This is a genomic window from Acinetobacter sp. NIPH1876, from assembly GCF_022808535.1.
Lineage (GTDB): Bacteria > Pseudomonadota > Gammaproteobacteria > Pseudomonadales > Moraxellaceae > Acinetobacter > Acinetobacter higginsii.
In genome coordinates this window covers 57,672-115,342 of the sequence record NZ_JALGBR010000014.1, presented here as the reverse complement: position 1 = coordinate 115,342, position 57,671 = coordinate 57,672, and the positions used below count along the sequence as shown (strand labels likewise).

Annotated in this window: 58 protein-coding genes (2 of these 58 cut by a window edge); 22 read left to right on the top strand and 36 right to left on the bottom strand. The window is 41.9% G+C overall.

Annotated features, from left to right (window positions below):
• The 4 genes from MN869_RS15990 to MN869_RS15975 all read left to right on the top strand — a co-directional run.
• Positions 1–177, top strand: partial view of a carbon-nitrogen hydrolase family protein gene (locus tag MN869_RS15990; RefSeq protein WP_033134669.1) — the end only. It extends 648 nt beyond the left edge of the window; only the last 177 of its 825 coding nucleotides appear in the window; its start codon lies beyond the left edge, outside the window; it ends in the stop codon at positions 175–177.
• A 211-nt stretch (positions 178–388) separates the two neighbouring features.
• Positions 389–751, top strand: a complete 363-nt coding sequence (locus MN869_RS15985) for a DUF4951 domain-containing protein (RefSeq protein ID WP_004804513.1) — start codon at positions 389–391, stop codon at positions 749–751.
• 138 nt (positions 752–889) lie between these two features.
• Positions 890–1,327, top strand: coding sequence for a MarR family transcriptional regulator (locus MN869_RS15980; protein WP_005312319.1), 438 nt, complete (start codon positions 890–892; stop codon positions 1,325–1,327).
• Positions 1,328–1,414: 87 nt separating this feature from the next.
• Positions 1,415–1,849, top strand: coding sequence for an organic hydroperoxide resistance protein (locus tag MN869_RS15975; protein ID WP_005207095.1), 435 nt, complete (start codon positions 1,415–1,417; stop codon positions 1,847–1,849).
• Positions 1,850–1,910: 61 nt separating this feature from the next.
• On the opposite strand, the gene gspE is transcribed toward MN869_RS15975, so the two are convergent.
• On the bottom strand, positions 1,911–3,401 hold the full coding sequence (gene gspE, locus MN869_RS15970; protein ID WP_005207094.1) for a type II secretion system ATPase GspE: 1,491 nt from the start codon (positions 3,399–3,401) through the stop codon (positions 1,911–1,913).
• Positions 3,402–3,494: 93 nt separating this feature from the next.
• Between gspE and MN869_RS15965 the strand changes: the two genes are divergently transcribed.
• Together MN869_RS15965 and MN869_RS15960 are read left to right on the top strand one after the other, a co-directional pair.
• A complete protein-coding gene (locus tag MN869_RS15965; protein ID WP_005207093.1) occupies positions 3,495–4,316 on the top strand; it encodes a hypothetical protein in 822 nt (273 codons plus the stop codon).
• A gap of 9 nt (positions 4,317–4,325) precedes the next feature.
• Positions 4,326–5,243 carry a mechanosensitive ion channel family protein gene (locus MN869_RS15960; RefSeq protein WP_004804508.1) on the top strand — a complete coding sequence of 306 codons (918 nt, stop codon included), beginning with the start codon at positions 4,326–4,328 and terminating at the stop codon, positions 5,241–5,243.
• Here MN869_RS15960 and MN869_RS15955 read toward each other — a convergent pair.
• A complete protein-coding gene (locus MN869_RS15955) occupies positions 5,240–8,107 on the bottom strand; it encodes a DUF2339 domain-containing protein (RefSeq protein ID WP_243308670.1) in 2,868 nt (955 codons plus the stop codon). The two genes, MN869_RS15960 and MN869_RS15955, sit on opposite strands and share 4 nt — an antisense overlap.
• A 188-nt stretch (positions 8,108–8,295) precedes the next feature.
• Between MN869_RS15955 and polA the strand changes: the two genes are divergently transcribed.
• Together polA and MN869_RS15945 are read left to right on the top strand one after the other, a co-directional pair.
• Complete coding sequence (polA, locus tag MN869_RS15950) at positions 8,296–11,061, top strand: DNA polymerase I (protein WP_243308669.1); 2,766 nt, start codon at positions 8,296–8,298, stop codon at positions 11,059–11,061.
• Between the two features lie 127 nt (positions 11,062–11,188).
• A complete protein-coding gene (locus MN869_RS15945; protein WP_243308667.1) occupies positions 11,189–12,319 on the top strand; it encodes an acyltransferase in 1,131 nt (376 codons plus the stop codon).
• Positions 12,320–12,363: 44 nt separating this feature from the next.
• Here MN869_RS15945 and MN869_RS15940 read toward each other — a convergent pair whose 3' ends face one another.
• Genes MN869_RS15940 through ppx form a run of 5 tightly spaced genes read right to left on the bottom strand, consistent with a single transcriptional unit; the run spans position 12,364 to position 17,494 of the window.
• Positions 12,364–12,933: a YggT family protein gene (locus MN869_RS15940; RefSeq protein ID WP_171553382.1), complete on the bottom strand. Its 570-nt coding sequence runs from the start codon at positions 12,931–12,933 to the stop codon at positions 12,364–12,366.
• A gap of 16 nt (positions 12,934–12,949) precedes the next feature.
• On the bottom strand, positions 12,950–13,789 hold the full coding sequence (gene proC, locus MN869_RS15935) for a pyrroline-5-carboxylate reductase (RefSeq protein WP_171553383.1): 840 nt from the start codon (positions 13,787–13,789) through the stop codon (positions 12,950–12,952).
• A gap of 3 nt (positions 13,790–13,792) precedes the next feature.
• A complete protein-coding gene (gene tilS / locus MN869_RS15930) occupies positions 13,793–15,184 on the bottom strand; it encodes a tRNA lysidine(34) synthetase TilS (RefSeq protein ID WP_279324155.1) in 1,392 nt (463 codons plus the stop codon).
• The gene (locus MN869_RS15925) at positions 15,121–15,945 is read right to left on the bottom strand and encodes an acetyl-CoA carboxylase carboxyltransferase subunit alpha (protein WP_243308660.1); all 825 of its coding nucleotides are present in this window, start codon (positions 15,943–15,945) and stop codon (positions 15,121–15,123) included. Before MN869_RS15925 ends, tilS begins: the two co-directional genes overlap by 64 nt.
• A gap of 28 nt (positions 15,946–15,973) precedes the next feature.
• Positions 15,974–17,494 (bottom strand): exopolyphosphatase, encoded by a 1,521-nt coding sequence (ppx, locus tag MN869_RS15920; protein WP_243308655.1) that lies wholly within the window; start codon positions 17,492–17,494, stop codon positions 15,974–15,976.
• Positions 17,495–17,767: 273 nt separating this feature from the next.
• Here ppx and trxA point away from each other — a divergent pair, with 273 nt between their 5' ends.
• The 3 genes from trxA (at position 17,768) to MN869_RS15905 (ending at position 20,348) form a co-directional block, all read left to right on the top strand.
• Positions 17,768–18,094, top strand: coding sequence for a thioredoxin (trxA, locus tag MN869_RS15915; RefSeq protein ID WP_004804498.1), 327 nt, complete (start codon positions 17,768–17,770; stop codon positions 18,092–18,094).
• A 327-nt stretch (positions 18,095–18,421) separates the two neighbouring features.
• Complete coding sequence (gene rho, locus MN869_RS15910) at positions 18,422–19,690, top strand: transcription termination factor Rho (RefSeq protein ID WP_004804496.1); 1,269 nt, start codon at positions 18,422–18,424, stop codon at positions 19,688–19,690.
• Between the two features lie 388 nt (positions 19,691–20,078).
• Positions 20,079–20,348 carry a hypothetical protein gene (locus tag MN869_RS15905; protein WP_171553385.1) on the top strand — a complete coding sequence of 90 codons (270 nt, stop codon included), beginning with the start codon at positions 20,079–20,081 and terminating at the stop codon, positions 20,346–20,348.
• A gap of 95 nt (positions 20,349–20,443) precedes the next feature.
• On the opposite strand, the gene MN869_RS15900 is transcribed toward MN869_RS15905, so the two are convergent.
• The 3 genes from MN869_RS15900 to pheS are packed head-to-tail and all read right to left on the bottom strand — an operon-like array spanning position 20,444 to position 24,132.
• Positions 20,444–20,740, bottom strand: coding sequence for an integration host factor subunit alpha (locus MN869_RS15900; RefSeq protein ID WP_000126166.1), 297 nt, complete (start codon positions 20,738–20,740; stop codon positions 20,444–20,446).
• A complete protein-coding gene (gene pheT, locus MN869_RS15895) occupies positions 20,737–23,118 on the bottom strand; it encodes a phenylalanine--tRNA ligase subunit beta (protein ID WP_243308653.1) in 2,382 nt (793 codons plus the stop codon). Before pheT ends, MN869_RS15900 begins: the two co-directional genes overlap by 4 nt.
• A gap of 33 nt (positions 23,119–23,151) precedes the next feature.
• Complete coding sequence (gene pheS / locus MN869_RS15890; RefSeq protein ID WP_171553387.1) at positions 23,152–24,132, bottom strand: phenylalanine--tRNA ligase subunit alpha; 981 nt, start codon at positions 24,130–24,132, stop codon at positions 23,152–23,154.
• 230 nt (positions 24,133–24,362) lie between these two features.
• Between pheS and MN869_RS15885 the strand changes: the two genes are divergently transcribed.
• The gene (locus MN869_RS15885) at positions 24,363–25,364 is read left to right on the top strand and encodes a hypothetical protein (RefSeq protein WP_243308651.1); all 1,002 of its coding nucleotides are present in this window, start codon (positions 24,363–24,365) and stop codon (positions 25,362–25,364) included.
• Positions 25,365–25,422: 58 nt separating this feature from the next.
• Here the strand turns inward: MN869_RS15885 and MN869_RS15880 are convergent, their stop codons facing one another.
• Positions 25,423–25,620, bottom strand: coding sequence for a hypothetical protein (locus MN869_RS15880; protein ID WP_243308650.1), 198 nt, complete (start codon positions 25,618–25,620; stop codon positions 25,423–25,425).
• A gap of 105 nt (positions 25,621–25,725) precedes the next feature.
• A complete protein-coding gene (locus tag MN869_RS15875) occupies positions 25,726–26,103 on the bottom strand; it encodes a hypothetical protein (protein WP_243308648.1) in 378 nt (125 codons plus the stop codon).
• Positions 26,104–26,175: 72 nt separating this feature from the next.
• Here MN869_RS15875 and MN869_RS15870 point away from each other — a divergent pair, with 72 nt between their 5' ends.
• Entirely contained in the window at positions 26,176–27,303 is a 1,128-nt protein-coding gene (locus MN869_RS15870; RefSeq protein ID WP_243308645.1) for a hypothetical protein, read from the top strand.
• Positions 27,304–27,345: 42 nt separating this feature from the next.
• Here the strand turns inward: MN869_RS15870 and MN869_RS15865 are convergent, their stop codons facing one another.
• From MN869_RS15865 to rpmI, 3 genes are all read right to left on the bottom strand, one after another.
• Positions 27,346–27,897, bottom strand: a complete 552-nt coding sequence (locus MN869_RS15865) for an NADAR family protein (RefSeq protein ID WP_243308671.1) — start codon at positions 27,895–27,897, stop codon at positions 27,346–27,348.
• A 92-nt stretch (positions 27,898–27,989) separates the two neighbouring features.
• Entirely contained in the window at positions 27,990–28,349 is a 360-nt protein-coding gene (gene rplT, locus MN869_RS15860; protein WP_004664213.1) for a 50S ribosomal protein L20, read from the bottom strand.
• An 11-nt stretch (positions 28,350–28,360) separates the two neighbouring features.
• Complete coding sequence (rpmI, locus tag MN869_RS15855; protein ID WP_004278281.1) at positions 28,361–28,555, bottom strand: 50S ribosomal protein L35; 195 nt, start codon at positions 28,553–28,555, stop codon at positions 28,361–28,363.
• A 237-nt stretch (positions 28,556–28,792) separates the two neighbouring features.
• Between rpmI and MN869_RS15850 the strand changes: the two genes are divergently transcribed.
• Entirely contained in the window at positions 28,793–30,046 is a 1,254-nt protein-coding gene (locus MN869_RS15850; protein ID WP_243308638.1) for an MFS transporter, read from the top strand.
• 34 nt (positions 30,047–30,080) lie between these two features.
• Here the strand turns inward: MN869_RS15850 and MN869_RS15845 are convergent, their stop codons facing one another.
• The 7 genes from MN869_RS15845 to thrS form a co-directional block, all read right to left on the bottom strand.
• On the bottom strand, positions 30,081–30,506 hold the full coding sequence (locus MN869_RS15845) for a YqaA family protein (protein ID WP_243308637.1): 426 nt from the start codon (positions 30,504–30,506) through the stop codon (positions 30,081–30,083).
• Between the two features lie 64 nt (positions 30,507–30,570).
• Complete coding sequence (locus MN869_RS15840) at positions 30,571–31,422, bottom strand: arylamine N-acetyltransferase (RefSeq protein ID WP_243308634.1); 852 nt, start codon at positions 31,420–31,422, stop codon at positions 30,571–30,573.
• Between the two features lie 120 nt (positions 31,423–31,542).
• Complete coding sequence (locus MN869_RS15835) at positions 31,543–31,992, bottom strand: hypothetical protein (protein WP_171553396.1); 450 nt, start codon at positions 31,990–31,992, stop codon at positions 31,543–31,545.
• Entirely contained in the window at positions 31,989–32,609 is a 621-nt protein-coding gene (locus MN869_RS15830; protein ID WP_004804476.1) for a glutathione S-transferase N-terminal domain-containing protein, read from the bottom strand. The genes MN869_RS15835 and MN869_RS15830 overlap by 4 nt, the downstream gene beginning before the upstream one ends.
• 128 nt (positions 32,610–32,737) lie before the next feature.
• Positions 32,738–33,058, bottom strand: coding sequence for a hypothetical protein (locus MN869_RS15825; protein WP_243308632.1), 321 nt, complete (start codon positions 33,056–33,058; stop codon positions 32,738–32,740).
• Between the two features lie 169 nt (positions 33,059–33,227).
• The gene (gene infC / locus MN869_RS15820; RefSeq protein ID WP_081400781.1) at positions 33,228–33,779 is read right to left on the bottom strand and encodes a translation initiation factor IF-3; all 552 of its coding nucleotides are present in this window, start codon (positions 33,777–33,779) and stop codon (positions 33,228–33,230) included.
• Positions 33,780–33,784: 5 nt separating this feature from the next.
• Positions 33,785–35,707 carry a threonine--tRNA ligase gene (gene thrS, locus MN869_RS15815; RefSeq protein ID WP_243308629.1) on the bottom strand — a complete coding sequence of 641 codons (1,923 nt, stop codon included), beginning with the start codon at positions 35,705–35,707 and terminating at the stop codon, positions 33,785–33,787.
• A 264-nt stretch (positions 35,708–35,971) separates the two neighbouring features.
• Here thrS and MN869_RS15810 point away from each other — a divergent pair, with 264 nt between their 5' ends.
• Positions 35,972–37,618 carry an acyl-CoA synthetase gene (locus MN869_RS15810; protein ID WP_243308627.1) on the top strand — a complete coding sequence of 549 codons (1,647 nt, stop codon included), beginning with the start codon at positions 35,972–35,974 and terminating at the stop codon, positions 37,616–37,618.
• A gap of 39 nt (positions 37,619–37,657) precedes the next feature.
• Here MN869_RS15810 and yjgA read toward each other — a convergent pair whose 3' ends face one another.
• From yjgA to mazG, 9 genes are all read right to left on the bottom strand, one after another.
• Positions 37,658–38,194, bottom strand: a complete 537-nt coding sequence (gene yjgA, locus MN869_RS15805; protein WP_243308625.1) for a ribosome biogenesis factor YjgA — start codon at positions 38,192–38,194, stop codon at positions 37,658–37,660.
• 2 nt (positions 38,195–38,196) lie between these two features.
• A complete protein-coding gene (locus MN869_RS15800) occupies positions 38,197–38,466 on the bottom strand; it encodes an HPr family phosphocarrier protein (protein WP_004804467.1) in 270 nt (89 codons plus the stop codon).
• Positions 38,463–39,314, bottom strand: a complete 852-nt coding sequence (gene rapZ / locus MN869_RS15795; RefSeq protein ID WP_005146575.1) for an RNase adapter RapZ — start codon at positions 39,312–39,314, stop codon at positions 38,463–38,465. Before rapZ ends, MN869_RS15800 begins: the two co-directional genes overlap by 4 nt.
• Before the next feature lie 20 nt (positions 39,315–39,334).
• Positions 39,335–40,180 carry a pantoate--beta-alanine ligase gene (panC, locus tag MN869_RS15790; protein WP_243308624.1) on the bottom strand — a complete coding sequence of 282 codons (846 nt, stop codon included), beginning with the start codon at positions 40,178–40,180 and terminating at the stop codon, positions 39,335–39,337.
• A gap of 3 nt (positions 40,181–40,183) precedes the next feature.
• Positions 40,184–40,993 (bottom strand): 3-methyl-2-oxobutanoate hydroxymethyltransferase, encoded by an 810-nt coding sequence (gene panB, locus MN869_RS15785; RefSeq protein WP_004655682.1) that lies wholly within the window; start codon positions 40,991–40,993, stop codon positions 40,184–40,186.
• Positions 40,994–41,032: 39 nt separating this feature from the next.
• A complete protein-coding gene (gene folK / locus MN869_RS15780) occupies positions 41,033–41,521 on the bottom strand; it encodes a 2-amino-4-hydroxy-6-hydroxymethyldihydropteridine diphosphokinase (RefSeq protein WP_243308623.1) in 489 nt (162 codons plus the stop codon).
• Positions 41,518–42,972: a polynucleotide adenylyltransferase PcnB gene (pcnB, locus tag MN869_RS15775; RefSeq protein ID WP_243308620.1), complete on the bottom strand. Its 1,455-nt coding sequence runs from the start codon at positions 42,970–42,972 to the stop codon at positions 41,518–41,520. Before pcnB ends, folK begins: the two co-directional genes overlap by 4 nt.
• Positions 42,973–43,112: 140 nt before the next feature.
• Positions 43,113–43,541 (bottom strand): ComEA family DNA-binding protein, encoded by a 429-nt coding sequence (locus tag MN869_RS15770; RefSeq protein ID WP_243308617.1) that lies wholly within the window; start codon positions 43,539–43,541, stop codon positions 43,113–43,115.
• Complete coding sequence (mazG, locus tag MN869_RS15765; protein WP_171553403.1) at positions 43,510–44,316, bottom strand: nucleoside triphosphate pyrophosphohydrolase; 807 nt, start codon at positions 44,314–44,316, stop codon at positions 43,510–43,512. Before mazG ends, MN869_RS15770 begins: the two co-directional genes overlap by 32 nt.
• A 101-nt stretch (positions 44,317–44,417) precedes the next feature.
• On the opposite strand from mazG, the gene MN869_RS15760 reads away from it, so the two are divergent.
• Positions 44,418–45,191 (top strand): SDR family oxidoreductase, encoded by a 774-nt coding sequence (locus MN869_RS15760; RefSeq protein ID WP_243308614.1) that lies wholly within the window; start codon positions 44,418–44,420, stop codon positions 45,189–45,191.
• A gap of 50 nt (positions 45,192–45,241) precedes the next feature.
• On the opposite strand, the gene MN869_RS15755 is transcribed toward MN869_RS15760, so the two are convergent.
• The 5 genes from MN869_RS15755 to cysM form a co-directional block, all read right to left on the bottom strand.
• Entirely contained in the window at positions 45,242–45,631 is a 390-nt protein-coding gene (locus tag MN869_RS15755) for a hypothetical protein (protein ID WP_243308612.1), read from the bottom strand.
• Between the two features lie 31 nt (positions 45,632–45,662).
• A complete protein-coding gene (locus tag MN869_RS15750; protein ID WP_171553406.1) occupies positions 45,663–47,969 on the bottom strand; it encodes a bifunctional (p)ppGpp synthetase/guanosine-3',5'-bis(diphosphate) 3'-pyrophosphohydrolase in 2,307 nt (768 codons plus the stop codon).
• A 31-nt stretch (positions 47,970–48,000) separates the two neighbouring features.
• Positions 48,001–49,410: a 23S rRNA (uracil(1939)-C(5))-methyltransferase RlmD gene (gene rlmD, locus MN869_RS15745; RefSeq protein WP_243308608.1), complete on the bottom strand. Its 1,410-nt coding sequence runs from the start codon at positions 49,408–49,410 to the stop codon at positions 48,001–48,003.
• A 9-nt stretch (positions 49,411–49,419) separates the two neighbouring features.
• Entirely contained in the window at positions 49,420–50,241 is an 822-nt protein-coding gene (locus tag MN869_RS15740; RefSeq protein WP_243308605.1) for a 3'-5' exonuclease, read from the bottom strand.
• An 89-nt stretch (positions 50,242–50,330) separates the two neighbouring features.
• Positions 50,331–51,254 carry a cysteine synthase CysM gene (gene cysM / locus MN869_RS15735; protein WP_243308603.1) on the bottom strand — a complete coding sequence of 308 codons (924 nt, stop codon included), beginning with the start codon at positions 51,252–51,254 and terminating at the stop codon, positions 50,331–50,333.
• 149 nt (positions 51,255–51,403) lie between these two features.
• Here cysM and MN869_RS15730 point away from each other — a divergent pair, with 149 nt between their 5' ends.
• The 6 genes from MN869_RS15730 to MN869_RS15705 all read left to right on the top strand — a co-directional run.
• Positions 51,404–54,214: an ATP-binding protein gene (locus tag MN869_RS15730; protein ID WP_243308602.1), complete on the top strand. Its 2,811-nt coding sequence runs from the start codon at positions 51,404–51,406 to the stop codon at positions 54,212–54,214.
• A gap of 133 nt (positions 54,215–54,347) precedes the next feature.
• Positions 54,348–55,136: a crotonase/enoyl-CoA hydratase family protein gene (locus tag MN869_RS15725; RefSeq protein WP_004655703.1), complete on the top strand. Its 789-nt coding sequence runs from the start codon at positions 54,348–54,350 to the stop codon at positions 55,134–55,136.
• A 21-nt stretch (positions 55,137–55,157) separates the two neighbouring features.
• The gene (locus MN869_RS15720) at positions 55,158–56,024 is read left to right on the top strand and encodes an NAD(P)-dependent oxidoreductase (RefSeq protein ID WP_243308599.1); all 867 of its coding nucleotides are present in this window, start codon (positions 55,158–55,160) and stop codon (positions 56,022–56,024) included.
• A 23-nt stretch (positions 56,025–56,047) separates the two neighbouring features.
• Entirely contained in the window at positions 56,048–56,842 is a 795-nt protein-coding gene (locus MN869_RS15715) for a TIM barrel protein (RefSeq protein ID WP_243308598.1), read from the top strand.
• An 81-nt stretch (positions 56,843–56,923) separates the two neighbouring features.
• Positions 56,924–57,322: a ribosome silencing factor gene (gene rsfS / locus MN869_RS15710; protein WP_004655709.1), complete on the top strand. Its 399-nt coding sequence runs from the start codon at positions 56,924–56,926 to the stop codon at positions 57,320–57,322.
• Positions 57,323–57,499: 177 nt separating this feature from the next.
• Positions 57,500–57,671 carry the beginning of an NUDIX hydrolase N-terminal domain-containing protein gene (locus tag MN869_RS15705; protein ID WP_243308597.1) on the top strand. The gene runs 449 nt beyond the window's last position, so the window shows 172 of its 621 coding nt (coding positions 1–172); its start codon is at positions 57,500–57,502; its stop codon lies beyond the right edge, outside the window.

The following is a 57,671-nucleotide window of genomic DNA, read 5'->3' as shown; positions in this document are numbered from 1 at the left end:
GGTGAACAACGTCAAACTTGGGGACATGCCGGTATTACAGATAGCCGCGGCCAATTGCTGCAAAGCATTGAAACTGAAGGACACGGCCTAATCGCTAGTGAATTTGATCTTAAGACACAAAACACACTTCGCCTTGCAATGCCGTTAATGCAGCATCGTAAGATTATTGCCTATTAACTCCCTCTTCATCTTTACACCACTTTCAACACACTGCTGTACAAAATACAAGCACACAAGATCAATCTGACTGCAATGATCAACTTTTATAAATGCCTGATCTATAGAATCATGATTTAATACAAATTATTAATCATAGTAGAACAAAGTCAGCCAATTTTGGGCTAGCTATGATGTAACATCATCCGTTAATTCTTATTAAGCTTTATTCATGTTTAGATTGATTGTTATTTTCTTTTTTTTGGGGACCGCTGTACAACTTCACGCGACATCTGTGGATGTAGATGGTGATGAATCAACTCAATCATCTCGTGTTTTGTCTACGCCACAAAACTTATCGCTGAATGCTTTTGGGCAATGGATCATTGGCTGGGGAACAGGTGCTGAAGGTGCAAGGCAGAGATTAGACAATATTCAACGTGAAGACGTTATGGTCATTAAACAAAAAGGCACAACCTTAGAAATGATCAAAGCATGGCAGCAACATTTTGAACTTGAAGCTCAGAATAATCTCAATAACCCCACCGCACGCTACCGAGCAAGATTGATGAAAAAAATTGCTGAGCTTTGGTAATTGGCAATTTAAGTAAGCGATAGAAAGCATAAGTTTTTACAGCTTGTGCTTTTTTCATTTGAATTGATACTGAAACTACTTAGGTAATCGATTAGACCAAGATATACTGCATCTATTCAATTATTATTTGAGGGCTGCATGGGCGAAGAGCATCCGCAACTGTTATTAGACAATCAGTTATGTTTTCTGATTTATTCGACCAATCTCGCATTGAATCAGGTTTATCGCCAATTACTCGCACCACTTGGCTTAACCTATCCACAATATCTGGTGATGTTGGTGCTATGGGAAAAAGATCAGCTCTCTGTCTCAGAGATTGGTGAACGACTATTTTTAGAATCATCTACACTTACGCCATTACTAAAAAAACTTGAAGCAGCTGACTTAATTACTCGTCAACGCTCAAGTAAAGATGAACGACAAGTGATTATTACCCTGACCCCACAAGGGCAAGCTTTACAATTACAAGCGATTGATATTCCAAATCAACTGGCTCAAGCCGCATCCTGTTCACCAACAGCATTATTGGCACTAAAAGATCAGCTTTCAGAACTTCGCACACATCTAAACAAATAAGTTTAAAATTTACACAACAGCAACTTGTTTTTTAATTTATATCGTGTACGATTTAATTGTATTCAATATTATTTAGGAATAATAATCATGTCTTTAGAAAAAGTGGTTTATCGTGCGAAAGCAAAAGCAACAGGTGGTCGTGATGGTCGTGCAACGTCCTCTGACGGTGTTTTAGATGTGCAATTAGGGGTGCCAAAAGAAATGGGCGGTGCAGGTGGCGCAGTCACTAATCCAGAACAATTGTTTGCTGCTGGCTATTCTGCATGTTTCTTAGGTGCAATGAAGTTTGTAGCGAATCGCGATAAATTTAAAATTAGCAAAGATGCCTATGTTGAAGGTGAAGTCGGCATTGGTCCGATTCCAAATGGTTTTGGTATTGAAGTGACCTTGAATGTGTATTTAATTGGAATGGAACAAGCAGAAGCAGAGCAATTGGTTGCGGCTGCACATATCGTTTGCCCTTATTCAAATGCAACACGTAACAATATCGACGTTACTTTCAATATCGTGACGACTGCATAATCCGAATACTCAAACAAAAACAGCATGGTTAGACCATGCTGTTTTTTATTCGTGAATCGATTTATTCTTCCGCAGCTTCATTGGTGACACGAAGTACTTCTTCTAATGTGGTTTTTCCAGCCAATACTTTAAGTAAACCATCATCACGAATCGATGCAGCATGACGACGTGCATAATTTTCCAATTCATACTCAGCGGCATTGCCATGAATCAAACGGCGCATCGATTCATCGACTGGTACAATTTCATAAATTGCGGTTCGCCCACTAAACCCAACGTGTGAACATTTTTCACAACCATGTGGTTCCGGCAATTCCATATGTTCATCAACTTTGAGATGCTGAAATACTTGTCGCTCGAAATCATCAGCCTTACGCCAAGTCACACAATGCGGACATAAAGTACGAACCAGACGCTGCGCAATCACCCCAATCAGTGAACTAGCAAGTAAGAATGGTTCAATTCCCATATCTTTAAGACGCGTTACTGCACCAATTGCCGTATTAGTATGCAGTGTGGATAACACCAAGTGACCCGTTAAAGAGGCTTGTACTGCAATTTCCGCAGTTTCCAAATCACGAATCTCTCCGACCATCACCACATCTGGATCTTGACGCAACATCGCTTTTAACGCACGCGCAAAGGTCATATCCACTTTGGTATTGACCTGTGTTTGGCCAATACCTTCCAATTGATATTCAATCGGATCTTCGGCAGTCAAAATATTACGCGTATGGTCATTCAAATCTGACAATGCTGCATACAAGGTGGTGGTTTTACCTGAACCCGTTGGACCTGTCACCAAGATAATGCCATGTGGTCGATGAACCAGTTGCGTTAAACGATCATAGTCATTTTGCATCAAGCCCAAATGCGTCATGTTCAAGCGTCCGGCTTGCTTGTCCAGCAAACGCATGACCACACGTTCGCCATGCGAAGACGGTAAAGTTGAGACACGCACATCTACTTCACGCCCTGCGAGACGTAATGAAATACGACCATCTTGTGGTACACGCTTTTCCGCAATATCCAGTTTCGCCATGACTTTAATACGTGATACCAACAACGGCGCTAATTCACGGCGTGGCTGAACAATTTCACGTAGTTGACCATCGACACGTAATCGTACAGAAAGCTTTTTCTCAAAAGCTTCGATATGAATATCAGAGGCACTGACACGAATCGCTTCGGACAATAAAGCATTGATTAGACGCACGATCGGTGCATCATCTTCCTGATCCATCAAGTCTTCAGCTTCAGGTACTTGATCCGCCAAACTCAATAAATCTGGATGGTCTTCTAGGCCTGCCGCAACTTGTTGCGACTCGCCAGTATCCCCTGCATAGCTAGAACTCAGTAAGGCATGAAACTCTTGATCGGTACACAATTGATCGTGAGCTGTTTTCCCCAAAATTCGACGAGCTTCCTGCAAAGCAATACGCGCGGTGTCCTTGCGTCGTACAATAAAAACTTGATCGCCTTCATAACGTAACAAAACGCCATGTCGTTTAGCGAAACTATAAGGAATTTGTATTTGTTTAAGTATTTGCATCACACAAATAATGATAAAAGAAAGCAGTGAGTGTACTCTAAGCAGATTACAGCGTGAAGTCTGTTTAGCATACTCACACAGGAATTTTGCATCTTGTCTCAAAATAATCAATATCAAGCTCCCCATTCTGACGCTCTGAAATGGTGGGGCGAACAACAATTCGAAATTCAACAGGCCAAAGCGTGGCAATTCGGTTCATTGCTCTTTCGTCTCACCCGCGGCATCAAAGAATGGCGTTTGGAATATCATCGCCCTCAATTTCAGTATGACTATGAGCAGCAGTGGCGAATATTGAATGATATTGAATTTGCCATGCCGCCTCCGGCAAAAATCGAACGCTATATGTTCCACAAGACCAATGGCAGCTTTCATTTGATGCCTCGGTTGGCGGATCGCTCAGTGGTGATTCGACCTGTTGACCCGATTTATATTCCTGCGGGTCAGCGTGGCACCCTGTATATCAGTACCCCCTTGTGGATTGCGGGTTTGGTTGACGGTCTTTCTGAACCTCTATTTGATATTCCCGTGATTCAACCGAAAGATACTTGGTTTGGTAAAGACCCACAAAATGGTGAGATTTGCTACGCGACCTCTGTAGATGGTCGTATTGATTTGAATCTCCTCAAACCGCGTGCTTTCCGTGCGGTGACCCCGATTGAATTCCACAACACCAGTCACCATCAACTGCGTTTTGATCGCATGAATGTACCCGTCCCTGCACTGCCATTATTTTATAGCGAAAGTACAGGCCGTTTATGGACGTCTCAAATTAAAGTCTATTATGAGGGTACTGATCATCCAGCGCGTATTCGTATTGAAAATAAGACCCCAACCCAAGCGGGTGAAGTCACCTATGTGCATCCCCCTCGTGCACCAGGCAGTACTTTATTCAATATGTTTGATTCATTTTTTTAAGGGGTCGCGATGCCAAATTCGAATATTCCCAAAGATGTTGCCGGCAGCCTAACCAGTGTTTTCACCAACATTAACTTTGAGCGACTCAGTGAAATCGTGGTCGCCATTATTTTATGTTTTATCGGCTTCCTGATTGCACGTTTGGTTTCAAATGCCTTTATTCGCACGGTAGGTAGCCGCTTTAATGCGCATCAGCGTTTGTTATGGCGTCGGGGTATTTTTTACTTCATCTTCTTGCTATTCATTATGACCAGCCTCAGAGAAGCTGGTTTTAAACTCAGCGTATTTTTAGGTGCTGCTGGGATATTAACTGTCGCGCTCGGTTTCGCCTCTCAAACCTCTGCCAGTAACTTGATTAGTGGCTTGTTTTTGATTGGTGAAGGCTCTTTTGAAGTCGGTGACACCATTCAAATCACCTTAATTCGAGGTCAAACCATCGAAGGTGAAGTGATTTCGATTGATCTACTCTCAGTTAAACTTTTGACGCTGGATAATGTTTATATTCGTTTGCCGAATGAACAACTGATCCGAACCCCTGTGATGAACTTATCCAAATACCCGATACGGCGTATTCCAATCACCTTGGCGATTAACTTTCACGAAGACATTATTAAAGTGCGACATGTGCTGTTAGACGTTGCAGCCAAATATCCGCTGGTGATGGATGATCCTAAAGCCACGGTCACAGTGACGGCGTTTAGAGAATCTTCTATTGAACTGTTATTTGCGGTGTGGTGTCGTCAGGAAAACTCGCTCAAAGTACGCGATGAAATGCAGGAACGCATTCGTAATGGCTTCTTGGAAAATGAGATCGAGATTCCTGTACCGAAGATGGGCCTGATTGACCGACCTCTTCCCTTAGAAAATGACGAAGTTGATCAATATGCCAATCAAAAAGAACTCAAAAAAGAACAGAAAGAGAGTTAACTCTCTTTCTGAGTCTGTTCTATCGCAGGGGGTAAAGGTGCTAGATAAGCAATGACCAACATTACAGCCCCCGAACCAATAAAAGAAATCACACGGGTTAAAGTGCCACTTTGCGATAAATCCAATAACAACAGTTTCGTTACCACAATGCCTAACAAAGCTGCACCGACAAACCAAATTTGTCGGATGTGGCGGCGGCTGGAAAAAGTCATTAGAACAAAAGCTAAAATAACCCACAATAGTGTCAAACTGAGTTGAACATCACCATTCGACCAAATTGCTGTCCCCCAGAATGGTGTGCCCAAATAATGATGCATAGCACGCACCACCACACTACTCAGCACCAATAGGCCAATCAAAATGGTGGTAACTTTAAAGCCCCATTCCATCGAGCGTTCTGCACTAAAGTCATGCTGATATATCGTCCAGATCAGACCTGCAAACACCAGTAAAGACAAAAGATCGGTAGGATTGATTAACGGTAAAGCATAATACTGTTCAGCCGAATACGGATCTAGACTAATCAGCAATAACCAAAACAGGCTTAAGCCCCATACAGGTAATTGATGTAATAACTGTGTTTTATGCGATCGTAATAACCAAACAGCATAAATCACAGGGATCAACGCAAGCGCTGCAATCGGCATGATTGGGAAAATGGCCAAACCGATACTGGCAAGACTCAACCACAGCAACGTCGCCCAAATCACCGTATAGACGCTAGACTTGCTCAAATTCAAGCTGATCAGCAGCAAGGACAATAAGCTCGCAGCGACAGCAAAGCCAACCTGATTTAAGGTGCTCGGCCAATGTCCTGTTGAGTAAACCTCTACAGCAAAAGTTTCCCCGTACAGTAAGAATAACAACACCGCCACCAAAATCAGCTGTAGATTGCCCCACTGCAAACGTGATTTAACATACACAGCCAGACTAAACAATGCCAATAATATTGCATCAATCGCGAGATAAGGGCTCAGCCCATGTTGTTGCCATTGCATCCATTCAACAGCAGCAATCGCGCCTGAATACAAACCGAGTGCCAGAAAAACCCCACTCAACATACGGGCACTGAAATACTTCTCGACTTCTTGATAATGCAATAAGTAAAAAGCAGAAATAAATTGAGCAAGCGCAAAAATCGCGGTACTTAAAATTGGGAAATGATCGTTTGACCACACTTGGAACAGCAGCGCCACTGAACTTAATAATACCAATGCCACGCCAACATAACGGCTTAAACGATATCGCTCGGTCACGCCCCAAACAATCAGTGCAGTTCCCTGAATCACCCAACCTGTTGACGTCCAATGTGCTCCTTTGGCCAGCGGGAAAATCAACGCAACGAAGACCACAGCAAGAATAAAGAAACTTTTAGCCAAAATTGATAATTGTGGATGCTGGCGTTTAATCCAGATATTTAAACTGATATACACAATCGCGAGTGCAACCGCTCCCCAAGTGAGTGCTGAGGTCGAGTTATGCATTAAATAAGCATGTAGCGAAAAGCCCAGTACAGGAACACTAAAAATCAGGCCTACATCTAAAATCGGTTGTAAACGCTCAGATGCCTGAGCTGTTTGTTGCTGCGCATTTTGAGCACGTAACATCAATTGGCTATAACGAATACTCAGCCAGATAAATAGCGCTATATGTAGCCAGAGAATGATATCTAGCGTATTAAACTGCGAGGTTTTTGCATAAATCCCGATCGTCGAACCACCAATAAACATGGTGGCGAAGAAAGCAATTTGATGCAGAATTTTCCAGGGTTGAATAAAATTCAACGCAGCCACGGCTAAGTTAATGACAAAATAATAACTAAATAAGAAAATCACATCAGGATGATTTTGTGGAATGACCAGCGGAGCCAGATAGGCCATGGTTAAAGCCAACATCGCCAAATACAAGGCTTGTTGCTTTAAACTTAAGTAAACGGTCGCCAATAATAAAATGACAAACAGAATACTAGCGGTACTTAAGCTGGCAATGACGGCGAAATGATGCGAGAAGATCAGGGTTAAAAAAACTACCGCTAAACCGACGCCTTGTAGAGCCACTGCAAATAATTGATTTTTCTTTTGCAGTAAATATCCTGCAACAGTTGTGGCTACGCCCGCAATCGCAATAAAACCCAGTTTCACACCTAAGCTGAGTTGCCAATGTTCACTGGCAAAACGTAAGAGTAAAATCACACCGACCATTAATATGGCAACAGCAACACGGAGAATGGGATTACCATGTATCATCCAGTCCAATGCAGGCTGCCACCAAGCAGGTTGTTTGGATTCAGAAGAATGAGCAGCGGAAGTAGCGTTCTGAAGTATTGGACTTTGAACTGATTCAGGTCGAGCCTGCATCCAAGCTGGCTGCTGCTGTTCCACAATTGCAGAGTTTGAAGCTGTCGTTTCATCCCATTCAGCAGATTGAGCAATATTTGGCGTCTGTTGTTGTGGCTGAATTAAAATATCTGGATTGAGTGATTGTGTTGCAACCTGCTCTAAATGCAGCAATCGGGTTTGAAAAGCACTGATGGTTTGGATCAAACACAACAACAATACCAATAAAGCGCCACCTGCGAGCCAGATCCAAGTATTGGCATAGGCAAATAAGGCGACGAGTGCCGCGGCATATATCACAATTTTTTGTACGCCAATACCAGCCCCTAATGCAGAATAGCTCGGTGCAGCTTGCTCTAGTTGCAGCAAACGCTGATGAATTTCAGACAGAACGTGCACAATAACAACGGTCAATCCAATCCCAGCAGCAACAATTGTCCCTTGCCACTTCAATACAATTGCAGCCGCAAGCAATACAGCCAAGGCAATTAATACAACGATGAGTCCCTGTTTGTCTTTTTTATACATAGACTTATATCAATTATGACAGCTTCATTGCGGCTATCTTACTTGATCACTAGATAGGCAGGTATTGTTACATACAAAATACTGCAAATTTTAAACGACATAAGCAGCCGCTCTCCGTCCAGTTCAGATAAGACAGCCACCACTTTTTCACGTAAAATACCGAGTAATTTATAATTAGGATTTGCGCAATGCCACCTTTTGTCTTGGTAGACGGGTCTTATTTCTTATTTCGTGCTTTTCACGCCTTACCCCCATTAACCACGTCGACTGGCTTACATACCAATGCCATTCGAGGTGCAATCTCAGCGATCCAAAAACTGATGCGTCGCACTCAGCCTACCCATATGGCTGTGATTTTTGATACGCCAGAACCAACCTTCCGTCATAAATTATCGCCAATCTACAAAGGCGATCGTCCAAGCATGCCTGAGGAGTTATCTCAACAGATTCCTTATTTACATGCATTGATCAAAGCGCAAGGGATTCCTTTGTATTTTCTCGCAGGTGCAGAAGCGGATGACATTATTGGGACTTTAACCAAACGTGCCTTGGCAGAAGGTCATCACGTCCTCATCTCGACGGGCGACAAAGACATGGCGCAGTTGGTCAATGAACATGTCAAACTGGAAGACAGCTTTAAAGAACGTGTTTTAGATGAAGCAGGTGTTTTTGAAAAGTTCGGTGTACATCCAAATCAAATTATCGATTACCTCACCCTGATGGGCGATGCGTCTGACGGCATCATGGGCGTTCCAGGTGTTGGCGCAAAAACAGCGGCAAAGCTGCTGAATGAATACGGCACATTAAACAATATTATTGCCAATGCTGATCAGCTTAAAGGCAAACTCAGCCAGAATATTAAAGATAATGTAGACAACATCAAAGTTGACCATCAACTTGCCAGCATTGTCTGTGATCTTGATCTTGCCTTAGATTGGCATGACCTCAAACTCGCCAATCCTAATGTGGATCAACTCCGTGAGCTCTATACTGAATTAGAATTTCGTAACCAATTACAATCCTTAGACCATCCCAACAATCCCAATAGTTCTGCTTATCAACAAACCTCGCAAAGTATTGCCAAAGCTGAACTAAAAGCAGAACCCGTGGTTACCGAAGATCATGCCAATCTGTCTAGCCAAGATGATCAACTCGGTAATGCGACTTATCATACGGTGCTTAGCCAACAAGATTGGGATGCTTTATTGCAACGTATGCAGCAAGCCGATCATTTTGCGATTGATACAGAAACCACCAACCTCGATTATCGTGTGGCTGAATTGGTCGGTTTCTCGGTCGCATTTGATGCTAAGGACGCTTATTACGTTCCTGTTGCACATGATTATGAAGGTGCACCTGAGCAACTGAATCGAGAACAGCTGCTCGCTCAAATCAAACCGATTCTTGAAAATGAACAAGTACGGAAAATTGGTCATCACCTTAAATATGATGCGCATATCTTTGCCAATCACGGTATTACCATTCAAGGTTGGTATTTCGATACTATGCTTGCTTCATATGTATTGAATGCTGCGGCAACGCGACATGGTATGGATGATGTGGCACGTCTCTATCTCAGCCATTTGACCACGACTTTTGAACAAATCGCAGGTAAAGGTGCAAAGCAAAAAACCTTTAATCAAATTGAGCTTGAAGTTGCAGCACATTATGCCGCTGAAGATGCGCATGTCACTTATCGCTTGTATGAAGTACTCGCTGCAAAATTAAAAAGCTCTCCTGAACTGGTCAATATTCTACATAACATTGAAATGCCGGTTGCCCGTGTCCTCACAGGAATGGAAGAAGATGGCATTAAACTCGACCATCAATTCCTCGATCAGCTCAGTGTTGAATTTTCAGAAACGATCCAAACGCTGGAAGCTCAAGCAGCAGAACTGGCAGGCGAAGCCTTTAATGTTGCCTCACCAAAGCAAGTTGGTGAAGTCCTGTTTGAAAAGCTAGGACTCAAAGGTGGTAAGAAAACTGCAACAGGTCAATACAGTACCAGCGAAAGTATTTTAGAGAAAATCGAACATCCATTGGCTGAAGTCATTTTGGAACATCGTGGCTTGGCAAAACTCAAAAATACTTATACTGATCGCCTGATTGAACAATCGCATGATACGACACATCGTGTGCATACCAGCTATCATCAAGCCTTAACTGCAACAGGTCGTTTGTCTTCAACCGATCCAAACCTACAGAACATTCCAATTCGTACCCCGATTGGGCGTCAAATTCGTAAAGCCTTTATCGCACCTGAAGGTCGCGTATTATTGGCAGCGGATTACTCGCAAATCGAATTGCGTTTGATGGCACATTTCTCTCAAGACGATGCGCTAGTGCATGCCTTCCAGCAAGGTCAGGATGTACACCGTCGTACCGCTTCTGAGGTACTGGGCATTGATATTGAGGATGTGACCAACGACCAACGTCGCCAAGCCAAAGCGGTCAACTTTGGTCTGCTCTATGGGATGTCTGAATTTGGTTTAACCCGTCAGCTCGGCTTTAGCCGTGAAGAATCGCGGAGCTATATCGCCCGTTACTTCCAGCGTTATCCGGGCGTATTGGATTATATGGAACGTACGCGTCAGATTGCACGTGAACAAGGCTTCGTGGAAACCATTTTAGGTCGTCGTTTATATACACCCGACATTATGGCCAGCAATAAAATGATCAAACAAGCCGCTGAACGTGCAGCAATCAATGCGCCATTACAAGGTAGTGCGGCAGATATTATTAAACTTGCCATGATTGCAGTCGATAAAATGCTACCTAAAGATCAAGCCAAGCTCTTGCTACAGGTGCACGATGAATTGGTATTCGAGGCTGATGCCGCAATCGCAGATGAACTTTCAAAACAAATTGCTGAAGTGATGCAATCGGTATTAGAAATTTCAGTACCGTTTGTGGTTGAAGTTGGACAAGGTCCAAACTGGGATGCAGCACACTAACTCATTCGCATGCCACAAAAACAAAATGTTTCTTGCAGACAGGGGATAAACTCCCCTGCACTACAAGAAAACTGAAAATAAAGAATAGCTTATAAAAATTAATTCGTATAGGAGAAAGGAATGCAACATGTCCTTTAATCAAGTTAAATTTAACCGCTTTCACTCTATTGATTCATTACGTTGTATTTCAATCTTTTTGGTTTTACTGCATCACTTCAATATCCCTTATAAGCTCTTTGACACCTCGATCAATTTTCAGGTTTTTGGTGAAGACATCACCACACTATTCGCTCGAAATGGCAACTATGGGGTCACCATGTTCTTTGTGATCTCGGGCTATCTCATCACCTCACATACCATCAAACGCTGGGGTGCATTAAATCAAATCAATACGCGCGACTTTTACATTTCACGATTTGCTCGCATCATGCCCACCTTGATCTTGCTGATCTGTCTGGTTAATTTTTTAGCTGCATTTGAGCTAAAACCCTTTATGACGCAAGCCCCTAATGGCATTGTCGTGGCACAATCAACCGTCAATCTAGCAGCACTGACCTTTTGGATGAACATCCTGATTATCGAGAATGGCTGGGTCAACTATGCGCTTGGGGTGTTATGGTCTTTATCTGTAGAAGAGGTTTTCTATCTACTTTTTCCACTGACAGCACTGCTATTTAAGAAAAAACCCTACTTTCTATTTGTCTGTTTCGCACTGATTGTATTTGCACCTTATTTTAGATATTTACATTATGGTGAGGAAAGTGGCGCATACTTATATCATTACTTTTCTAGTTTTGATGGCATTGTTTTTGGCTGTATTGCGGCACTGATCGCACCGCAGCTGAAATTCCAAGCCAAAACTTGGTTAGTACTGAAATATATCGCGATTGCGACCATGTTCATCATTTACTTTTCAGCACCGATTAAACAAAACTGTGTTTGGGGCATTAGTCTATTTGCACTTGCAACCGCCACTCTGATTCTAGCAAACATTGCCAATGAACACGCCATCACGCAGACACAACGTTTCAAGTGGTTACAGGAGATTGGTAAGAATAGTTATGAAATTTATTTATTCCATCTGATTATTTTAGGCACTTTTAAGCTGTTTTATACGCCTGCATTGACTGAGGGCAATATTAAGCTGGTTTTATTGTTGATTTATTTTTTGCTTGCGATTGGGCTAGGTACTTTCATTGCACGCTATTTCTCCAATCCGTTAAATCGAGCAATCCGACAGCGCTGGATCAAGAAATAAAAAAAATGGGCCTTATGCCCATTTTTTTATTGAATCAGATTTGCTTAAAGACCAGTTAATAGCACTTTAGCCGCTTCATTCATCAGAATCTCAGCCACGTACAAAGCCAAGAACGCCAAGATTGGAGACAGGTCAATCATCCCCATGTTCGGCAATAAGCGACGGAATGGTGCAAGCAATGGTTCAGCCAATTCTTGAATCACTTCGATATAAGGTGAGCGTGACTGCGTAAACATCACCACCCAACTTAAAATGATCGTTGCAAAAATCAAATAACGGCAGAAACGAATCAAGTCCTGAATCATAGTCACAAATGTTGTGATCACCAGATACACCGCACTATGTGGCATCTGTCCAGATAAATACATCAAACCAAACATTTTCAGGAGATACAATATCACCAACAACGCAACTGCCGCTAAATTGACACGGCCCTTACCTGTCGTCGGGAAAATGCGGCTAAACAGATCGACAATCTTGGTGGCTTTCACAGTTGAAAGCACCACAGGATTGTATGGACTGACTGCCGCCAATTGCATTAAAAAACGGAAAAAGACCAATAAAATTGCAACATTGATCAAAACACCAAAAATTAGCGCAGAACTTGCACCCATAATTGTCTTATCCTACTTAAACCGATTTAGACTTGTCACTCAACTCTTGCGCAAGCTCTTGGCTACGCTTCTGAGCTGCTGCAAGCGCTGCTTGAATATTTTGTGAAATCTGCGCACGATCAAACACCTCTAAAGCTGCTTGGGTTGTGCCATTTGGAGAAGTCACATTTTTACGTAATTCTGCTGGAGAATTGGAGCTGGTAATCGCCATTTGCGCCGCGCCTAAGGCTGTCTGCAAAGTCAATGCCGTCGCCACTTTTTCATCGAGCCCTAAGTTTTTACCTGCACGGATCATACTCTCCATCAAATAGAAGAAGTATGCAGGACCCGAACCAGAGACTGCAGTTACTGCATCAATCTGGGCTTCACTCTCCACCCAAATCGTTAAACCAGTCGCCGCTAAAATTTGACTGGTTAACTCGCGATCTTGAGCATTGACCGCTTCTGATGCATAAATCCCATGTGCACCCGTTTGAACCAATGCAGGTGTATTTGGCATGACACGCACAACACGTTGACTGCCCCCAATTAAATCTGAAATTGTTTGAATTTCAGCACCCGCAATAATTGAGATCACCAGTTTATCTGACAATAAACCTTGTAATGGTTGTAATACCGTTGCCAACACTTGGGGTTTTACCGCCAATACCACCACATCTGCATGTTTCACAGCTTCAACATTATCGGTTGTGGTTTGAATGCCTTTTTCTTCTAATATGTGACGAATTTGCTCTACCGGATCAGAAACGGTAATGCGGGTTGTGGGTAAACCGCGAGAAAGCAGTCCACCAATCAAGGCTTGCGCCATGTTACCACCGCCAATAAAACAAATATTTTTATTCAATGCTGTCGCCATGTCCTACTCGTCATATGATAAAGACGGATGAAAAAAGTCATCACTGTCAGAAATTAAACTTGGTTGCCAACCGCCCTGCTCTAAATAATCAGATTGCGCCAACCAAAAACCCTTTGGGCTAAAAACCCCAAGCATAACATTATCTACGACTAATATTTGAATTGTATGACGTAACCAAGGCAAAATCTGTAGCTCTTGAATGGCTTTTTTCAGAGGCCAATGTCCAACACGACCATAAAGATGAATTTTTTCACCCCCCTGTCGTTTAAGCAACGTTAACTCTCGTCCTAAAAGCCGAGATGAAAGACCAATTTTTTGAGTTTCAATCTTAAATTGTCCAGCCGCAACATTGATGGTTTCGCCCAGATCAAACTGTTGTGACGAGGTATCTGGAAAGGAAAATAATTTTTCTGCGTACAACTCATCATGCGTTAAACGATATAACGTCTTCTGATAGCGAACGAAATAATGCTGATTGAGATGTAAAGTTGCCTGCGCATCTGGCTTTGCAAGAATCACTTCATTTTGCAAACGCTGCACCATATCATAACTCGGCCGATACTGATCCGAACCCTTCATCCAAGCAGATAACAATTGACGTTGTCGCGCAGCCGAGAGTTGCTGCAACTCGATCAGATCAAGTACACGCTCGGTCGCACATTGTTGCCAATCTATCTGTAACACGTCATCCAGTATTTCCGCAGCATCCTGCATCAAAGAACTGGTCCGTGCCACAGCTGCCTGCATTTTTGGGAAGCGTTTTTGTAAGACATCCCATAATTCTTCTCGACACCACGCCCGATCATAGTGTGTATCGTGATTGGTTGGGTCTGTCACATAGTCAAAATCAAGTTGCTGCGACCATTGTTCAATTTGCTCACGACTCACATCTAAAAATGGTCGCCAAATGGTCATGTCTTGACGAATATCAATTTGCTGCATCGCAGCCAAGCCATGCACACCGGCTCCAGAAAGCAAGCGTAATAATAGCGTTTCAGCCTGATCTTGCTGATGATGGGCTAAAACCAGAATTTCATTGGATTGTAAATGTTGTTGATAAGCTTGATAACGCGCTTGACGTGCTTGTTGCTCTAAGTTACCTGTCGCAACGTCTACTTGTTGAATAATACACGGGATATTTAAGGCATCTGACTGCTGCTGTACAACACGCCCCCATTCAGCATTCGCTGCTTGAAGTTGATGATCAACATAAATCGCACGGGTTTGGGTTGGAAAAAGCTCAGACATTAGAAACAGCAACAGCATGGAATCCATGCCACCGCTGCACCCAATCAAGAATTGAGTTTGTTCAGAAAAATGCGATGTTTGTGCTAAGACGCGATACCTAAATTGCTGCTGCCAAACTTCATTAAACGTTGATAACGTGCTTCGCATCGTGCTTGAGCATCCATCGGTTGCAATTCATCTAAAGCTTGTTTTAACACATCTTTCAAATCATGCATGACTTTTTCAGGTTGCAGATGCGCCCCTTCACCTTCGTTCACAACATATTCAACAATGCCTAATGCTTGAAGTTTATCTGCAGTTAGAGAAAGTGCTTCACTCGCTTGTGCTGCTTTATCTGCGGTTTTCCACAAAATAGATGCACAACCTTCAGGTGAAATCACAGAATAAATACTGTGTGACAGCATAATCACGCGATCGGCTACACCAATCCCGAGCGCACCACCTGAACCGCCTTCACCGAGGATTGTCGCAATAACAGGAACTTTTAAACTTGAAAGTTGTGCCAAGCTGGTTGCAATCGCTTCTGCTTGACCACGTTCTTCAGCTCCTACACCTGGGTATGCACCCATGGTATCGACGAAAGTAAATACAGGTAAATTGAAACGCTCAGCCATATCAAGTAAACGTTGTGATTTACGATATCCTTCTGGATTACACATCCCAAAGTTATGCTGTAGTTTTTCACGTGTGCTGCGACCACGATGTTGACCAACCACCATCACAGGTAGCCCGTCAAAACGCGCCAAACCACCGATCATGGCACCATCATCACCAAATAAACGGTCGCCATGAAGTGCATCAAATTCAGTAAAAATTTCACTGACATAATCTAGAAATTGCGGACGCTCAGGGTGTCGTGCAATTTGAACCGTAGCCCAAGCCTTGGACTGAGTCGCTTTATTTTTCATAAGTCAAGAATGGTCCATAATAATATGGTTAATCAACAAATTTGTCTGACTGAATATTTAACTCAATGTCCCAATGCTTAAATTGCACCTGCTCATCATGCAGGTCAGCAACCAATAAAGGCCATTGTTTAGCATCGCCAGAAACGCTGAGTTGCCATTGTTGATCATTTACAACACTCAGTTCAATGGCAGGAAGCATCTGATCACTACGACTATGGTTCAGCAAAACTGCAAGACGCAGTAATAAGCAAAGGTAGATTAAATGACTACCACCAACCTTTAAAACGTCATTTTTTGCATCTGCACGTAACTTACGACGATGATGTGAAACCAAATGCGAGAGATGATTTTGATCAATTTGTGAGAAACCCGGAATATCCGAATGTTGCAATAAATATGCTCCATGACGGTGATAACCACCATGGCTAATCGCTAAACCGATTTCATGCAGATAAGCTGCACGACGCAGTAAGTCACTGTCTTCAGTCGTTAAATTTAACGCAGCAGCAACACCGTCGAATAACTCTTGTGCCGTATTGACCACCCGTTCTGCTTGTTTTGGGTCTGCGTTATAACGCCCCATTAACGCCTGTACACTACGGTCACGAATATCTTCATGCTTGAAACGACCGAGCAGGTCGTACATCACACCTTCACGTAATGCACCGTCAGAATATGCCAATTTGTCGATATCTAAGACTTCAAAAATGGCATACAAAATCGCAAGGCCGGCTGGCAAAACTGCTCGACGGTCTTCACGTAGACCTTCAAAATCAATTTCAGAAATATGTTTAAATTTAAGCAAACGGTCTTTTAATTTATATAAACCATCACGGGTCAGGTTTTCTTGCTCATCACTTAAACCGAGATTAACCGCAATCTGACGACAGGCTTTAATGGTTCCGCTTGATCCGACGACGGTATCCCAACCCACAGATTTATAAGTATTGGCAATCGCGGACATTTCTTTGCGTGCAGCAACCACAGCTTTATCAAATGCTTTGCTGGTAATTTCACCATCAGGGAAATAGGTTTTACTATAGGCCACACAGCCCATTTGTAAGGATTCGGTATGCAGCGGCTCAAACTCCTCACCGATGATAAACTCGGTTGAACCGCCACCAATATCCACGACTAAACGTCGACCACCATTGGCCATGGTATGTGAAACACCCAAATAAATCAGACGTGCTTCTTCACGACCCGCAATAATTTCAATCGGTTTCGGTAAAATTTCGGCTGCTTTTTGGATAAATTCGTGACCATTTTTTGCTTGTCTTAAGGCATTGGTTGCCACGATACGTAAACGATTCGGTTGTACTGAGCTCAAACGCCCAACAAAACGGGCTAAACATGCCAGTCCACGCTGTTGCGCGGCTTCAGTTAAATTTTTATTTTCATCAAGCCCAGCTGCTAACTGTACTTTTTCTGACATTGAAGCAACTTTCTTAACTTCACCGTGATCAACACGAGCGATTGCCAGATGGAAACTATTCGATCCCATATCAATCGCAGCAAGTAATTCTTCATCAATCAGAAAATCAGACATTATTCATATAAACCCATGCTCAATTCACGCATTAGAGTAATTCACATGCTTACAATTTTAAAGTCATTTTAAGCAATAAAAGTCGCGTATTTTCGCTTTTCGTGCATAAATGATTGTAGAAGTCGATGATCAACATCGTGAGCATCCATTAGACTTTTCATTTTCAAACTTGAATAATCAGAACAAACCCTTACATTGAATAAAGCGGCAATGTAATATTCATCGTGATGATGATTAAATTCGCACTTTATTTCTTAAATTTGGAGCAACCTTATGTCTGCGACTATTGTTAATACAACTGATGCTAACTTCCAAGCAGATGTTTTAGATGCTGAAACCCCTGTACTTGTTGATTTCTGGGCTGGCTGGTGTGCACCATGTAAAGCAATTGCACCTGTTCTTGAAGATCTATCAACTGAATATGCAGGAAAAGTAAAAATCGTTAAAGTTGACGTGACTGCATGTGAAGATACTGCTGTAAAATATAACATTCGTAATATCCCAGCATTATTGATGTTTAAAAATGGCGAAGTTGTTGCTCAACAAGTTGGCGCAGCACCGCGTTCAAAACTTGCAGCATTCATTGACCAAAACATCTAATTCGATTGTCACACGGTCAATACAAGAAATACGCGACTCATTGAATCGCGTATTTCTCCGTAAAAATTGACAATTTACTTGATTTCCTCTATATTTCTGGATCAAGAAGCTTTGAATGGAATCTACTTCATTGCGCTTCTTACAAGACAAAACATAAGATCGCCGCTCGGCAATAACAATTGTTTTCACATTTCTCTCTGAAACAATGAACCAGACTACTGAATCGTGGTTGTGTAAATACAATTACCTCAGCATGTATGTATGCGGTCGATTTTTTATTCTTTCCCTAACGTAGTCCTCCACTTATTCCATTCTGTCTGACCACTTATGAACTTAACTGAACTCAAGAAAAAACCCATTGGCGAACTCATTAAAATTGCGGAGTTTATGGGCCTTGAAGGCATGGCACGTAACCGTAAACAAGATATTATTTTTGCCATCTTAAAACGCCACGCCATGAACGGCGAAGAAATCTTTGGTGATGGTGTTCTCGAAATTCTTTCTGATGGTTTTGGCTTCTTACGCTCTGCTGCTGGCTCATATCTAGCAGGACCAGATGACATCTATGTCAGCCCATCACAAATTCGCCGCTTTAATTTACGTACCGGTGATACGATTACTGGCACAATTCGTCCACCGAAAGAAGGTGAACGTTATTTTGCTTTATTAAAAGTAAACCAAATTAACTACGATACGCCTGAAAACTCACGTAATAAAATTCTATTTGAAAACCTTACTCCATTATTCCCAACTGAGCAGTTAGTAATGGAATTGGGTAACGGTACAACAGAAGACTTAACCTCTCGTGTTGTCGATCTAGTCGCGCCAATTGGTAAAGGTCAACGTTCTATTATTGTTGCACCGCCAAAAGCGGGTAAAACAATGTTATTACAAACCATTGCGCAATCGATTGTCCGTAATAACCCTGAAGTATTCTTAATTGTGCTTTTAATTGACGAACGTCCTGAAGAAGTTACCGAAATGGAGCGTACTGTTCGTGGTGAAGTGATTGCATCTACATTTGATGAAGCACCAGCCCGTCACGTTCAAGTTGCTGAAATGGTAATTGAAAAAGCGAAACGTCTGGTTGAACACAAAAAAGATGTTGTGATTCTGCTTGACTCGATTACCCGTCTTGCTCGTGCCTACAACACTGTAGTGCCTTCATCAGGCAAGGTATTAACTGGTGGTGTAGACGCACATGCGTTAGAGCGTCCAAAACGTTTCTTCGGTGCTGCACGTAATATTGAAGAAGGTGGTTCACTCACCATTATTTCTACTGCTTTGATTGAAACTGGCAGTAAAATGGATGATGTGATTTATGAAGAGTTTAAAGGTACAGGTAACCAAGAGATTACCCTTGATCGTCGTATTGCAGAGAAACGTGTATTCCCTGCAATGAATATCAAGAAATCAGGTACTCGTCGTGAAGAACGCCTCATGAGCGAAGAGAATCTTCGTAAAGTTTGGATTCTACGCAAGTTATTACATCCGATGGATGAGCTTGCAGCGATGGAATTCTTATTAGATCGCATGAAAGAAACCAAAACCAATGATGACTTCTTCGATCAAATGAAACGAAAGGCATCGACCTAAAGTCCAAAGAAAAAGCTACCTTAATGGTAGCTTTTTTTATTTGGTTGACTTGATTACACAATATTTACATTTTTTTAAAAAAGTTATCAAAAACACTATTATGTTGATTTATTTGAATATTTAAAAAATAAGTCATTTTATTTCCACAACTTACCGATTTAAAATTTATTCTCCATAGTTATTTTCTATCAAAAAACAGCCAAATTCTGCCCATTTTTGTCGTTTTGTTGGACAGAACAGTAGTAATTCATGAATTGCTTTGATAGGATAGCATCAGACCAGTTAGGCTGCTCCCTGCGTTGTTACCTAAAGCGTTTAGGAATAATAAAAGCACAAACAGACTAACTTAAGGTTTTTTTTAATCTCACAATTTTATGAGAGTGATGCCATGTTATTCAAAAAATTCGCTGTTGTTGCTGCTATTGCTACTACTTTAGCTTTCGTTGGTTGCTCTAAGAAAGAAGAAGCGCCAGCTACTGACGCTACTGCTGCTGCATCTGAAGCTGTAGAAGCTGCTTCTGAAGCTGTAGAAGCTGTTGATGCTGCTGCTTCTGAAGCTGTTGCTACTACTGAAGCTGCTGCTTCTGACGTTGCTGCTGCTGCTTCTGACGTTGCTGCTACTGAAGCTGCTCCTGTTGAAGCTTCTGCTGCTCAATAATCTAGTTTTAGATTATCGAAAAAAGAGAACCTTTCGGTTCTCTTTTTTTATGCCTAACATTTCTATAAATAAAAGATTGGCATAAAAAAAGCAGATCAATCGATCTGCTCATTCCCAACGCGCTGTCTAAATTTCTGACCCGCTCTGAACGTGACCACTCGACGTGCAGAAATTGGAATTTCCTCACCTGTCTTTGGATTACGTCCTGGACGTTCACGCTTATCACGTAACTCGAAATTACCGAAGCCAGAAAGTTTGACTTGTTCACCCGCAATTAATGCTTGGCTAATTTCGTCAAAAAATAACTCGACCATTTGTTTTGCTTCGCGGCGATTTAAGCTAGTAAGCTCACTTAAATGGTCCGCCATATCTGCTTTTGTTAATGCTGTCATGAGGCCCTCAATGTCGCTTGGTAAGTGTCTTCCAACACTTGAATAATGTTATCCATACCAGATTTAATTTCAGCATCTTCAAGCGTACGAGTTGGATGTTGCCATAACACTGCAAAAGCTAAAGAACGCTTGCCTTGTTCAACCCCTTGGCCCGTATACACATCGAACAACCATGCTGAGTCGAGTAACTCACCACCAGTCTGCTCAATTAACCGCTGAATATCTCTTACCTCAATATTATCAGAGATTAAAAGCGCAATATCACGTCTAACCGATGGAAAACGTGATAATTCTGTAAAATTAGATACATAAGATTGCAAAACTGCCTGTTGATCCAGCTCTGCGACCCAAGTTACACCCAAATCAAGTTCATTTTCCAATGATGGATGCAGACGACCTAAATAACCAATCGATTGTCCATCCACCAAAATTTCTGCCGATTGACCAGGATGCAACCATGCACGCTCTGTACGAACAAAGTCAGCATTAATACGACCAGCAGCTAAAATCTCTTCAATCTCACCTTTGAAATCAAAGAAATCCATTGATTGAGGTTTTGCATGCCATGATTCTGCTACACGAGCACCAACAGCAATCAATGCTAAAGTTGGGATCTGTTTTAGATCATGAATGTTTTGCGCACCCTGATAATCAAAACGTAGCCCCAACTCAAAGAAACGTACACGCTGCTGTTGACGGTTTAAGTTGTACTGTACACACGGAATTAAGCTAGACAACAAAGTACTACGCATTGCAGCCAAATCACTTGAAATAGGATTGGCAAGCATCAATGGCTGTACATTTGGATTTAATTGCTTTTCAAGTTTTGCATCGGCAAAGCTAAAGCTAATTGCTTCTTGATAGCCTAGTGTCACCACAGTTTGACGTAATTGTGCAATTTCAAAACGGTCTTGGTATGTTTGCAGTTTTACATCAATTTTTGGCAAACTGATTTGAATGTTGTCATAACCGTGAATACGGGCAACTTCTTCAATTAAATCTTGATAGATTGCCATGTCATAACGATGCGATGGTGGAACAACACTCCACTCACCTTCAGCTTTGCTTTCAACCACACAGCCAAGACGCGTTAATGCATCCGCAATAAATTCACTCGCTACAACATAACCTAGCAATTGATCAACTTGTGCTTGCTTCAATACAATTGCTTCGCGCTTTGGAAGCAATTCTATCTGTTCAGCAACAGTTACTGGACCAAACTCACCACCAGCAAAGGCTTGAATCAGCTCAGAAGCACGATGCATAGCAATCATTGGTAATTCAAAGTCCACACCACGTTCATAACGTTGTGATGAATCGGTATGCAAACCAAAACGACGCGCACGACCTGCAATCGCTAAAGGTGCAAAGAATGCACTTTCAAGGAAGATGTCTTGAGTATCATCAGTAACCGATGAGTCCAAACCACCCATGATCCCTGCAATAGCCAGAACTTTCTGATCATCCGCAATCACCATCATGTCATCTTGCAATTCAACGTCTTGATCATTGAGCAAGGTCAATTTTTCTTGTGGCTGTGCTTGGCGGACTTGAATCGAACCTTCAATTTTTGCCAAGTCAAATGCATGCATGGGTTGACCCAATTCAAGCAACACATAGTTAGTAATATCCACCAAAATGCTATGGGTACGAATACCTGAACGTGCAAGAGCTTGCGCCATCCACTCAGGGGTTGCCGCTTTGACATTCACATTTTTGATAATACGACCTAAATAACGAGGCGTACCCGCTGTGCTGATATTGACCGCTTTCTCATCGGCAATACTTGCTGCAATAGCCTGAATCTTCGGTTCATTCAACGCAAGTTGATTAATGACCGCGATTTCACGGGCAATCCCACGAATGCTAAAGCAGTCACCACGGTTTGGGGTGATGCTAATGTCAATGACATTGTCATCGAGCTTTAAATACTCACGAATATTCATACCCACTGGTGCATCAGCAGGTAATTCCAACAAACCATCAATTTTGTCTTCTAAATCAATTTCAGAAGCACCACAGAGCATGCCTTGTGACTCGACACCACGTAGCTTGCCTTTTTTAATTTTGAAATCGCCTGGCAATATCGCACCAATGGTTGCAACAGGGGCTTTCATACCCACGCGAACATTTGGCGCGCCGCATACAATTTGTAATGGTTCACCAGAACCAATATTAATTGTCGTTACACGTAAACGATCTGCATCTGGATGTTGTTCAACGGTTAGAACCTCCCCGACTACTACGCCAGTAAATGGTTTTGCTACAGGCGCTAACTCATCAACTTCCAAGCCCAACATGGTCAATTGATCAGAAAGTGCTTCGCTATCAATTGCAGGGTTCACCCACGTGCGTAACCAATTTTCACTAATTTTCATTTGTATAAACCTTATTTAATCCTGAAAAAATGTTTAGGCAAACTGGCGTAAAAAACGCACATCATTTTGGTAGAACATACGCAAATCGTTGATGCCATAACGCAACATTGCAAAACGCTCTACCCCTAAACCAAAAGCAAAGCCTTTGTATTTATCAGGATCAATCCCTGCAGCACGCAGTACATTTGGATGTACCATGCCACAACCTAAAACTTCTAACCAACGACCACGCTCATCCATAATATCTACTTCAGCGCTTGGCTCAGTAAATGGGAAATAAGAAGGACGGAAGCGTACTTTCAAATCTTTTTCAAAGAATTCATTTAACAGGTTAATCAATAAACCTTTTAACTCGGCAAAACTGGTGTTTTCTGCAACGTATAAGCCTTCGATCTGATGGAACATAGGCGAATGCGTTTGATCCGAGTCACAACGATATACACGACCTGGACACACGATACGAATTGGCGGCTGACTAGTTTCCATTGTACGAATTTGTACACCCGAGGTATGGGTACGAAGCAAATGCGTTGCATCAAAATAGAAGGTATCATGCATAGCACGAGCTGGATGATGACCCGGAATGTTTAAGGCTTCAAAATTATGATAATCATCTTCAACTTCAGGACCATACGCAATTTGGAAACCAGCTTTGGTAAAGAACTGGCAGATACGCTCTTGCACCTGAGTAACAGGATGAATACTTCCCATACGCTGACCGCGACCTGGTAAAGTAACATCAATGGTTTCACTTGCTAATTTTTTTGCAAGTTCAGCTTGTTGTAATGTTTGTAGACGCTCAGTCAAAGCTGTATTGATTGCTTCACGAACAGCATGAATCGCAGCACCTTGTACTTTGCGTTCTTCAGGATCCATTTTTCCAAGTGCTTTCGACTGCTCTGCAAGCTGGCTTTTCTTCCCTGTAAATTGCACACGGACTTGATCGAGTGCAGCAAGGTCTTGAGCCGCTGCAATGGCAGCAAGCGCTTCAGTGGTCAGGGCTTCCAGTGACATAGTAACTCTCAAAGCAACAAAATATAGAAATATAATAAAACGCTATAGTTTATCAGCTTTTTACCTATTTAATGAAGATAAACGACTGTTTAAATAGAGTACTTTTTCAGTTTTAATTTAAAGATAAAACAACAAGAATATGAAGCAGATGACTTAAATTTTCGTAAAAATTAATCAATAATTGAATAAAATGTATAAGATATCGATATCGTCAATGAGAAAGAATAACGATGGCGCTTGATCAAATCTGGAAACAACAGCTTACACTTGTGACTTATGGCAACGAGTTTCTTGCAGGTGAACTCAATTTTAGTCGTTGGATTGAACATCCGATTTTCAATCAAAATCGACTGATCTTTAGGGATTTACTCTCCCAACACCTGTTGGCACAACATTTCCAGATTTGGCTTGAAGGCTTAAAAAAGCAAGGGGTTAAAAAACTCAGCCTACATTTATCCAGCGTACTCAATGATGAGCAGAATCCCAATGCCAATGTGGAGCTGCTTCCCTTTGCACATTTTATCGTGAGCCACCAAGGCAATAAAAAAACCGCATGGATTTGTGGACATGAACTGGCTGAATGGGATAACAATGATCAAGCCTTTGATGTACCTACATCGCAACAAACAACACTCCGCCAAGAAGTGTTTTGGCGTTATGAGTTGAATGATAAATACGCGAAAAAAATTGATGCTGACTTACAGAAGGTGAATTGGAATCAGGTTGTCATTTTCTTGGAGAAAGAACTGTTCGATAGTAAATATGCAGAACATTTTTCTGAGCCAGAACAACAGGACCTTCCTTTCTATGGCTATGAATTTGATTCGATCAGTACATCAAACCAGCAACTTGCATTGATTCCAACCGATTATCCCGCAGATTGTGCACATTGCCTGTTACACCGTACTCAAGCTTTGGCTGATTATTTGGAACAACAAAGACAAAATCCTTATCATGCGACAGGTGAATTGATCAGTCCTGAAGAACAAATCAATTTGCGTAATTTCGCCCAGAAGACCGATGATTTATTTGCAAAATTAATTGTGAAAACAGCAAATCATTACCAAACCGCCCAACTTACAGCAGAAGAACCTGAAATCATTGACCGGACCATGGAAATCCCGCATCAACTAGATAAAACCCAACATCATAAAGTTGGTACATCAGGTGTAATTAAACTGATTATCCTAACGGTAATTATCTGTCTGCTTGCTTATTATTTTGGTCTGTAGCAACACCATGTATGAAAAAAAACCTAGATCACGCCATCTAGGTTTTTATTTTATCGTTTTAGAAGGTCGGTCGAATTCTGATAATCACTTTATGCCCGCCATCATGCTGATTAATAATGTGATGCACATTTTCAATTTCACCTTCAACTTCAGCATCTGGCCCATAAAAAATTCGGATGGTTTCACCCTTTCTAGGCACAATACTCAGTTCTGTTTCAAATGCGCCTTGCTGTAACCCTTCTACGCTCACTAACATATTTTTATCCTGATGCTGTTTTCTTTACTGTAAAAAGATTTCAGCCTAAAAGTCTAATCGAACATGTTTGGGTTATGTAATCATTAGATAAATCAAGAGATTGTCTTACTCATCATAATCTAAATCATCTTCATCCATATTGAGGAAATCAGGTTCAGGGATTTGTTCAAATTGCACGGCGAAAATCTCTGTGTGTTGAAGTAAACTGGCTTTAGCGACACGATGCATCCCATCCATCACACGCCCTTGTGCACATAAGATAATCGGATAGCTCAGATCAGCATCTTGAATCAGTTGAAAGTGCTCAATGATTTGTTGTGTTGTTGGATATTGATCTGGAAACCAATAGGCTTCGTTTAACTCTTGAATATCAGCCAGTAAAACCTTCTTAGGCATCAAGTTTTTGCTTAGCTCAAGCAAATGATGAACATCCCAAATATAAGTATCCGCTCCAACTTGTCTAAAGTGATATTGTCTGCGCACGTTTTAATCCATCATTAATTTCAGATATGATCATAAGCTTAGCTTCTCACCAATAACAGCATACATAAAACAATGACCGATAATTACTGGACCTTTATCTTAGGCTTACAACATAATGCCCAACGCTATTTTGATCATAAAATTGCTGAATATAAGATCGAACATGACTGGTGTGATATAACTCATGACCTTTTTATGCTACGTGATTTAGAAACCAATGAATTACGTTACGATTCAATTTCTCATTTAGTTGCCGATCTCAGAGATCAACAGATTCAGCGCTGCCAACTTATTCCTTTTGATCTACTCTTTCCTGAGTTTACCCAGCATTTTAAACAGTTCATTTTTGATATAAGCAATTATCCTGTCGCCATCTTCCTGGGAACAGACCAAAACTTTGCTTTAGTTAAAGTACATGCAGAAAAAGTAAAGAAATTTTCGATGTCTACGGATCCCCGTGAATTTAGTGGTTTTGCATCCTCCCAGAACTATCATAAATATCTATTGTTTACTCTAATTAAATTAGATCAAAAACAACTACAAATTGTTGATGAGTTTAAGAAAAATCTAAATTGGAAAAACTTACATGAGTATTTTCAAAGCACATTTTTAGATAGTTCATTTAATTTCAGGAAAGATAAAAGCCTTGTCTTAACCAATAACTTATTTTTAAAAAATGAAATAGCCGAATATCCTTTTCTTGATGAGCCTAGTCCTGAATTCAATCTGGCATTCTCTTGGATAAATAAACTCTGTGATTTACAAGCGCAAATCAAAACTGAAGTGGCGATGGCACTAGCTTCAAGATCATTTTATGCTGATATTATTGATCAAAATTATACAGAAATAGATCTTTTCCAAGCAGATTTAAACAATGCACTAATCAACTTAGTTTCACATAGTGCAAATAGCTATGAGAAAGCATACGTGAACGAAGATTTTTCCTATATTCCACCACAATCACATCAACATAAACCCGAGATCAATATTGAAGCAAATAATGAGCTCAACAATGATCGAACGACAGAAGAAAAGCCAACATCTGTTACGGCCTCGACGCTTTATCTGATCTTCTTTCTAGCAATTGTCATTGGGCTACTCTACGGGGTGTTCTGGTTGGTTAACCATTATGAATTCGCCAAATTTATGGTAATAACGCTTGGCGTGATTATTTTTCTGATGATTTGGTCCAGAAAATAAGACAAAAAAGACCACTTAAAAGCGGTCTTTTTCATGTTGGGCTTATCGCAACTGGGCGCGTACCTGCATGAGTGCAAAACCAAGTAAGTTTAATCCCTGCCATTGGCTCGGGTCTTGGATATGCTCATAATCTTGTGCCAACCCAATCCCCCAAATCTTATCGACAGGCGATGCTTCAACCAAAATACGATCATGCGTGGCAATCAAGAAATCTCTTAATTCAGGATGCTGTGAAAATTTGGCAAAGTTTGCCTGTACCACAATATCAAAACGTTTTTCTTGCCAAATCTGCTCATCATAGTTGTGCACTTTGCGTCCTAACTGCTTTGCATCATTGGGATGCTCAACTTTTAAGATTTGTGCAAAAACATCTTCATCGTTAAAGAGTTTTGCTTTCTGCGCCATCATATAATGTTCCGCCGTGAGATATTCAACACCCTCCTGTTTGAATGGTGATGGAAACCACTGGCTAAAACAGCTTTTGTCGACATGATTGGTTTGCTTTGGGGTATGCCCCCAGAAATATAAATATTTAAATGGACGACCTTGTTGGACTTGTTGAATTAAATCATTTAAAAATTGTTCATCTTGCATCATCTATCTCTGATTATTATCTATTATTGAAAATCCAATTCACTAAAAATAAAAAAGACCGCTAAAAAGCGGCCTTCTTTGAATCTCTAAGCTTATGCAGCTAATGCGCCTTTAGCTTTTTCAGCTAAAGCAGCAAATGCAACTGCATCATGCATAGCGATGTCAGCTAATACGCGACGGTCGATGATCACTTGAGCTTTTTTCAAGCCATCGATCATACGGCTGTATGACAAACCGTTAAGACGAGCACCAGCATTGATACGCGCAATCCATAAAGCACGGAATTGACGTTTCTTTTGACGGCGGTCACGGTAAGCGTATTGACCAGCTTTGATTACCGCTTGGAACGCTACGCGATAAACGCGTGAACGAGCACCATAGTAACCTTTAGCGCGAGCAAGAATTTTTTTGTGACGACGATGAGCCACTACACCACGTTTTACACGAGCCATTTATAATCTCCTTAGATGTATGGGCACATACGACGAACTGATGCAACATCACTTACGTGAACCATTACACAGCCGCGCAATTGACGGATACGCTTAGCAGATTTTTTGGTCAAAATGTGGCGTTTGAACGCTTGTTTACGCTTAAAGCCGTTTGCAGTCGCTTTGAAGCGTTTAGCTGCACCACGGCGAGTTTTCATCTTAGGCATAACAACCTCTTTTGAACACCTGTTCGGAACGTTTGCACCATTGCAAAAACGACCTGCAGGTAAGGGAGCCAGTATTCTAAAGCATAGTAAGCTAAAACAAAAGTAAAATGCTCATTTTTTGATAGCAAATCGTCTCTTTTCTATAAACGTTATTTTCTATAACCAATTCTCAAATTACGAGAAACATCCATAAAATTAACACCTATAATAAATACAAGCTCTTAAATTCAAAAGAATATGACTATACAACATGATGCTTTCGCTGCATTGCGGTACCGAGATTTCTCTATCGTGACCGTTAATCAATTCTGCTTAACACTGGCAATTTTGATTCAGGAAATTATCGTCGCCTATTCACTTTATCAAATCACCCGTGATCCACTCACCTTGGGTTTCATTGGTTTGGCAGAAGCGATTCCATTTATCACGCTGTCTTTATGGGGCGGCTATTTCGCCGACAAATTGAATAAGCAGACCATTATGAAAATCTGCTTATTCTTTTCGATTCCTTTACCTTTAGTGCTTTGGGCGCTGTTCCACTTACATGGTTTAGAAAAAATTGGAATCAGCAGTCTTTCTTGGGGGATCTATGCTGTCATTTTTGCCTTAGGAACCATTCGAGGTTTTTATAATCCATCAGCAACCTCACTCAAACCTTTTCTGATTCCACGTGAACTGTATGCCAATGGTGCAACATGGACCACAATTGGCTGGCAAAGTGGTGTGATCATCGGTCCTATGCTCGGTGGTTTTATGTTGGCTTTTCTGGGGCGTGAAACCAGCTTATTTGCTGTTACAGCTTTATTGGCCACCTGCTTCATCTTAATTACGCGTTTGCAAAAACGTACTTTCCCGAAAATGGAAACGGAGAATGTACTACAAAGCCTGACTGATGGTTTCCGCTTTATCTGGAAAACTAAAATCGTTTTATGGGCGATCTCACTTGATCTAGTATCGGTGTTATTTGGTGGTGTAATTGCATTATTGCCAATTTTTGCCGAAGAAATATTAAAAGTCGGCCCTGAAGGTCTTGGTTATTTACGTGCTGCACCATCTATTGGCGCTCTGATCACCATGATTGCACTGACCAAATTTCCGCCAATGCAACATGCATGGCGAAATATGTTATTAGCGGTAGCAGGTTTTGGTATTTTTACCATTCTGTTCGCCTTCTCAAATCATATGTGGCTCTCATTATTTGCCTTAGCCATGACCGGTGCTTGTGACAGTGTTTCTGTCGTGGTTCGTCAAACCATCTTGCAAATTTTTCCGCCCGAAAATATGCGCGGTCGCGTTGCAGCAGTGAATGGGATGTTCGTTTCGTCGAGTAATGAACTCGGTGCTTTTGAATCGGGTCTTGCAGCCAAATACCTCGGCACAATCACTGCAACTATTCTTGGCGGTTGTATGACACTTGTCGTAGTGAGTTATTGCTGGTTCAAAACCAATGACTTATTCAAAGTCGATATTACTAAAGGTTCGGATCACTAAATAAAAGGGAAAGAGCCCATCTTTCCCTTTCTCATTAAAACAGCCCGAGATATAAAGCATATAACGTTAAATAACGCCCACCTTTGGCGATGGTAACAATCAATAAAAATCGCCAAAAGTTTTCCTTCATCAGTCCAGCAATCAAGGTAATGGGATCACCAATCACAGGCGTCCAACTCAGTAGTAAAGAATAAAAGCCATATTTATGATAAATCTGCTGTGCTTGTAACAACCGTTGTTCTGAAACAGGAAACCACTTTTTATCTTTAAAGTGTTCAATTTTTAGTCCTAGCCACCAATTCACACAGGAGCCCAATACATTGCCTACCGTCGCAACGATGATCAGATAAAAAGGATTGGAAAGCCCTTGTATCAACAGGGTCATTAATACAGCTTCAGACTGTAACGGTAATAAGGTGGCAGCACCGAAGGCTGAGAGAAACAATAACAAATAAGACATCAAAACAAGGTTCTCTCAAACTGGGAGCCACATATCATCAAGAGCAGACCATATAACGTGAACACTATGGATTCAAGGTTAATTTTGCCCAAGTCGCTTCAAGCATCTCCTGCGAAATATCAATCCGAAAGACTGTTTTAATCACATCCTCAAACTCATCAAAGGTAGATAACTCTTTCTTATCAGAGTTTCCTTTGCCATGTGTTCTTAAAACACGATCTTTTAAGGTAATTCGCATTTCGACATTGGCAGTAGATAACATTAAATGCTGGGTAAATAAGGATTCAGGTGAGGTGGAAATATACCAATTCGCAATCAAGGCATCTGCGTCTGCAATCTGCTGTTGGGGGTTAATCGCATAGACATTGATCCATTGATTATGAATACTGACTTGCAGCATATATGTCATTTCCGTCAGCACTGTCGCATCCAGACCACTCTGTGCAAGCTCAACAAATCTGAAAGGTTCGAGTGGTGTCTGCTGTGTTTCACCAATTTGATCAAGAGATAGAACCGTGGTCGGGGTCATTCCCCCAAATCCAGGATCATACAAAAACAATTGCTGATCAATACGTACCAGTGTGACCAAATGAGTTCTCACAGGCGTACTGACAGGCGAGCTTTGATAATAGACCCGTCCTAGCACATTAAAGGCTTCATAGCCCAATTCAGTAAGTACGATTCTGGTCAAGGTACTCTGCTCGAGGCAATAGCCTTCGCGTCCATCAAGCAATAATTTCTGAGCAAGTTGATTAGGTTCTAAAGAGACCCCCTCTCCAAGAAAAGAGGAAAAATTACCGAAAGGAATCGTTTGCACATGGAGATTTAATAAGGTCTTAAGATGATCCAAGGTCGGTAAAAACTCGCCGTCAAAACCAAGCTTTTTTAAATAAAGGGCTGATATTTTTGCTTGCATGATGCTTGATCTTTAATGAACTTAAATCATCGTAGCTTGAACATGCATAGACCAGATGAAAAATTACACAATTATAAAAGAATCAAGCTTACACAATTGAAAGCATGACTTTGCCAAGGATTAGTTTTTGCGTTTAGCTGTTCTGGATCGGACAGAAAAATGCGCGACTGAAAAAATGAATGGAAAAAGAAATGCGATCCAAAATGTAAGATCAGACTTGACCATTTCTTGATACCACGTCAGTTGCATTTCCCCCGCAGAGACTGCTGCCCAGTCAATAGACACAGTAAGGTCAAGATAAATGTATAACAATAGATATACACTTAAAAATCCAACAAACACCCCTGTACTGAAATATGAGTTTCCAGTTTCAAGCTGTAACCAAGCAAATAAAGATGAAAAAATTAAACTGAGACTTCCAATAAAGGCGAAAACAATAAACCAGAAAATATCAATTCCAAGGAAATACTGCATTAGGCTGCATGAAATTGCTGTGATGAAGAGTAATCCCATTGCAATCACCCAATGTTTGAAATAGCAACGCCATCCAGCCTTTTGATTCAGACTCATCCAACTTTGATCGACAAGGCTTTTTGTATCGCAGGGCGAGCTGTTAAGCGTTCAATATAATCTTGCACATATGGGTAGTCTTCAAGTTGAATGCCCTGCCATTCGTAACGCAATGCCCAAGGTAAGATCGCCATATCCGCAATCGAGTATTCACCTGCTACAAACTTTTGACCAATCAACTGTTTGTTTAAGACACTATACAAACGCTTGGTTTCATTCACATAACGATCAATCGCATAAGGAATCCGTTCAGAGGCAAACTTATTGAAGTGGTGATTTTGTCCAAGCATTGGACCAAATCCACCCATTTGCCACATCAACCATTGTTCAACCTCGACTCGCTCTTGCTCATCGGTGGGATAGAACAAACCTGTTTTCCGACCTAAATATTGTAAGATCGCACCCGACTCAAATACTGAAATCGGTTCACCTCTTGGACCATTTTGATCAACAATCGCTGGAATTTTATTATTGGGAGAGATTTTTAAAAAATCAGGCTGGAACTGATCATTTTCCAAAATATTGATGGGGAAAATCTGATATTCAAGTCCCATTTCTTCTAAGGCGATTGTTATTTTATGGCCATTGGGTGTGCCCCAATAATATAAGTCAATCATTTTATATTGTCCTATTCATCGTTATCTTGACTGTTGTTGCGTTATAGCACACTTCCTACTTATTGATCAGTAGACAAGCACGAAAAGAAACAATAAAGCGGTGTTTTCAAAGACAATGTTGCAAAGATTTAAGCTTGATTATCCAAGAATTCTTGGGCTTTCTCTCCGACAAATTTACGGCCAGCATTATTGCCATTAATCCACTCATCTACAGAGAACAAATCAAACATTCCCACTTTAAATAAGGTGGGCACCGCTAAGATCAACTCCTCTTCGACCGCACCGCGAACGCCTGCATTATATAAATTAATATTGTGCAGCATGGTCGCCACGGTACCGGTTTGTACTCGACTGCCATCTTTCAATGTGACTTGTGGTAAAACCTCGCCTTCTTGTACCACTTTTTGATTAATTTCAGAGAGTTGTTGAGTACCAGTAATTGTAGACATGTCTTATTCCTATTTTTAAATAGTGTAATTATTAACACACCCTATCATAGCTTGTTTTTATCTGTTCCAATGATGCTTAGAATTATTTAACAGATTTATCCCAGATTAGGTTATAAATTTTTAGGCATAAAAAAGCACCGCTGAGAGCGGTGCTTTTTTATAAGAAAAATTACTTTTTCTTTTTCGGACCAATTAACATGCCCATTTGACGACCTTCCATCTTCGGCGCTTGTTCAATCACGCCAAATTCAGCAACGTCTGCTTCAATTTTTTGCAATTGAGCCAAACCAAGCTGTTGATGTGCCATCTCACGACCACGGAATCGCAAAGTGATTTTTACCTTATTTCCTTCTTCAAGGAAACGTAAAATTGCACGCAATTTAATTTGGTAATCACCCACATCCGTTGCAGGACGTAATTTGATTTCTTTCACTTGCACTTGATGCTGTTTTTTCTTCGCATCTTTTTGCTTTTGCTTTAAGTCAAATAAGTGCTTGTTGTAGTCCATGATTTTACAAACAGGTGGTTCTGCATTCGCCACAATCTCAACAAGGTCAAGATTAGCTTCTTCTGCAGCACGCAATGCTTCATTTAATGAAACAACACCTTTTTGTTCTCCATCTGCAGCGACGAGGCGTACTTCTTTCGCACGGATCTCATCGTTAATTGCAGGACGGTTACTTTTAGCACCTTGTTGTTGGTTACGGTCAGGCTGTTTAATCTTTATTACTCCACGATGTACCGGCCACGTTCGGCAACGGCAGATTTCACTAAGTCAATAAATGCATCTACTGACATAGTACCTAAATTTTTTCCTGAGCGAGTACGCACATTGACTGTACCTTCTTCAACTTCTCGATCACCGAGAACAAGAAGGTAAGGAATACGCTCTAGGGTACGCTCACGAATCTTAAATCCGATCTTTTCATTTCTCAAGTCAGAAATGGCACGAAGACCATTTTCTTTGAGTTTTGCGACCACTTGTTCACTTGCTTCCGCTTGTGAATCGGTAATATTCATCACACAAGCTTGGATTGGTGCAAGCCAAGGTGGCATGAAACCCGCATAGTGTTCAATTAGTATACCAATAAAACGCTCGAAACTGCCAAGAATTGCACGATGCAACATGACTGGGTGATCACGATCATTGTCTTCTGTCACAAAAGTAGCATCCAAACGCTCTGGCATATTTGGATCACACTGAATAGTACCGCACTGCCATACACGGCCTAAGCAGTCTTTCAATGAGAATTCAATTTTTGGACCGTAGAATGCGCCTTCACCTGGTTGTAATTCCCAAGGTAAACCAGCAGCATCTAATGCATCTGCCAATGCTTTTTCAGCGGTATCCCACATTTCCTCACTACCTACACGCTTTTCAGGACGAGTAGACAATTTCATTTGAATTTCTTCAAAACCAAAATCTTTGTAAACAGCAAGTGTTAACTTGATAAAATCAGAAACTTCTTGTGCAATTTGATCTTTGGTACAGAAGATATGCGCATCATCTTGAGTAAAACCACGAACACGCATAATGCCATGTAAAGAACCCGACGGTTCATTACGATGACAAGAACCAAACTCTGCTAGGCGAAGTGGCAGCTCACGATAAGATTTCAAACCTTGGTTAAAGACCTGTACGTGACATGGGCAATTCATTGGCTTTACTGCATAATGTCTACTCTCTGAATGAGTTGTAAACATATTCTCTGCATAGTTAGCCGCATGCCCTGATTTCTCCCATAACACCAAATCAACGATTTGTGGTGTACGGATTTCTTGGTAACCATTGTCTTGCTGAACTTTACGCATATATTGTTCAAGCACTTGGTAAATAGTCCAACCGTTCGGATGCCAGAACACCATACCCGGTGCTTCTTCTTGCATATGGAACAAGTCTAATGCTTTACCAATTTTACGATGGTCACGCTTTTCAGCTTCTTCAATACGTTTGATATAAGCAGCTAACTGTTTTTTATCAGCCCAAGCAGTACCATAAATACGTTGTAGCTGTTCATTCTTCGCATCACCACGCCAGTAAGCACCAGAGATTTTAGTGAGTTTGAATGATTTTAAGAATTTAGTATTAGGTACATGCGGACCACGGCACATATCTAAATAGTCTTGATGGTAGTACAAGCCCATTTGAGTTTCATTTGGCATGTCTGCAATCAAGCGTAACTTGTATTCTTCGCCGCGTGCTGTGAATTCAGCGATCACATCTTCACGTGGTGTCATCTTTTTGATGACGTCATAGTCTTGGTCGATGAGCTTTTTCATGCGCTCTTCAACCGCTGCCATATCATCCAAAGTGAATGGACGTGGCATCCAGATGTCGTAGTAGAAACCTTCTTCGATCACAGGACCGATCACCATTTTCGCTTCTGGGAACAATTGCTTAACCGCATGTCCTACCAAGTGCGCACATGAGTGACGAATGATTTCTAAACCTTCTTCATCTTTAGGGGTAATAATCTGAACTGTTGCATCTTCTGTGATTAAATCACAAGCATCCACCAAGCGATCATTGATACGGCCAGCAACAGTATTCTTTGCAAGACCAGGACCAATGCTCTGAGCAAGTTCCATCACAGAAATCGGATGATCAAACTGTTTCTGATCACCATTTGGTAAAGTAATGATTGGCATAATAAAATCCTTAAGGAGTGATGCCCTCTACGAAGGAGCATATCACCGCGAGATTATGTATTGAGGCAAGCCTCAAAAAATAAAAAACGGCGGATAAAAAAGTATCGAAGATTTTACACGGGTTTAGCTGTGGATGAAACCTCTGAACCAGAAAAACCCAAGATCAGTTGAGATTCATCTCCGACTAAAGCCTAAATGCTTTAGACTCGATGACAGACTAGCTTAATAGTAATTAATGAAAAGAACAGAAAGGAAGCAAGACACATGGTCAGTGCATATGACGAACTACCCAGAAATCCAGCAAATTTTGTTGCCTTATCGCCGTTACGCTACTTGGAACGGGCTGCTTATATTTATCCCCATCAAGCCGCAATTATTCATGGCGAACGTCAAATCACATGGCAACAAACCTATCAGCGCTGCCGTCAGTTTGCTCATCAATTAACAAATTTGGGTATCCAAAAAAATGATACCGTTTCAGTAATGCTACCCAACATCCCCGCCATGATTGAAGCGCATTTTGCAGTCCCCATGGCTGGCGCAGTACTCAACACCTTGAATACCCGCCTCGATGCCAAAACCATTGCCTTTATGCTCGAACATGCGGAAGCCAAAGTGCTATTGGTCGATCCTGAATTTCGTCAAGTGGCTGAAGAAGCGCTCACGCTTGTCTCACAAGACATTACTGTGATTGATGTCTTTGATACTGAGTTTGATGGTGAACAAATTGCGATTGGTCAATATGAATATGAAGCATGGATAGCACAAGGTGACCCTGCATTTGAATGGCTACTTCCTCAAGATGAATGGGATGCGATTAGCCTCAGCTATACCTCAGGTACCACAGGCAACCCGAAAGGTGTGGTTTACCATCACCGCGGTGCTTATTTGAATGCAGCCAGCAATATTTTGGCCTGTGGCATGAAACCCCGCGCGGTATACCTTTGGACACTCCCCCTATTTCATTGCAATGGTTGGTGCTTTGCTTGGTCAATTGCAGCCAGTGGCGGTACTAATATTTGCCTACGTCGTGTCGACCCCACGTTAATTTTCAAATACATTGCAGCATATAAAGTCGATTATTTCTGTGGTGCACCCATTGTGCTGTCCATGCTAATCAACACGCCAAGCGAACAGAAAACGGCTTTTGAGCATCATGTTGAAGTCATGGTGGCGGGTGCTGCACCACCCGTGGCGATCATCGAGGGGATGCGCAATATCGGTATTAACGTCAATCATGTTTATGGTTTGACTGAAACCTACGGTCCTTCTGCCTTATGTGCGTCACAAGCAGGCTGGAGTGATTTATCTATCCAAGAACAAGCGCAACTCCACTCTCGCCAAGGCGTACCTTATCCATTACAAGACAGCATGCGCGTGCTCGATCCAGACACAATGCAACCTGTGCCCAATGATGGACAAACCATGGGTGAAATCATGTTCCGTGGCAATATCGTGATGAAAGGTTATTTGAAAAATGCTCAAGCCACGGAAGAAGCGTTTAAAGGTGGCTGGTTTCACACCGGTGATTTAGCCGTGAGTCATCCTGATGGTTATGCCAAGATTACTGATCGCTCGAAAGATATTATTATTTCAGGCGGTGAAAACATTTCCTCGCTCGAAGTTGAAGATGTGCTTTATCGCCACCCTGCTGTGCTCACTGCTGCGGTGGTCGCCAAACCTGATCAACGTTGGCAAGAAGTGCCGTGTGCTTTTATTGAACTCAAACAAGGTGCATCCGCATCAGCCGAAGAAATCATTGCACATTGTCAAAAAGAACTCGCTCGATTTAAAGTTCCGAAAGATGTAGTGATTACTGAGATCCCAAAAACTTCGACAGGAAAATTACAGAAATTTATTTTAAGAGAATGGGCCAAGGAACGGGCGGGAGATAGCTCAACAAACTCATAATCAAAAAAAGAAGTTTCCTTGGAAACTTCTTTTTTAGTTTTAGCCTTGTTCAGATAACAAGGCAACTTGTTGAACATAATTCACAAATTTAAGCTTAGACGCTGCAAGCTCTTCTTCACTCACCTGCTGCTTCATATCACGGTGAATTCGCAATACATGCTGGCGTAAGGTATGGCGTTCAGATGCATTAAATACCTTACTAAACTCATTGATGATCGGGTCACCCTGATCAATCATACGATCAACCCAACGCATTAATTGCATTTGCTTTTTAGCACCTTGCTGCGGGGTTAAATAAGATAAAATGATAGTTTCATCTTCATTCCGCAATAATTTACCAATACGTAAAAATTGACGGCGGCGTGCTTCATGCGCACTAATATTTTGTATTTCAAGTAAAGCATCAATGAGACGCTCATCAACTGGAAGTTTCTGAATCTGTTTTTTATTCAGTTGAGCCAATTGCTCACCCAAAGCTGCCATTCGCTGCACAGCTTTTTTTTGCTCAGTTCTACTCGCACGTCCATCTAATGACTCAAAATCTTCATCGGTATAACGCTGGGTACCACGTGCCACTATTACTCTGCCTCGTAAAATTTTGCTGCGAACAGCGTTTGAATTTCTTCCAGTGCCTTGTCTTCATCAGCACCTTCAATTACCAATCTTAATGTGGTGCCTTTACCTGCACCCAACATCAACAATGACATAATATTTTTTGCATCGACCAACTTATCGCCCTTACCAATTTGGATAGAAGAACGGAATTTCGTCGTCACTTCAATAAGTTTACCAGATGCACGAGCATGTAAGCCGAGTTTATTAATTACATCAATTGTTGTGTCTATCATGACCAGTGCTTCATTTCTCTATGTAAGATTTGGACAGCCCATTTTGCCTCAAGGGCTTGTTTGAGTCTATCTACGATATAAACCGAACGATGTTGCCCACCCGTACATCCCACAGAAATGGTCATGTAATGGCGATGCCCTTCTGCAAAAGCAGGCAACCACTTATCTAGAAAAGTATAAATATCTTCAAACATCTCGTTGGTTTGTTGACTACCTTCTAAAAAGCGGCGTACAGGCTCATCTAAACCTGAAAAACGGCGTAATTCTAAATCCCAATGTGGATTTGGTAAATGTCGTACGTCAAAAACATAATCTGCGTCTAACGGAATACCATGCTTATAACCAAAGGACTGTAAAATGACGATTAAATTATCTGACTGTCCAAGCTTAGACAATAAAATATGTTTTAAATCATGAACACTTTTATCAGTGGTATCAATATGTACTGTGGAACGGAATTGTATCGGAATGAGCAATTGCTTCTCTTCCTGAATACATTGCAACAGACTATTAAAACGACTGGCCAAAGGATGTGGTCGACGCGATGCACTAAAACGCGCAATCAAATCTTGATCCTGAGTGGTCAGGTAGATCACATCGACCGAACCATGTCTTTTTAATTGCTCAAAGACATGATCAAACTCTTGCATATCTGCACGGGTACTTCGAATATCGACCCCAAGTGCAAGTTGCTCCAGATTATTTTCATGATCTAGTTTTGCCACAATTTCAGGCAATAACGCCAAAGGTAAGTTATCTATACAATAATAGCCCAAGTCTTCAAGCACTTGTAATGCAGAGGATTTTCCTGAACCGGATTGACCTGTAACGATAAGAATACGCTTCATGGCGTTTTGCCCTTCATTTTTTATGTTTTAAAGTCGATTTGTAGGTTATCAATCAACCGTGTTGAACCAAGCTTGGCTGCAATAAATAACACCAAGTTTTGGTCAAATTGTTGAATAGGTTGTAAGTTGGTTTGTCGAGCTTCCACATAATCCACAACAAAACCCACTTGTGTCAATTGAGCAGAGATATTTTCTAACACTTGTGACAAAGCTTGCCCTTCATGCAATTGCTGTTCGGCTTGTTTGAGCAATTGGTAAATCGTCGGTGCGACAGCACGTTGCTGTTCAGTCAAATACCCATTACGCGAGCTTAAAGCAAGACCATCTTCAGCACGAACAATCGGTACACCAATGACTTCTAATGGTATGTTCAAGTCTTGGACCAACTGACGAATCACAGCCAATTGCTGATAGTCTTTTTGGCCAAAGAAAGCATAGTCTGGATGTACAATATTGAAAAGCTTAGTGACAACAACAGCAACACCATCAAAATGGCCAGGACGCGATTGACCACAAAGATCATCGGTAATTTGACCAATACTGATATTGGTTAAACGCGGTTGAGTACCGTACATTTGCTCAACAGATGGTGCAAAAATAATATCGCACCCCACATCTGCCAATAAACGGCTATCTTGCTCTAAAGTACGTGGATAGCTATCAAAATCTTCGCCTGCACCAAATTGAATTGGATTGACGAAAATACTGACCACGACCACATCACACAGTTTTTTTGCTTCACGCACCAAAGTCAAATGACCTTCGTGCAAATTCCCCATGGTCGGTACAAAACCAATTAATTTTTTTGAGCTGCGCGCAGGTGCCAATGACGCGGTTAAGCCTTGTATTGTTGTTTCAGTTTTCATGAATTAAAGCTCAACTTGAAAAGTATGTTCCTTGGCTGGGAACGACTGATCTTGCACTGCGGCATGATACGATTTAAACGCATCAACAATTGCAGTTTCACCCGCTTGCTCTTTCATAAAGTTGCGAACAAAACGTGCCACGCGACCAAAGGTCAAACCAAGCATGTCCTGTACCACCAGCACTTGACCATCTGTTTCATTGCCCGCACCAATTCCAATCACTGGCGTATTCGGGAATAATTCAGCAATCTCTTTGCCCAGTTGAGCTGGGACACACTCAAGTAATAAAACAGCAGCGCCCGCATCAACCACCGCTTGGCAATCTGCGATCAATTGATCCGCGGCTTCGCGTGTTCTTGCTTGAAGCTTATAGCCGCCAAACACGTGCACAGATTGTGGTGTTAGACCTAAATGGACACAGACAGGGATACCATTACGGGTTAATACCGTAACCAACTCGCTAAGCCAAGCCCCACCTTCGATCTTGACCATTTGTGCACCGACTTGCATCACAGTCTTGGCATTTTTCAAGCCATCTTCAAGCGTTGCATAGCTCATAAATGGCAAATCAGTCATGATTAAGGCATGTGCGTTACCGCGACGTACAGCTGCGGTATGGTAAGCCATATCTTCGACAGTGACAGGAAGTGTAGAGTCTCTGCCTTGAATCGCCATTCCTAGAGAGTCACCGATTAAAATCGTATCAATTTCAGCCAATTCCATCGCTTTCGCCATACTTGCATCATAGCAAGTGAGGCATGAGAACTTACGTCCTTCGGCTTTAAACTTTCTTAAGTCACTTAGACTAATCATGATGATGTCCTCTACAGGCGTTTCCAGAACGAAACAGTCTTAAGCACTTGCCCAAGACTGGTCTGCTATTACAGTCAAGTTTGCTTGCTGCACCAGTTCTAAATCTTTTAATGAATGTCCATTTAATTGTAAATGAGCATCTAAATCTAATAAGGGAATAATCACAAAATCGCGTTGCAAGAGACCAATGTGCGGCACGGTCAAACGTTCATTTTGGATCTGCTCTTGACCATAGATTAATAAATCCAGATCAAGCGTACGTTCTCCCCAACGTCGTAACCGGACACGTCCAGACTCTTGCTCAAATTGTTGTAATTGATCAAGTAAAGCAAGTGGTGCTAGTGTGGTGTCCAATTGAACAACGGCATTTAAATAGTTGGGTTGATCTTGCGGTCCCATCGGCGGACTTTGATAAAGTCGTGATACCTGTACAGCACCCAAGGTCGTGAGCTTCGCAACAGCTTCACTCAGAATCTGTTGCGAATCACCTAAGTTACTACCCAAACCGATGTAGGTACGAATGGTCATTGTGTCGGTCCGAAAACAACATGGCTTAAATCGCGTTGTACACGTTTACGCTTGAGAATCGGATGATCCGCATTGATTTGACCTGAAGTCGAAGATGCTTTTTCAATAAAGCGACTGGCCGACTCATCAGCTCTAACACGCTCTTTTTTGCCTCGACGACTTCTCGGCTCAGGTACATTGACCAAAGGCTCAATTTCAGCAGTCTTCGGCTCATCCACCTCAGCTGCTTTACGACGTGTCTTACTACGTTGACGGTTGTATTGACGAATCACCGCTTCTTTTTGGTCTGTGGTCATTTCTTGGTAGGCTTCCCACCAAACGCCCATACCTTCAGTACTGCTATCACCTGATTTTTCCCGCAACAGCAGGAAGTCAAATCCTGCACGGAAACGCGCATGTCCAGCCAGTGCTTCGATTTGTTGTGGTTTTGGATTGAGCAAACGGGTTTGCATTTCCCAAACCTCACGAATAAAGGTTTCAGCAAAACGCGGAATGATGGTGCGCGTCGCTTGACGCTTCAACACATCCAAACCAGCTTGTGCACGCGCTTCCGCAGGCACAACCCCTTTACTTAGATAGGCATCACAACGCTCTAAAAATGGCTTCCATAACAATACAGCATAGAAAAATGCTGGATTAATGGTTTTACCAACTTGAATTCGCTGATCGGTATTCCGTGCTGCACGCTCAATAAAGGCGGTAAGATTCGGTGGAATTTCAGCAAACAGCTGTTTCCAAACACCAAACTCAATCAACATCGGTAGAACACGGGTGAGATGTCCCATAGTGAATAGTTTTTGAGACTCATCATATAAACGATGTGGCGAGACATCACGCAACAATTGCGTCATCTCAGCATCAAAAACATCAAGAATGGATTGATCAATTTTAAAATTCAATTTTGCGGCAAAGCGCAAAGCACGCAACATGCGCACAGGATCTTCTTCAAAACGCTGTGCAGGTTCCCCCAGAAAACGTAAGGTACGCGTATTGATATCATCTACTGCATGGCAGAAATCAAGTACAACCCCTTTTCGTGGCTGGTAGTACAAAGTATTGATCGAAAAGTCTCGACGAGCAAAGTCTTGCTCAATCGTTCCCCAGTTATTATCACGAAGAATCATCCCAGATGCACTGGTGACTGCTTTTTTCGGTGGAGCACGGAAGGTCGCGACTTCGATCAGTTCGCGACCAGAATATACATGTGCTAACTCAAAACGTCGTCCGATAATTCGGCAACGTCGACCAAAAACCTCTTTGACTTGGGCTGGTGTAGCATTAGTAACCGCGTCAAAATCCTTTGGATTAAGACCTAACATCATGTCTCGAACACCACCACCCACAATATATGCCTCGTAGCCTGCTTTTGTCAGGCTATCAATCACATCTAGAATTGAGGAAGGGAGTTGAGTTGTGGACAAACCACATTTTGACGCACGCAAAGTTTGCAAAAGACACTGTCTCCTACGTCAGGACGTAAATAACAATTTGTCGCTAATCATAGCTCTAACACACACAAAGGGCAATTTATTCTGTTGGAAGTTTCAACAGTTCAGTCTGCCTAATCAATCCGATTTCTACAGTTCCAAGTTCATAACATGAGCCTTGCTCTATTTTTTTCAAGTAATTTTGGCCCAATGCCTTTGATATTCATTAACTCGTCAACCTGTTTAAAGCCACCATTTTTTTGCCGATACTCCATTATGGCTTGCGCCTTTTTCTCGCCAACACCATTTAATAGCTGTAATTGCAGCAAACTCGCTTGGTTCAGGCTTATTTTATCGCCCTGAATATTTACAGATGATGGAACTTGCTTTGAAGTGTGCTGCTGCGTTGGTCGAGATAAATAATAAGCATTGTCCGACTGCTTCGCCAATTGCTGATCACGCGCTTGCTGCTGTGCTTTCCATTGCTGATAAGATTGGTCAAACTGCTGTGCGTGGAGGTGTGAAGCACCTCCCAAGCACAGAATAAAGCCTATAAAAAAATTAAGTTTGCTGCGGAGATGCGGCAACTTCATTGTCTTTCTCCTGAGATTTTAATTGTTGTTTAGCTTGCTCCCAGAGTTCGTCCATTTCAGCCAAACTCATTGCTTGCAAGTCTTTCTGTTGTTGTTGAGCTTGTTGTTCAATAAAAGCAAAACGGCTTCTAAATTTATGGATTGTTGCCAGTAGTGCGGTCTCACTCGACACCCCCAACTTTCTCCCCACATTGATTAAAGAAAATAAACAATCACCGAACTCTTCTTGAATATGATCAACATCTTGGCTTTTTATTGCCTGTTGTAACTCTTCTAACTCTTCATCTAATTTGGCATAAGCATCATCCACACTTTCAAAATCAAAGCCTAACTGAGCTGCTTTGCTCTGAATTTCATGTGACTGAACCAAGGCTGGCGCATGTTTAATCTCATCTAGCCTTGACTGTATTTTACCTTGTTTTTCTTGTTGTTTGATTTGTTTCCACAACTCACTGACCTGCTCGGAATCCAAATTTTGATATTTTTCAGCCTGAAATACATGCGGATGGCGACGAATTAATTTTTCACTAATGGCTTCCACCACATCTTGAAAGTTAAATAATCCTTTTTCATCAAACATTTGAGACTGGAAGACCACTTGTAATAATAAATCACCGAGTTCATTGCGGATTTCATTCACCTCACCAGAGCGAATTGCAGCCTCAACTTCATATGCCTCCTCAATGGCATATCGTGTCAAACTTTCAGGGGTTTGTTGTTGATCCCACGGGCATTTTTGTCTTAACTCTTGCATGATTGCCAATAATTTTTCCATGATGATCTCCAAACCCAAATAAGCAAATTGTTGCAGCACCAAGCTGCATATGCGTAATATACACGCACGCAAAAATTATCAATATAAAGCAAGGGAAAGTCATGCCATATAGTGTTTTTATTAGTGGGGCCGCTCAAGGGATTGGTGCTGAAATCGCACGTTTATTTCACCAAAAAGGTTTCAAAGTTGGCATCTATGATATCAACCAAGAACAAGCCCAAGTCTTAGCTGAACAACTTGGAGAGAATGCCAAAGCAGGCTATCTCGATGTAAGTAATCATCGTCAATGGCAGATCGCCCTACAGGAATTTAAAAGCTGGGCCGGTGAACTAAATATCTTGGTCAATAATGCAGGGATTCTCTATTCAGGTGCATTTGAAAACACCCCAATTCAATCACATCACCGCACCATTGATATTAACGTTAAAGGCGTTTTGAATGGTTGTCATGCAGCCTTGCCCCATCTGCAACAAACCAGCTTTGCACGTGTGATCAACCTTTCTTCAGCATCCGCGATTTATGGTCAAGCAGATTTAGCATCTTACTCTGCCAGTAAGTTTGCTGTTCGCGGTTTAACCGAAGCCTTGGACGTGGAATGGCAAAAGTATAATATTCGCGTCTTAGATGTGATGCCGCTATTTGTACAAACCAATATGGTAAAAGACATGGATGCTGGTAGCATTCAAAATATTGGTGTGGATCTCACCCCAGCAGATGTGGCAAAACAAGTACTGCATTTGGCGCAACAAAAAGACTATGCCTTGCTTCCAACCCACACCCCTGTTGGGATAAAAACCAAACTGATGTATCAGTTATCCAGCCTGAGCCCACAGTTCTTAAACCGACTCACCAATCTCTTTTTAGCGAAGCGCTAAAAAAAAGAGGCTTTAAATAGATTAAAGCCTCTTTTTAATAACTTGAATCATTAATTGCTAAAACAGCCTAAACGGCAAATCGTGAATCCCACCCATTCACCTATCAGATGTTCATCACTTGAAACCACAACATCTTCAACCTGTAAAACCTGACAATCAACGACAACGGGATTCACATCAATAATTTGACCAAATGCATGATAAGCCCAACCGCTAAGATGCACTAAACCATACTTTTGTTCAGCGTTATTGTTGAATATTTCATCCCAGCTTTCATCATCAGAACACTGTATCGACCAGTCAAAATCAAAACAGTGCTGCTCCTCGTTCTTCACCTCATCAAGGCTAAACTCATCAAATACATGATAGATCTGTTGATCAACCTCGATCACAGCAGCTAAATATCGCCCTCTAGTCGAGATTAACTTTGCACGAGGCATCGTATGATCATCCTTTCAGAAATATGATGAATTAGCTTCCTTGAACCAAACGTCTGGCACTGATAATCCCTGGTTGCTGCTCTAAACGAGCAAGCAAACGAGACAGTTGTGCCAAACCTTTGACTTCAATCAACAACTTCATATTGGCAATACCATCTGCTTCAGAAATGGTATTGACCTGACGAATATTGATTTGGTCTGAGAAAATCACCTGTGTCAGATCTTTCAGTAAACCACGTCGATCATAAGCTTCCACCACGATCTGCACACTCTGACCACGCGTTGGCTGCATTTCCCAATCGGCTTCAACAGCACGTTCAGGCTCTTGTGTGGTCATACGTAAATAGTCAGGGCACGCAATCTTATGAATACTGACACCACGATTCAAGGTGATATATCCGCCAATCGATTCGCCATGGACTGGCTGACAACATTGTGCAATATGCAATTCAACATTATCCAAACCATCAATCAAAATCCCATGTGCCGATAATGTATGACTTGCACGTGGGTTTAAAGCGGGTTTTAACACCAGCTCTGGCTCGTCCTGATCCAAGTGCATCTGACGATTGACTTGATTCATCAAGGCATGCAGACTGATATCACCGCTAACCAAGGCAACCAGAATATCATCACCTGCTTTCAGATTGAAATGCGATGAATAATCTTTCAGATCAATACTTTTCGGGTGAATCGCTAAACGTGCCAACTCTTTATTAAGTAACTCACGCCCAACTTCAACATTCTTACTGCGATCTTGTTGTCTAAACCAATGACGTAGCTTGTCACGTGCACGTGCGGTTTTGATATAACCCAGCGAGTTCACCAACCAGTCACGGTTCGGTTCACGATCTTTCTTGGTTAAAATCTCAACCTGTTCACCGGTCTTTAAGGTGTAAGTTAAGGGCACATAACGTTGGTTTACACGTGCTGCATAGCACTTATTGCCGACTTCGGTATGCACATGATAAGCAAAGTCTAGAACGGTTGAGCCACGTGGCAACTCTTTGATGTCTCCATCACGACTAAACACATAGATCTTTTCAAAATTCTCAAAATCTTGAATTTGATCAATGCCATTCGACTCGTCATCCTCACCATGTGGGGTGGTTTCAGTACGCTCTTGATAATGCTCAAGCACGGCACGTAATGAATGCAAACGATCATTAAAAGAATGATCTGTATTCTTGGCACCTTCTTTATAGTTAAAGTGCGAGCACACCCCAAGCTCTGCTTCGTTATGCATCTCAAAGGTACGGATTTGTACTTCTAAAGACTTATTCTCAGCAATCACCGCGGTATGCAATGAGCGATAACCATTGGCTTTCGGATTAGTGACGTAGTCATCAAACTGGTTTGGAATATGACGCCATATCTGATGTACGATACCCAAAGCGTGATAACAATCAGGGACACTTTTCACCAATACACGCACTGCACGGATATCGTAAAGCTGATCGAAGCTCAGATTTTTGCTTTTCATTTTTCGATAAATCGAATAAATGTGCTTCACACGCCCGGTGATTTCGGCCTGAATATCATAAGCCGCCAGTTCAGTTTTCAATTTATCGATGACAAACTGAATATACTGCTCACGCTCCAAACGTTTTTCGTTCAATAAAGATGCAATTTCTTTATAACGTTCTGGGGCTAAATAACGAAAGGCAAGATCTTCCAATTCCCACTTGAGCTGGGCAATCCCTAAACGGTGTGCCAATGGAGAATAAATGGTGAGAATTTCGCGTGCCACACGCTCCTGACGCTCTTTGCTTGCAGTCGCCAGCTCACGCAAAGCATAGGTCCGCTCTGCCAGTTTGATCAGGACAACACGAACATCTTCCGTCACTGAAATCAGCATTTTATAAATGCCATTTAAGTGTTCGCGCTGGTTATTATTAAAATGATCTTCTAGACGTTTATTCTTTTCAATCAACTCAGACAGTTTACCCATTGCAAGTGTGCCTTGAACCAAAGCCAAAACTTGCTCGCCAAACTGTTGTTGAATATCCTCTAAGGTAATCAACCCTTCACGTACACTACGATACAACACCGCCGCTGAAAGCGTATCTTCATCGACATGTAAATGGGCCAGAATATCCGCCATGCCAATACCAGTACTAAAGGTATTGATACGATGATTTTCCGTTGCTTGTAACTCTTTTGCTAAGGTCAGCTCCGCAACCTGTTGAAGTTGCTTCAGCTCTGCCCCATCCAAAATACCACGCACTCGATCTAGCCAAGAGACTAGACTACTTTGCGCTTCAGCGGCATGTTCTACAGTCGCTTCCTCAGACAGCTCTTGGAGCCGTCCAGGTAACTGCTCACGTACTGTGACCATACCTTTCTCCTCTGGATATGTAACTCATTTTTTAATCGTTTATCTCTTCGATTTTTTCACGCCGTTCAACTTTTTCAAACAGGGCAATCGATTCAACATGTTCAGTATGCGTAAACATGTCCATGACTGCTGCTTTCTTCAATTGATAGCCATATTGTGCCAGTACACCTGCATCCCTTGCCAGTGTTGATGGGTTACATGAAACATAAACGATTCTTTTCGCTCCAAAATTAGGTACATATTGCATAACTTCAAATGCACCTGATCGTGGAGGATCAATTAATAATGCATCAAATCCTTGTTTCGCCCAAGAATGATGCGAAAAGTCTTTTGTTAAATCTTGTGAAAAGAACGCTGCCTGAGACAAATGATTTGCTTGCGCATTCTCAGTTGCTCTGTTGACCATCTCATCACTCGCCTCAACGCCGACCACTTGACCTGTCTCACCCACACAACGTGCAATCGGTAGAGAAAAATTACCTAATCCACAGAATAGGTCAAGTACTCTTTCCCCTTTCTGTAATTGAAGCAATTCACATGCCAACTGAATCATCTGCGCATTTACACCACTGTTGACCTGCGTAAAATCTAAGGGTGAAAACGCAAATTTGACTGCAAAATCATCCAAACTGTAATGCAAACGCATTGCCGCTTGCGAATCATCCACGCGATGTAAACTATCCGCCCCTTTTGGCTGCAAATACAACTGCCATCCTTTGAGTAACGTAAATTGACGTAATTGGTTGACATCCGACACATTTAATTCATCTAAGTGGCGAATTAATAATGCAACCTCAGTGTCTCCCATGGCTAATTCTATATGACCAATATGCGCTTTGCCTGTAAGACTTTCGAGTAGTTTCTTAAGTTCTGGTAAACATTCAGATAAGGTTTGATCAAGTACCTTACACTGCTGAATTTCAGTTAAATGATTACTATGATGCTCACGAAAACCCATCACCAAACGATTTTGCTTGGCAATATAGCGCACCCCGATTCGGGCACGGCGACGATAATCTGCTTTAACCGAACGAATCGGGTCTAACCATTGTTCTGGCTGTAAGCCTGCAAAATGTTGTAAGTGAGATTTTAAAACATTCTGCTTTAACAAAATCTGTTCATCAGGATGAATGTGCTGCAAGCTGCAGCCGCCACACACCCCAAAATGCGGACACATTGGATCGACTCGACTTTCAGCCGCTTCACTTTCCAGCGTGATCATGTCCGCCTCTTCTAGACGTGAAGTTTGATTGGTAATTTTTGCCTGCACCGTTTCCCCGACAAGGGCATAACGGATAAAAACTTTCTTGCCGTGTTTTTCTTTAGGATGATCTGGATGTGTCCCATAATGCGCAATACCACGCCCCTCATGAGAAAAAGCTTCAATCTGGAAGGTATATGTTGGATATTGAGCTGGACGTTGTTTGGCTTTGTGTTTCAAAAGATGAACCTAATTTTTTGGCGCAAAAGTATCTGCGGTGAATACAGTATATTGCGATGTTTGCTGCCATACCTGTAAAAATTCTGTTTGTTGCGTTTGCGTTTGTAAATAAGCAATCGTTGATTGCAGTAACTGCTGGTGATCTGGTTGATTCAATTGGCCTTTTAACAATAACCAACGAATATAGAGCAACCATGTATTCAACACATCGCCTTCACAATAACGGGTCAATTCTAACCATTGTTTGTTACGTACATATTCAGGCACGTGATAGCCAGTTTCACCGCGTTTCCCAGGGAAACCGAGTAAACAAGCCATATCATCCAATTTTTGGAAATTACGGCCATTAAACATTGCCATCACATCCATCAAATCAACATGACGATGGTGGTAACGGTTCTGATAATTATTAAAACGCTTTTGATGATCAATTTCACCTTGATCAAACAGGCTAGGTGCAGACAAACCATGATACATAGCGCGAAATAGAATGACAGGCAAATCAAATTGCGAACCATTCCAACTGACTAATGTGGGTTGTTTCTTGTCAAAGATCGATAAGAATTTTGCCAACATTTCAGCTTCGCTATGCTGCTCCTGACTAAATGAAAATAGACGAAAGCCTTTCTCATCAACCCACAATCCAGAAATACACACAATTTCATGCAATGGTAAACGTTGAAAATCCATGCCTGACTCTTGGCGACGGATTTTGGTCAGTGCCTGTTCAACATCGGCTTCGGGTAAATCAAGATGATAAAGATGCGCACCTGCCTTTAAATCGGTCAGTGTCTCAATATCAAAAACTAAAATCGGAAAACGTAAATTCATTTTAGGAACGCCTTAAATCCCTCCCAACCTCCCTTTATAAAGGGAGGAGATCCCCCCTCTTTTAAAAAGAGGGGGTTAAGGGGGAGATTCTAATCTTGTACTGAGAATAATCCCGTTGATAAATAACGATCACCGCGGTCACAGATAATGCAGACAATCACCGCATCAGGATATTCTTCAGCAATCTTGATCGAAGCCCAAACTGCACCACCAGAAGATGTTCCTGCACTGATGCCCTCAGTACGTGCCAGCTTACGCATGGTTTTTTCCGCTTCAATCTGTGGAATATCGATAATGCGATCGACACGGCGACGATCAAAGATAGTTGGCAAATACTCTTCCGGCCAACGGCGAATCCCCGCAATGCTTGAACCCTCTGAAGGTTGTAAACCCACAATTTGAATATCAGGGTTTTGCTCTTTGAGATATTTAGAGACACCCATGATGGTTCCCGTTGTCCCCATTGAGCTAACAAAATGGGTAATCTTGCCACCCGTTTGCTTCCAGATTTCTGGACCAGTCGTCAGGTAATGTGCTTCGACGTTGTCTGGATTACCAAACTGATTCAGCACAAAGCCTTTGCCTTCAGCCTGCATTTGTAAAGCAAGGTCGCGTGCACCTTCCATGCCTTGCTGTTGCGTGACTTCAATCAGCTCTGCCCCATAGGCCAACATCGCATCTTTACGTTCTTGGCTCATATTGTTCGGCATGATCAGCTTCATTTTATAGCCGCGCATAGCCGCAACCATCGCCAAAGCAATCCCAGTGTTACCACTGGTTGCTTCGATCAGGGTATCCCCAGGTTGAATTTGTCCACGCTTTTCCGCTTGAACAATCATGTTATAGGCAGGGCGATCTTTCACCGATCCTGCTGGATTATTACCTTCTAATTTTGCTAATACCGTGGCTTGGGTATGACACGCTAAACGTTGCAAACGTACTAAAGGGGTTTTACCGACATAATCATCCAGTAAAAATTCATCTGCTAAAAAATCAGTTTGCGTATTCGTCATGATCGACACCGATATCAAGGTGGCGCCTATTGTATGAAAAAAATAGAGATACTGCACCTTTTCACTATGCTTTTTATTGGCAAGCAGATGTCCTTGATTTTCACAAAGCGTGCTAAGATGTTGCGCAGAATGATAAATCTGACCGTACTATGTCAAATTTCAATAAGACCATATCGAAACGCTTACGCCTCAATCATGCTTATGGGCAATTGATTGCACTGATTTTAGTGCCGATTGCCATCTTGACAGGTGTTGGTATTCTTTGGGTTTTATCCGAAACAACCAGCTCCGCAAAATCACAACAACGCTCTGATGCTTCAGCCATTTTGGCGCGCTACCATCAAACTGCGAATGATTTATTAAAACTGGTACAAGAACAACCCGATCAGTATGATCGTGCTCAAAACATCATGCAGAAAATGTTTGATGAAAAAAACCTACAGCGCGCAGTACTGATTGATAATCGTGGTCAGACTTATTTAAGCGTTGGCTATCAAAACAATCGCTTTTGGCCGAACTTTCCAGAAAACAGCAACTTCTTTGGTCCAATTTCGCATAATCACAACAGCATATATGGTTCGAAGCTCGACAGTGGTGACCCTAACGCTGTTTGGCTAATGATTGAATTAGACAACCAACCTCTTGAATTGGCTCGCTATAAAATTCTACTGTCCTTGGTCGTGACTGGGCTGATCACCATACTGATTCTGCTGTTCTGTTTAAACGTATTCTCTCGTCGTTGGCTCGCACCGTTGTATGAAATTCGCATGCAAATGCAACGCCTCAACGCCGATACCCTAGATCAGCATATTGTCGTGAACAGTACGGGTGAACTGCGTTTGCTGCAACGTGATATTGCCAATGTGGTAAAACGTCTGCACTTTAGTTTTTTAGAATTAAAAGAACATACCGAACAAACCGAAGAAGACTTACGTCGAACACTCGATACCCTAGAAGTTCAGAACATTACCTATCGTCAGGCACGAGACCAAGCGATTTCATCAAACCAATCCAAGTCGGTGTTTTTGGCCAATATCAGTCATGAACTTAGAACGCCTTTGAACAGTATTGATGGCTTTATTCACTTATTACTGCGTCAGCAGAATCTGAGTAATGAGCAAAATCTTTATTTGCAAACCATCCGAAAATCATCTGCACACTTATTGGCACTGATTAACGATGTATTGGATTTCTCTAAAATTGATGCAGGCAAACTCGAACTTGAAACTGCACCCTTTGACCTTGAAGAAGCCATTTTCGATGTGATGGATATGCTCTCGCCTTTGGCGGCACAAAAACATATCAATATGGCCTTCTATTACGCAGAGAATATTCCAAAGCATGTGGTGGGAGATGCATTACGCTTTAAACAGATCCTGACCAACCTGATTTCCAATGCGATCAAGTTCACGCCTGATGGTGAGATCATTGTCCGTGTACGTATGGAAGATGATGAGATCGGGCAATGTTTACTGCACTTCAGTGTCCAAGACAGCGGGATTGGTCTGAGCGGTACAGATCGTAAAAAGTTATTTGAATCGTTCTCTCAGGGCGATGCTTCAGTTACCCGCCAATTTGGCGGAACAGGACTTGGTTTAGCAATTTCCAAACAGCTGGTGCATTTGATGCACGGTCAAATTGGCTTTGAAGATAACCAAGAACGTGCACCGACTGAGAAAGGTTCAACCTTCTGGTTCACGGCTTCATTTAAAGTTGAAGAACAAGATGAGTTTGTTGAACACCCTCGTTTCGATCATTTACAAGTGGTATCGTATCTTGCCCACCCTGCAACGGCCAGCGTACTACGTTCATACCTTGAGAATTATCATGTCTCTCATATTGAGACACAATCCATTCTGGACTTATTCAGCCGTTTAAATCACCTGAATCAGCAGGAAAACACCTGGTTAATTGTAGATCATAGTGGTGATACAGAGGCCTTACTCAAAGAGATTCGTCAACGCTATCATGGCAACTTAGCGGTTTATGGTTACCAGATGAGTCTTGAGCCGAATATGCTCAACGAATATCGTGCTCGCCCGCTGTATCAACCGTTGAGTCGTCGTGAGTTGGTCCAGTTACTTGGCAATGAACCTGTTTTTGAGCAAGAACCAGAAGACTTTAATGGCCAAGGTTTACACATTTTGGCTGTGGATGATCATCTGCCTAATTTGATTGTACTTGAAGCCTTACTCGGTGAGCTCAATGTCACCACCACCAAAGCCTTGAGTGGACAAAAGGCCATCGACATCATTCAAGAGCGCATCGAACAAAAATCGCCGCCGTTTGATTTGGTATTTATGGACATTCAAATGCCGGTGATGTCGGGGATTGATACCACTCGTGCCATTCGCTCATTGGAGTCAACGCTCGATAATGGAATGCAACTGCCAATTATTGCACTCACAGCACATGCTTTGGCCGATGAAAAGCAGAAACTACTCAAAGTTGGGATGAATGATTATGTGACCAAGCCGATTCAGATGGAGCAAATCATTCAAATTTTGACGCATTGGACCAAAAATAACTTCAGTGCCCAACCTGCGAGCATTGAACCCAAGCGACCAATTGAATCTATTGATCCTCAAATCCTAAATTGGCAACAAAGCGTACAACTTGCAGCCAACAAAGAAGATCTGGCGCAAGATCTATTGAATATGCTGGTGGATAGTTTCGATACGGAACTGGCGGAAATGCAGCAATTGATTGAAATGGAAGATTTTCCACAACTCGAGCATGTCCTACATCGTCTTTATGGCGCGACCCGCTATGTCGGTACGCCAAACTTACAGCAAGTCTCAGGTGAGTTTGAACAATTTGTCTCGACCTTACGTAAAGAACGCCGTAAAGCGGATGATGTGTTTATTCGTGAAACTACGCATCGTTTCAATGAACTCAGCACGGCGATTGAACAAGTGAGACAAGCGGCTAACTTGATCCTACATGCGCATGACTCGTAAAACTGTGAGTTGGGATATTGGATAGTCAATGATTAAAATACAGGCCGTCTTTTTGTGACTGCCCTGTCATGTTTCAACCTAAAGACTCGTGCTATGCTGCCAAATCAAATCAAACACAATAAGAGTAAGGCAGATGGCACTTTTACGCGTTGAAAAGAACAATGGAATCGCAACAGTTTCCCTAAACCGACCTGACAAACGTAATGCAATGAGCTTTGCCTTACTCAAAGAGCTGGTGGCAACTGCCAAAAAAATTGAAAAAGATCGTTCAATCCGCTGTGTCATTCTCACTGGTGAAGCACAAGTCTTTAGTGCAGGCATCGACCTTTCTGATTTAAACAATCCTAAAAATACTGCTTTTGCCGCATGGGAACTGATCAAACCAGGGCAAAGTCTGTTCCAAAAAGCCTTTCTGATCTGGCAGAACCTGCCGATCCCTGTGATTGCAGCAATCGAAGGCTATTGCTTTGGTGCAGGCATGCAGCTCGCACTTGCAGCGGATATTCGTATTGCAACGCCAAGCACGCAAATGTCAATCATGGAAAGTCGTTGGGGCCTTGTACCAGATATGGGGCTCACCCGTTCATTGAAAGGACTGATTGGCGTTGATTTGGCTAAAGAACTGACCTTAACTGCACGTATCTTTGATGCTGAATATGCCAAACAAATTGGTTTAGTGACCCATTTAGACAATGATCCATTAGCAAAAGCAAACATCATTGCGGAAGAGATTTTACAACGCTCACCAGATGCCATTATGGCAGCCAAACGGGTGTTAGATGCGATGGAGCACCAACCTGAAAAAGCATTACGTTTGGAAAAACTTTGGCAGCTCAAACTACTTTTAGGTAAAAACAGTAGTCTGGCACGCAAAAAGGACAAGAACCCTGAAGTTCAATTCCTGCCGCGCCAATACAAATAATTCCGACTGGAGAATATTCACATGCATGCGAATCAAAAAACACCAATCGCTTTCTTGGGTATGGGTTTAATGGGCACACGTATGGCCAGCCGACTCTTACAAGCAGGTTATCCTGTGGCGGTCTGGAACCGTAGTCCACTTGCATGTGAACCTCTGCAGCAACAAGGTGCATTACACTTAAAGCTAAATGACATCGGCAGCTACCCTGTTATTTTGACCTGTTTAGCCGATGATCAAGCGGTGCAAAATGTTTTCGCCCAAATTCAACCATATTTGAAAGCTGAACAGATCATCGTTGATTTCTCCAGCTTATCGGTCTCTGCGACTCAACAATTGGCTCAATCTGCTCAACAACACCAGGTCACATGGATTGATTCGCCCGTATCAGGCGGAACCATGGGCGCGGAACAAGGTACATTGGTGATTTTTGCAGGAGGTGATGCTAAGACGATTGAGCAGCTCACCCCGATTTACAATGTACTCTCACAGCGTGTTACCCGTATGGGAACATCAGGTACAGGACAAGCGACTAAAATTTGTAATCAGCTGATTGTTGCCGCCAATAGCACCCTGATTGCAGAAGCTGTCGCCCTTGCCAATCAAGCAGGCGTCGACACTGCATTACTTGCACCTGCTCTTGCCGGTGGTTTTGCCGACTCAAAACCCTTTCAAATCCTTGCACCACGTATGGCAACACATACTTTTGAGCCAGTACAATGGAAGGTGCAAACCCTATCAAAAGATTTAAACAATGCATTACTTCTGGCACAGAGTTTTAACTTAAAGATACCTGTGGCACAAAAAGCTCTATTACAGTTACAAGCTCACCAAGAAAATGGCTTTGCTGATAAGGATTTAGCGACTATCATCAAAATTACAGAACAATAATTATTGATTCAGGGAGTCTGAAAATGAGCCATCTTGCAGTCAATTTATCCATGATCTTCACTGAAGTTCCTTTAATCGAGCGTTTCGCCTTAGCACACGCTCACGGTTTTCAGCATGTAGAAATTCAATTCCCCTATGAACTCGATGTGATTGATATTCGAACTCAACTTGAGCAACACAATTTGTCCCTCTGCCTGATTAATGTTCCTGCGGGTGACTTGATGCAAGGCGGCAATGGACTTGCAGGTGTGCCGGGGCGAGAAATTGAATTTCATCAAGCGCTTGAGTTGGCCATTCGTTATGCCACTGCATTAGATGTGCCACGCGTCAACATTCTGGCAGGTAAACAACCGCTGGATGCAGATCTGCTGCCTTGTCTCAACACACTTGCAAGTAATTTAAAACTGGCGTGTCACATGCTCACCGAACAAGGTATTGAACCCGTTTTTGAAATGATTAATGGCACTGATATGCCTCGTTTCTTGGTTCAAAATATTGCCCAAGCCCAAGAAATGCTGGAAGCCATCAATCATCCTGCCCTAAAAATGCAATATGACTGTTACCACATGGCCATGATGGGTGAAGATGTATTAGCGGGATTACAGGAAAATATCGATCAGATTGGGCACATCCAATTTGCCGACTGTCCAGACCGCCATGAACCTGATACTGGAAATATCCCCTACAAACAAATCTTTGACTGGTTACAGCAAAGTGGCTACCAAGGTCTTATTGCAGCGGAATACAGACCAAAAATTCAGTCAGATCAATCTTTTGCATGGAAAAATAAGTATTTTTCCAATGATGTGAATACATAAACTGTTACTGCTAAAATTTGAACTTTTTAGAGAAAAACGGTATATTTGATGATGAGTAATTGTCAGGAAAATATACCCTCTATGAATTTAGAACCATCGCCCAGCGCTTCTAATTCTCACGACCTAAAAATCAAAACAGCGAACAAAGATGTACAAGCGTGCCTAAACGTTGTACATGAAGCTCTCACTGATGTAAAAGCCAAAGATATTCTTGAACTTGACGTAAGTACGATCAGTAATGTTGCCGATGCAATTGTGATTGCAAGCGGTACATCGACTCGTCATGTTAAAGCCCTTGCAGACAATGTTGCTGATGAAGCACGTAAAGCAGGTTTCCGCCCAATCGGTGTCGAAGGTGAACGCGATGCTGAGTGGATCTTAATCGACCTCGGTTTTGTTGTGGTACATGTGATGTTACCAACCGCGCGTAAGTTCTACGACTTAGAAAGCTTATGGCGTGCACCCGAATCTGTAGCGTAAAGCTCCTCAAAAAAAGCGACCGAATAGGTCGCTTTTTTTATAGCGAATTCAAGTCAAAAATAGCTCTAAACAAGAACACCTAACAAGCCGATTTAGCCCTAAATTTCCGACCATTCGTTGTAAAATATAATCGCAGTGCTAGTATTAAATACTCTCTTCAAGTACAGCTAGAATAAGATGAAAGATTCAGCCGCATGGATTGAAACACTCCATAAGATTACTGGATTGGCTCAATCAGGTTTGCACTACAGCAAAGATGTATACGATAAAGAGCGTTATGAGCAATTACTTGATCACGTCCGTACCCTGATTGAATTAAAAGAAATTGATACCACTCATTTTATTTCCA

Bases quoted from the DNA above. Each gene is read 5' to 3' on its own strand.
- MN869_RS15720 (WP_243308599.1), top strand. From the start codon at position 55,158: ATGCATGCGAATCAAAAAACACCAATCGCTTTCTTGGGTATGGGTTTA.
- MN869_RS15715 (WP_243308598.1), top strand. From the start codon at position 56,048: ATGAGCCATCTTGCAGTCAATTTATCCATGATCTTCACTGAAGTTCCT.
- MN869_RS15925 (WP_243308660.1), bottom strand. From the start codon at position 15,945: ATGAAAAATAAAGCGACTCAGTCCAAGGCTTGGGCTACGGTTCAAATT.
- MN869_RS15945 (WP_243308667.1), top strand. From the start codon at position 11,189: ATGTCCTTTAATCAAGTTAAATTTAACCGCTTTCACTCTATTGATTCA.
- MN869_RS15940 (WP_171553382.1), bottom strand. From the start codon at position 12,933: ATGGGTGCAAGTTCTGCGCTAATTTTTGGTGTTTTGATCAATGTTGCA.
- MN869_RS15740 (WP_243308605.1), bottom strand. From the start codon at position 50,241: ATGAATTTACGTTTTCCGATTTTAGTTTTTGATATTGAGACACTGACC.
- MN869_RS15975 (WP_005207095.1), top strand. From the start codon at position 1,415: ATGTCTTTAGAAAAAGTGGTTTATCGTGCGAAAGCAAAAGCAACAGGT.
- gspE (WP_005207094.1), bottom strand. From the start codon at position 3,401: ATGCAAATACTTAAACAAATACAAATTCCTTATAGTTTCGCTAAACGA.
- MN869_RS15760 (WP_243308614.1), top strand. From the start codon at position 44,418: ATGCCATATAGTGTTTTTATTAGTGGGGCCGCTCAAGGGATTGGTGCT.
- pheS (WP_171553387.1), bottom strand. From the start codon at position 24,132: ATGTCACTGGAAGCCCTGACCACTGAAGCGCTTGCTGCCATTGCAGCG.
- rplT (WP_004664213.1), bottom strand. From the start codon at position 28,349: ATGGCTCGTGTAAAACGTGGTGTAGTGGCTCATCGTCGTCACAAAAAA.
- pheT (WP_243308653.1), bottom strand. From the start codon at position 23,118: ATGAAAATTAGTGAAAATTGGTTACGCACGTGGGTGAACCCTGCAATT.
- MN869_RS15850 (WP_243308638.1), top strand. From the start codon at position 28,793: ATGACTATACAACATGATGCTTTCGCTGCATTGCGGTACCGAGATTTC.
- MN869_RS15730 (WP_243308602.1), top strand. From the start codon at position 51,404: ATGTCAAATTTCAATAAGACCATATCGAAACGCTTACGCCTCAATCAT.
- MN869_RS15885 (WP_243308651.1), top strand. From the start codon at position 24,363: ATGGCGCTTGATCAAATCTGGAAACAACAGCTTACACTTGTGACTTAT.
- MN869_RS15755 (WP_243308612.1), bottom strand. From the start codon at position 45,631: ATGCCTCGTGCAAAGTTAATCTCGACTAGAGGGCGATATTTAGCTGCT.
- panB (WP_004655682.1), bottom strand. From the start codon at position 40,993: ATGATTAGTCTAAGTGACTTAAGAAAGTTTAAAGCCGAAGGACGTAAG.
- ppx (WP_243308655.1), bottom strand. From the start codon at position 17,494: ATGTCTGATTTTCTGATTGATGAAGAATTACTTGCTGCGATTGATATG.
- MN869_RS15980 (WP_005312319.1), top strand. From the start codon at position 890: ATGGGCGAAGAGCATCCGCAACTGTTATTAGACAATCAGTTATGTTTT.
- folK (WP_243308623.1), bottom strand. From the start codon at position 41,521: ATGACCATTCGTACCTACATCGGTTTGGGTAGTAACTTAGGTGATTCG.
- MN869_RS15985 (WP_004804513.1), top strand. From the start codon at position 389: ATGTTTAGATTGATTGTTATTTTCTTTTTTTTGGGGACCGCTGTACAA.
- rapZ (WP_005146575.1), bottom strand. From the start codon at position 39,314: ATGAAGCGTATTCTTATCGTTACAGGTCAATCCGGTTCAGGAAAATCC.
- MN869_RS15845 (WP_243308637.1), bottom strand. From the start codon at position 30,506: ATGTCTTATTTGTTATTGTTTCTCTCAGCCTTCGGTGCTGCCACCTTA.
- MN869_RS15840 (WP_243308634.1), bottom strand. From the start codon at position 31,422: ATGCAAGCAAAAATATCAGCCCTTTATTTAAAAAAGCTTGGTTTTGAC.
- MN869_RS15825 (WP_243308632.1), bottom strand. From the start codon at position 33,058: ATGTCTACAATTACTGGTACTCAACAACTCTCTGAAATTAATCAAAAA.
- mazG (WP_171553403.1), bottom strand. From the start codon at position 44,316: ATGGAAAAATTATTGGCAATCATGCAAGAGTTAAGACAAAAATGCCCG.
- rsfS (WP_004655709.1), top strand. From the start codon at position 56,924: ATGAATTTAGAACCATCGCCCAGCGCTTCTAATTCTCACGACCTAAAA.
- cysM (WP_243308603.1), bottom strand. From the start codon at position 51,254: ATGACGAATACGCAAACTGATTTTTTAGCAGATGAATTTTTACTGGAT.
- MN869_RS15750 (WP_171553406.1), bottom strand. From the start codon at position 47,969: ATGGTCACAGTACGTGAGCAGTTACCTGGACGGCTCCAAGAGCTGTCT.
- polA (WP_243308669.1), top strand. From the start codon at position 8,296: ATGCCACCTTTTGTCTTGGTAGACGGGTCTTATTTCTTATTTCGTGCT.
- MN869_RS15725 (WP_004655703.1), top strand. From the start codon at position 54,348: ATGGCACTTTTACGCGTTGAAAAGAACAATGGAATCGCAACAGTTTCC.
- MN869_RS15905 (WP_171553385.1), top strand. From the start codon at position 20,079: ATGTTATTCAAAAAATTCGCTGTTGTTGCTGCTATTGCTACTACTTTA.
- rho (WP_004804496.1), top strand. From the start codon at position 18,422: ATGAACTTAACTGAACTCAAGAAAAAACCCATTGGCGAACTCATTAAA.
- MN869_RS15830 (WP_004804476.1), bottom strand. From the start codon at position 32,609: ATGATTGACTTATATTATTGGGGCACACCCAATGGCCATAAAATAACA.
- MN869_RS15810 (WP_243308627.1), top strand. From the start codon at position 35,972: ATGGTCAGTGCATATGACGAACTACCCAGAAATCCAGCAAATTTTGTT.
- thrS (WP_243308629.1), bottom strand. From the start codon at position 35,707: ATGCCAATCATTACTTTACCAAATGGTGATCAGAAACAGTTTGATCAT.
- MN869_RS15900 (WP_000126166.1), bottom strand. From the start codon at position 20,740: ATGACAGCATTAACAAAAGCAGATATGGCGGACCATTTAAGTGAGCTT.
- MN869_RS15960 (WP_004804508.1), top strand. From the start codon at position 4,326: ATGCCAAATTCGAATATTCCCAAAGATGTTGCCGGCAGCCTAACCAGT.
- MN869_RS15770 (WP_243308617.1), bottom strand. From the start codon at position 43,541: ATGAAGTTGCCGCATCTCCGCAGCAAACTTAATTTTTTTATAGGCTTT.
- MN869_RS15800 (WP_004804467.1), bottom strand. From the start codon at position 38,466: ATGATAGACACAACAATTGATGTAATTAATAAACTCGGCTTACATGCT.
- rpmI (WP_004278281.1), bottom strand. From the start codon at position 28,555: ATGCCTAAGATGAAAACTCGCCGTGGTGCAGCTAAACGCTTCAAAGCG.
- trxA (WP_004804498.1), top strand. From the start codon at position 17,768: ATGTCTGCGACTATTGTTAATACAACTGATGCTAACTTCCAAGCAGAT.
- MN869_RS15870 (WP_243308645.1), top strand. From the start codon at position 26,176: ATGACCGATAATTACTGGACCTTTATCTTAGGCTTACAACATAATGCC.
- proC (WP_171553383.1), bottom strand. From the start codon at position 13,789: ATGGCGACAGCATTGAATAAAAATATTTGTTTTATTGGCGGTGGTAAC.
- MN869_RS15835 (WP_171553396.1), bottom strand. From the start codon at position 31,992: ATGAGTCTGAATCAAAAGGCTGGATGGCGTTGCTATTTCAAACATTGG.
- MN869_RS15880 (WP_243308650.1), bottom strand. From the start codon at position 25,620: ATGTTAGTGAGCGTAGAAGGGTTACAGCAAGGCGCATTTGAAACAGAA.
- tilS (WP_279324155.1), bottom strand. From the start codon at position 15,184: ATGCGAAGCACGTTATCAACGTTTAATGAAGTTTGGCAGCAGCAATTT.
- MN869_RS15955 (WP_243308670.1), bottom strand. From the start codon at position 8,107: ATGTATAAAAAAGACAAACAGGGACTCATCGTTGTATTAATTGCCTTG.
- panC (WP_243308624.1), bottom strand. From the start codon at position 40,180: ATGAAAACTGAAACAACAATACAAGGCTTAACCGCGTCATTGGCACCT.
- MN869_RS15865 (WP_243308671.1), bottom strand. From the start codon at position 27,897: ATGCAAGATGAACAATTTTTAAATGATTTAATTCAACAAGTCCAACAA.